This is a genomic window from Bradyrhizobium sp. JR4.3, from assembly GCF_040547695.1.
GTDB classification, from domain to species: Bacteria; Pseudomonadota; Alphaproteobacteria; order Rhizobiales; family Xanthobacteraceae; genus Bradyrhizobium; species Bradyrhizobium canariense.
On record NZ_JBEPQF010000008.1, the window covers coordinates 221003 to 276536 of the forward strand.

General features: G+C 64.4%; 56 protein-coding genes (2 of these 56 cut by a window edge). 22 read left to right on the forward strand and 34 right to left on the reverse strand.

What is annotated here, in order from left to right:
- Window positions 1-727 carry the 3' portion of an O-succinylhomoserine sulfhydrylase gene (locus ABIB91_RS15995; RefSeq protein ID WP_354162290.1) on the forward strand. The gene continues 470 nt to the left of window position 1, outside the view, so the window shows 727 of its 1197 coding nt (coding positions 471-1197); the start codon falls outside the window, past its left edge; the stop codon is at window positions 725-727.
- Between the two features lie 122 nt (window positions 728-849).
- Here ABIB91_RS15995 and ABIB91_RS16000 read toward each other — a convergent pair whose 3' ends face one another.
- From ABIB91_RS16000 to ABIB91_RS16010, 3 genes are read right to left on the reverse strand one after another with little or no spacing between them, the layout of a single operon-like run.
- The gene (locus ABIB91_RS16000) at window positions 850-1842 is read right to left on the reverse strand and encodes an SGNH/GDSL hydrolase family protein (RefSeq protein WP_219679062.1); all 993 of its coding nucleotides are present in this window, start codon (window positions 1840-1842) and stop codon (window positions 850-852) included.
- 12 nt (window positions 1843-1854) lie between these two features.
- A complete protein-coding gene (locus tag ABIB91_RS16005) occupies window positions 1855-2634 on the reverse strand; it encodes an SGNH/GDSL hydrolase family protein (RefSeq protein WP_007597862.1) in 780 nt (259 codons plus the stop codon).
- Window positions 2634-3899: an OpgC domain-containing protein gene (locus tag ABIB91_RS16010; RefSeq protein ID WP_007597863.1), complete on the reverse strand. Its 1266-nt coding sequence runs from the start codon at window positions 3897-3899 to the stop codon at window positions 2634-2636. The genes ABIB91_RS16005 and ABIB91_RS16010 overlap by 1 nt, the downstream gene beginning before the upstream one ends.
- 193 nt (window positions 3900-4092) lie before the next feature.
- Between ABIB91_RS16010 and apaG the strand changes: the two genes are divergently transcribed.
- On the forward strand, window positions 4093-4497 hold the full coding sequence (apaG, locus tag ABIB91_RS16015; RefSeq protein ID WP_088941063.1) for a Co2+/Mg2+ efflux facilitator ApaG/CorD: 405 nt from the start codon (window positions 4093-4095) through the stop codon (window positions 4495-4497).
- A 49-nt stretch (window positions 4498-4546) separates the two neighbouring features.
- Here the strand turns inward: apaG and ABIB91_RS16020 are convergent, their stop codons facing one another.
- The 3 genes from ABIB91_RS16020 to ABIB91_RS16030 form a co-directional block, all read right to left on the reverse strand.
- A complete protein-coding gene (locus ABIB91_RS16020; RefSeq protein ID WP_354162285.1) occupies window positions 4547-5566 on the reverse strand; it encodes an Hsp33 family molecular chaperone in 1020 nt (339 codons plus the stop codon).
- Window positions 5567-5712: 146 nt separating this feature from the next.
- Window positions 5713-6660: an ornithine carbamoyltransferase gene (argF, locus tag ABIB91_RS16025; RefSeq protein ID WP_007597866.1), complete on the reverse strand. Its 948-nt coding sequence runs from the start codon at window positions 6658-6660 to the stop codon at window positions 5713-5715.
- Window positions 6660-7862 carry an aspartate aminotransferase family protein gene (locus ABIB91_RS16030; protein WP_354162281.1) on the reverse strand — a complete coding sequence of 401 codons (1203 nt, stop codon included), beginning with the start codon at window positions 7860-7862 and terminating at the stop codon, window positions 6660-6662. The genes argF and ABIB91_RS16030 overlap by 1 nt, the downstream gene beginning before the upstream one ends.
- A 455-nt stretch (window positions 7863-8317) precedes the next feature.
- Between ABIB91_RS16030 and ABIB91_RS16035 the strand changes: the two genes are divergently transcribed.
- Window positions 8318-8830, forward strand: coding sequence for a GcrA family cell cycle regulator (locus tag ABIB91_RS16035; protein ID WP_007597869.1), 513 nt, complete (start codon window positions 8318-8320; stop codon window positions 8828-8830).
- Window positions 8831-9058: 228 nt separating this feature from the next.
- On the opposite strand, the gene phoB is transcribed toward ABIB91_RS16035, so the two are convergent.
- The 8 genes from phoB to ABIB91_RS16075 all read right to left on the reverse strand — a co-directional run bounded on the left by phoB (window position 9059) and on the right by ABIB91_RS16075 (window position 16821).
- Window positions 9059-9766, reverse strand: a complete 708-nt coding sequence (phoB, locus tag ABIB91_RS16040) for a phosphate regulon transcriptional regulator PhoB (RefSeq protein WP_007597871.1) — start codon at window positions 9764-9766, stop codon at window positions 9059-9061.
- A 23-nt stretch (window positions 9767-9789) separates the two neighbouring features.
- Window positions 9790-10506: a phosphate signaling complex protein PhoU gene (phoU, locus tag ABIB91_RS16045; protein ID WP_007597873.1), complete on the reverse strand. Its 717-nt coding sequence runs from the start codon at window positions 10504-10506 to the stop codon at window positions 9790-9792.
- A 10-nt stretch (window positions 10507-10516) separates the two neighbouring features.
- Complete coding sequence (gene pstB / locus ABIB91_RS16050; protein WP_354162276.1) at window positions 10517-11341, reverse strand: phosphate ABC transporter ATP-binding protein PstB; 825 nt, start codon at window positions 11339-11341, stop codon at window positions 10517-10519.
- The gene (gene pstA, locus ABIB91_RS16055) at window positions 11338-12183 is read right to left on the reverse strand and encodes a phosphate ABC transporter permease PstA (protein WP_007597877.1); all 846 of its coding nucleotides are present in this window, start codon (window positions 12181-12183) and stop codon (window positions 11338-11340) included. Before pstA ends, pstB begins: the two co-directional genes overlap by 4 nt.
- A 4-nt stretch (window positions 12184-12187) precedes the next feature.
- A complete protein-coding gene (pstC, locus tag ABIB91_RS16060; RefSeq protein ID WP_007615692.1) occupies window positions 12188-13177 on the reverse strand; it encodes a phosphate ABC transporter permease subunit PstC in 990 nt (329 codons plus the stop codon).
- Between the two features lie 99 nt (window positions 13178-13276).
- The gene (pstS, locus tag ABIB91_RS16065; protein ID WP_007597882.1) at window positions 13277-14290 is read right to left on the reverse strand and encodes a phosphate ABC transporter substrate-binding protein PstS; all 1014 of its coding nucleotides are present in this window, start codon (window positions 14288-14290) and stop codon (window positions 13277-13279) included.
- Window positions 14291-14433: 143 nt separating this feature from the next.
- Complete coding sequence (locus tag ABIB91_RS16070) at window positions 14434-15732, reverse strand: ATP-binding protein (RefSeq protein ID WP_354162271.1); 1299 nt, start codon at window positions 15730-15732, stop codon at window positions 14434-14436.
- Between the two features lie 33 nt (window positions 15733-15765).
- Window positions 15766-16821: a putative bifunctional lysylphosphatidylglycerol flippase/synthetase gene (locus ABIB91_RS16075; RefSeq protein ID WP_354162268.1), complete on the reverse strand. Its 1056-nt coding sequence runs from the start codon at window positions 16819-16821 to the stop codon at window positions 15766-15768.
- A 349-nt stretch (window positions 16822-17170) separates the two neighbouring features.
- On the opposite strand from ABIB91_RS16075, the gene ABIB91_RS16080 reads away from it, so the two are divergent.
- Entirely contained in the window at window positions 17171-17302 is a 132-nt protein-coding gene (locus tag ABIB91_RS16080) for a hypothetical protein (RefSeq protein WP_283843401.1), read from the forward strand.
- A gap of 27 nt (window positions 17303-17329) precedes the next feature.
- Here ABIB91_RS16080 and ABIB91_RS16085 read toward each other — a convergent pair whose 3' ends face one another.
- The 4 genes from ABIB91_RS16085 to ABIB91_RS16100 all read right to left on the reverse strand — a co-directional run bounded on the left by ABIB91_RS16085 (window position 17330) and on the right by ABIB91_RS16100 (window position 20663).
- Window positions 17330-18262, reverse strand: coding sequence for a haloalkane dehalogenase (locus ABIB91_RS16085; RefSeq protein ID WP_354162265.1), 933 nt, complete (start codon window positions 18260-18262; stop codon window positions 17330-17332).
- Entirely contained in the window at window positions 18259-18849 is a 591-nt protein-coding gene (locus ABIB91_RS16090) for a TetR/AcrR family transcriptional regulator (RefSeq protein ID WP_354162262.1), read from the reverse strand. Before ABIB91_RS16090 ends, ABIB91_RS16085 begins: the two co-directional genes overlap by 4 nt.
- Before the next feature lie 120 nt (window positions 18850-18969).
- Complete coding sequence (locus tag ABIB91_RS16095; protein ID WP_354162259.1) at window positions 18970-19266, reverse strand: hypothetical protein; 297 nt, start codon at window positions 19264-19266, stop codon at window positions 18970-18972.
- Between the two features lie 2 nt (window positions 19267-19268).
- Window positions 19269-20663: an OmpA family protein gene (locus tag ABIB91_RS16100; protein WP_354162256.1), complete on the reverse strand. Its 1395-nt coding sequence runs from the start codon at window positions 20661-20663 to the stop codon at window positions 19269-19271.
- A 164-nt stretch (window positions 20664-20827) separates the two neighbouring features.
- Between ABIB91_RS16100 and ABIB91_RS16105 the strand changes: the two genes are divergently transcribed.
- Both ABIB91_RS16105 and ABIB91_RS16110 read left to right on the forward strand, forming a co-directional pair.
- Window positions 20828-21886, forward strand: a complete 1059-nt coding sequence (locus ABIB91_RS16105) for a polysaccharide deacetylase family protein (protein WP_354162253.1) — start codon at window positions 20828-20830, stop codon at window positions 21884-21886.
- Window positions 21887-22107: 221 nt separating this feature from the next.
- Complete coding sequence (locus ABIB91_RS16110) at window positions 22108-22908, forward strand: SDR family oxidoreductase (RefSeq protein ID WP_007597897.1); 801 nt, start codon at window positions 22108-22110, stop codon at window positions 22906-22908.
- Between the two features lie 174 nt (window positions 22909-23082).
- On the opposite strand, the gene boxB is transcribed toward ABIB91_RS16110, so the two are convergent.
- From boxB to ABIB91_RS16130, 4 genes are all read right to left on the reverse strand, one after another.
- On the reverse strand, window positions 23083-24534 hold the full coding sequence (boxB, locus tag ABIB91_RS16115) for a benzoyl-CoA 2,3-epoxidase subunit BoxB (protein WP_354162249.1): 1452 nt from the start codon (window positions 24532-24534) through the stop codon (window positions 23083-23085).
- A gap of 149 nt (window positions 24535-24683) precedes the next feature.
- Window positions 24684-26372, reverse strand: coding sequence for a 2,3-epoxybenzoyl-CoA dihydrolase (gene boxC / locus ABIB91_RS16120; RefSeq protein ID WP_354162246.1), 1689 nt, complete (start codon window positions 26370-26372; stop codon window positions 24684-24686).
- Between the two features lie 73 nt (window positions 26373-26445).
- The gene (locus tag ABIB91_RS16125) at window positions 26446-27267 is read right to left on the reverse strand and encodes an alpha/beta fold hydrolase (RefSeq protein WP_354162243.1); all 822 of its coding nucleotides are present in this window, start codon (window positions 27265-27267) and stop codon (window positions 26446-26448) included.
- A 247-nt stretch (window positions 27268-27514) separates the two neighbouring features.
- On the reverse strand, window positions 27515-29056 hold the full coding sequence (locus ABIB91_RS16130) for a benzoate-CoA ligase family protein (protein WP_354162240.1): 1542 nt from the start codon (window positions 29054-29056) through the stop codon (window positions 27515-27517).
- Window positions 29057-29208: 152 nt separating this feature from the next.
- Here ABIB91_RS16130 and ABIB91_RS16135 point away from each other — a divergent pair, with 152 nt between their 5' ends.
- A complete protein-coding gene (locus ABIB91_RS16135) occupies window positions 29209-30117 on the forward strand; it encodes a helix-turn-helix transcriptional regulator (RefSeq protein ID WP_007597907.1) in 909 nt (302 codons plus the stop codon).
- 12 nt (window positions 30118-30129) lie between these two features.
- Window positions 30130-30525, forward strand: a complete 396-nt coding sequence (locus ABIB91_RS16140; protein ID WP_219679028.1) for a group II truncated hemoglobin — start codon at window positions 30130-30132, stop codon at window positions 30523-30525.
- Window positions 30526-30612: 87 nt separating this feature from the next.
- Here the strand turns inward: ABIB91_RS16140 and ABIB91_RS16145 are convergent, their stop codons facing one another.
- Window positions 30613-31398: an IclR family transcriptional regulator domain-containing protein gene (locus ABIB91_RS16145; protein ID WP_354162236.1), complete on the reverse strand. Its 786-nt coding sequence runs from the start codon at window positions 31396-31398 to the stop codon at window positions 30613-30615.
- A 110-nt stretch (window positions 31399-31508) separates the two neighbouring features.
- On the opposite strand from ABIB91_RS16145, the gene ABIB91_RS16150 reads away from it, so the two are divergent.
- From ABIB91_RS16150 to ABIB91_RS16160, 3 genes are all read left to right on the forward strand, one after another.
- Window positions 31509-32867, forward strand: coding sequence for an aromatic ring-hydroxylating dioxygenase subunit alpha (locus tag ABIB91_RS16150; RefSeq protein ID WP_354162233.1), 1359 nt, complete (start codon window positions 31509-31511; stop codon window positions 32865-32867).
- Between the two features lie 130 nt (window positions 32868-32997).
- The gene (locus ABIB91_RS16155) at window positions 32998-34446 is read left to right on the forward strand and encodes a glutamine synthetase family protein (protein ID WP_354162230.1); all 1449 of its coding nucleotides are present in this window, start codon (window positions 32998-33000) and stop codon (window positions 34444-34446) included.
- Window positions 34447-34501: 55 nt separating this feature from the next.
- On the forward strand, window positions 34502-35470 hold the full coding sequence (locus tag ABIB91_RS16160; RefSeq protein WP_354162227.1) for an FG-GAP repeat domain-containing protein: 969 nt from the start codon (window positions 34502-34504) through the stop codon (window positions 35468-35470).
- Here ABIB91_RS16160 and ABIB91_RS16165 read toward each other — a convergent pair.
- Window positions 35467-35802 carry a hypothetical protein gene (locus ABIB91_RS16165; protein WP_354162224.1) on the reverse strand — a complete coding sequence of 112 codons (336 nt, stop codon included), beginning with the start codon at window positions 35800-35802 and terminating at the stop codon, window positions 35467-35469. The genes ABIB91_RS16160 and ABIB91_RS16165 overlap by 4 nt on opposite strands.
- Between ABIB91_RS16165 and ABIB91_RS16170 the strand changes: the two genes are divergently transcribed.
- Window positions 35801-36148 (forward strand): hypothetical protein, encoded by a 348-nt coding sequence (locus ABIB91_RS16170; RefSeq protein ID WP_354162221.1) that lies wholly within the window; start codon window positions 35801-35803, stop codon window positions 36146-36148. The two genes, ABIB91_RS16165 and ABIB91_RS16170, sit on opposite strands and share 2 nt — an antisense overlap.
- A gap of 181 nt (window positions 36149-36329) precedes the next feature.
- Here the strand turns inward: ABIB91_RS16170 and ABIB91_RS16175 are convergent, their stop codons facing one another.
- The 7 genes from ABIB91_RS16175 to ABIB91_RS16205 all read right to left on the reverse strand — a co-directional run bounded on the left by ABIB91_RS16175 (window position 36330) and on the right by ABIB91_RS16205 (window position 41672).
- Window positions 36330-37058, reverse strand: a complete 729-nt coding sequence (locus ABIB91_RS16175; protein ID WP_354127024.1) for an ABC transporter ATP-binding protein — start codon at window positions 37056-37058, stop codon at window positions 36330-36332.
- Complete coding sequence (locus tag ABIB91_RS16180) at window positions 37051-37818, reverse strand: ABC transporter ATP-binding protein (protein ID WP_354127025.1); 768 nt, start codon at window positions 37816-37818, stop codon at window positions 37051-37053. The genes ABIB91_RS16175 and ABIB91_RS16180 overlap by 8 nt, the downstream gene beginning before the upstream one ends.
- Window positions 37811-38755 carry a branched-chain amino acid ABC transporter permease gene (locus ABIB91_RS16185; protein ID WP_354162217.1) on the reverse strand — a complete coding sequence of 315 codons (945 nt, stop codon included), beginning with the start codon at window positions 38753-38755 and terminating at the stop codon, window positions 37811-37813. Before ABIB91_RS16185 ends, ABIB91_RS16180 begins: the two co-directional genes overlap by 8 nt.
- Complete coding sequence (locus tag ABIB91_RS16190; protein WP_007615745.1) at window positions 38752-39669, reverse strand: branched-chain amino acid ABC transporter permease; 918 nt, start codon at window positions 39667-39669, stop codon at window positions 38752-38754. The genes ABIB91_RS16185 and ABIB91_RS16190 overlap by 4 nt, the downstream gene beginning before the upstream one ends.
- 311 nt (window positions 39670-39980) lie before the next feature.
- Window positions 39981-40199, reverse strand: coding sequence for a hypothetical protein (locus ABIB91_RS16195; RefSeq protein ID WP_027514447.1), 219 nt, complete (start codon window positions 40197-40199; stop codon window positions 39981-39983).
- Between the two features lies 1 nt (window position 40200).
- Window positions 40201-40860 (reverse strand): acyl-homoserine-lactone synthase, encoded by a 660-nt coding sequence (locus ABIB91_RS16200; protein WP_219679010.1) that lies wholly within the window; start codon window positions 40858-40860, stop codon window positions 40201-40203.
- Window positions 40861-40943: 83 nt separating this feature from the next.
- Complete coding sequence (locus ABIB91_RS16205; protein ID WP_007597931.1) at window positions 40944-41672, reverse strand: helix-turn-helix transcriptional regulator; 729 nt, start codon at window positions 41670-41672, stop codon at window positions 40944-40946.
- A 167-nt stretch (window positions 41673-41839) separates the two neighbouring features.
- Here ABIB91_RS16205 and ABIB91_RS16210 point away from each other — a divergent pair, with 167 nt between their 5' ends.
- The 9 genes from ABIB91_RS16210 to ABIB91_RS16250 all read left to right on the forward strand — a co-directional run bounded on the left by ABIB91_RS16210 (window position 41840) and on the right by ABIB91_RS16250 (window position 50912).
- Window positions 41840-42016, forward strand: a complete 177-nt coding sequence (locus tag ABIB91_RS16210) for a hypothetical protein (protein ID WP_018456036.1) — start codon at window positions 41840-41842, stop codon at window positions 42014-42016.
- Window positions 42017-42350: 334 nt separating this feature from the next.
- Window positions 42351-43289, forward strand: coding sequence for a LysR family transcriptional regulator (locus tag ABIB91_RS16215; protein ID WP_219679008.1), 939 nt, complete (start codon window positions 42351-42353; stop codon window positions 43287-43289).
- A gap of 143 nt (window positions 43290-43432) precedes the next feature.
- A complete protein-coding gene (locus tag ABIB91_RS16220) occupies window positions 43433-44311 on the forward strand; it encodes a shikimate dehydrogenase (protein ID WP_354162211.1) in 879 nt (292 codons plus the stop codon).
- Window positions 44312-44369: 58 nt separating this feature from the next.
- Window positions 44370-45500 carry an ABC transporter substrate-binding protein gene (locus ABIB91_RS16225; protein WP_354162209.1) on the forward strand — a complete coding sequence of 377 codons (1131 nt, stop codon included), beginning with the start codon at window positions 44370-44372 and terminating at the stop codon, window positions 45498-45500.
- A gap of 188 nt (window positions 45501-45688) precedes the next feature.
- Window positions 45689-46564: a branched-chain amino acid ABC transporter permease gene (locus tag ABIB91_RS16230; protein ID WP_354162207.1), complete on the forward strand. Its 876-nt coding sequence runs from the start codon at window positions 45689-45691 to the stop codon at window positions 46562-46564.
- The gene (locus ABIB91_RS16235; RefSeq protein ID WP_354162205.1) at window positions 46561-47559 is read left to right on the forward strand and encodes a branched-chain amino acid ABC transporter permease; all 999 of its coding nucleotides are present in this window, start codon (window positions 46561-46563) and stop codon (window positions 47557-47559) included. Before ABIB91_RS16230 ends, ABIB91_RS16235 begins: the two co-directional genes overlap by 4 nt.
- Complete coding sequence (locus ABIB91_RS16240; protein WP_354162203.1) at window positions 47556-48299, forward strand: ABC transporter ATP-binding protein; 744 nt, start codon at window positions 47556-47558, stop codon at window positions 48297-48299. Before ABIB91_RS16235 ends, ABIB91_RS16240 begins: the two co-directional genes overlap by 4 nt.
- A 10-nt stretch (window positions 48300-48309) precedes the next feature.
- Window positions 48310-49047, forward strand: a complete 738-nt coding sequence (locus ABIB91_RS16245) for an ABC transporter ATP-binding protein (RefSeq protein WP_007597945.1) — start codon at window positions 48310-48312, stop codon at window positions 49045-49047.
- Window positions 49044-50912, forward strand: coding sequence for a bifunctional sugar phosphate isomerase/epimerase/4-hydroxyphenylpyruvate dioxygenase family protein (locus ABIB91_RS16250; RefSeq protein WP_354162201.1), 1869 nt, complete (start codon window positions 49044-49046; stop codon window positions 50910-50912). The genes ABIB91_RS16245 and ABIB91_RS16250 overlap by 4 nt, the downstream gene beginning before the upstream one ends.
- A gap of 152 nt (window positions 50913-51064) precedes the next feature.
- Here ABIB91_RS16250 and ABIB91_RS16255 read toward each other — a convergent pair whose 3' ends face one another.
- A complete protein-coding gene (locus ABIB91_RS16255) occupies window positions 51065-52237 on the reverse strand; it encodes an ABC transporter substrate-binding protein (protein ID WP_354162199.1) in 1173 nt (390 codons plus the stop codon).
- 307 nt (window positions 52238-52544) lie between these two features.
- Here ABIB91_RS16255 and ABIB91_RS16260 point away from each other — a divergent pair, with 307 nt between their 5' ends.
- Window positions 52545-53807 (forward strand): NAD(P)/FAD-dependent oxidoreductase, encoded by a 1263-nt coding sequence (locus tag ABIB91_RS16260; protein ID WP_007597949.1) that lies wholly within the window; start codon window positions 52545-52547, stop codon window positions 53805-53807.
- Window positions 53808-53987: 180 nt separating this feature from the next.
- On the opposite strand, the gene ABIB91_RS16265 is transcribed toward ABIB91_RS16260, so the two are convergent.
- Window positions 53988-55199: an ABC transporter substrate-binding protein gene (locus ABIB91_RS16265; RefSeq protein ID WP_354162197.1), complete on the reverse strand. Its 1212-nt coding sequence runs from the start codon at window positions 55197-55199 to the stop codon at window positions 53988-53990.
- Between the two features lie 44 nt (window positions 55200-55243).
- Window positions 55244-55534, reverse strand: the 3' end of a protein-coding gene (locus ABIB91_RS16270; RefSeq protein ID WP_354162194.1) for a cytochrome P450. 930 nt of this gene lie beyond the right edge of the window; 291 of the gene's 1221 nt are visible here — the last part of the coding sequence; its start codon lies beyond the right edge, outside the window; its stop codon occupies window positions 55244-55246.

Here is a 55534-nt window from a genome sequence, read left to right on the forward strand (position 1 = left end):
CCTGGAGAGCCCGACCAATCCGACGCTCGACGTGCTCGACATTCCCGGCATTGCCGAGATCGCGCACAGCGGCGGCGCGCGGCTCGTCGTCGACAACGTGTTCGCCACGCCGATCTGGCAGAGCCCGCTCGCGCTCGGCGCCGACGTCGTGGTCTATTCCGCGACCAAGCACATCGACGGCCAGGGCCGCTGTCTCGGCGGCATCATCCTGTCCTCGGAGGCGTTCATCGCCGAGCACATCCACAATTTCATGCGCCAGACCGGCCCGTCGATCTCGCCGTTCAACGCCTGGGTGCTGCTCAAGGGCCTGGAGACGCTCGCCGTGCGCGTGCGCGCGCAGACCGAGACGGCCGCGCGCATCGCGGACGTGCTGGCGAGCCATCCGAAGATTTCGCGGCTGGTGTTTCCCGGCCGCGCCGATCATCCGCAGGCGGCATTGGTGAAGAAGCAGATGCGCGGCGGCTCGACGCTGGTCGGCCTCGAGGTCAAGGGCGGCAAGCAGGCGGCGTTCCGCGTGCTCAACGAGCTCAAGCTCGCCAAGATCTCGAACAATCTCGGCGACGCCAAGAGCCTCGTCACGCATCCGGCAACGACGACGCATCAGCGCCTGAAGCCGGAGGACCGCGCCGCGCTCGGCATCAGCGAGGGATTCATCCGCTTCTCGGCGGGGCTGGAGCACGCGGACGATCTGATCGAGGATCTGACCGCGGCGCTGGAGAAGGCGTAGCCACACACTCGGAATCGTAGGGTGGGCAAAGCGAAGCGTGCCCACCCTTCACGATCGCGGTGCCGATAGATGGTGGGCACGGCGCGCGAAGAGCGCGCCTTTGCCCACCCTACGGCACCAAGCTACATCGGCCGGTACGTCCGCACGTCCGCGGGCACGTTCACGCCGAGCTTGATCTGGCCGACGGAGCGGATGATGTCGTCGCCGAGGAGCTGGGCGAAGCAGGCGTAGCCCCAATCGTTCATGTGCAGGCCGTCGGCGATCACAAAGCTCTCGACCGGAAGCGACTGCTTCTCGTGCCAGTCGCGCATCACCTCGAAGCGCGGGAAGATGCCGACGTGACGGAGCTCAGCGACCTTGCCGAGCAGCTTCACCATCTTGCCGGCGCTCTCGGCGCGCTGGTTGACGGCTGGCGAATACTGCGGATCGACCAGCACGACGTCGGTGCCGCCGGCAGCCTGGATGCGGCTGATGCCGTCCTCGACGAGCTTGGCGGTATCGCCGGGATCGAGATTGCGCAGCACCGCATTGGTGCCGACCTGCCAGATCACCAGATCCGGATGCACGTCGATCACCTCCTTCTGAAGGCGCTTCATCATCTCGGGCGCGTCCTCGCCGCCGACGCCGGCATTGACGACGGTGATGTCGGCTGTCGGATAGTGCCGGTGCAGCTGCGCGGCAAGACGATTGGGATAGTTGAACTCCGGCGAGCTCGCACCGAATCCCGCGGTCGAGGACGAGCCGAATGCGACGATGACGACGGGCTGGCCGGCGACGAGCTTGCCCGCGACATGCGGCAGCGAGCCCATCGCCTTAGCGCCGCCCTTCGGCGACAGGCAGGGCACGCGGCTGAAGACGTCGCCGGCGGATTTCGCGACCTGCTTCACCTTGTCGATGGCGCGCGCCGTGATGCCGCGCTGGTCGGGGGACGTCGCTGCGACGGTCGTCTGGGACGGTGAAGCGGGAGCCGGATTAGCCGACTGCTGCGGGGCCGGCGTTGCCTGCGCGCCCTGCGTCTGCGCGTGCGATTGCGAGGCCGGACTCAGCAACAGCAGCACCGCTGCTGCAGGCGCAGCCAGCCATGCCGTCAGGCAAAAAGGGCGGAGAGAACTCATTAACGCTAGACCTCAATTTTGCTGCTGGGCCGGCTCCAGATGCGCAGCGTCGATCACGAACTGTGCCAACGCCCGGCCAAGGCAATCATGGACCTGCTTCGCCAGCTCAGGCCCGCGCGACGGGCTGAACAGGTCGAACTGCCCCTGGTCATTCCACTGCCGCATGATCGCGAAACGATCGAACAGCGGAATATCGTGCTCCTGCGCCACCACCCGCATATTGTCGAGGTATGGCGGCACCGAGATCATGGTTTCGGTACGCGGACTGTACTGCAAGTTCATCAAGACGACGTCAGCCCCTGCCTTTTGCAGCGCAACAACCCCTCCGGTCACTGCGCCGCGAAAATCATCGGGATCGATGGCTCGGATAGCATCGACAGTCCCGGTCTGCCAGATAACCAAAGTAGGTGCTTTTGCTTCCATCAGCTTAACGAAACTGGCGGCCGCCTCCTCGGCCGTTTTCTTGCTCTGTATTTCTACGGAGACGTGGACTATCTCGGACGGCGACAGCTTGTCCTTCAGAATGGCCTGCATCCGCGCCGGATAAGAGGCGTCCTCGGAAGCCGGAATTGTGGTCGAGCGACTGCCGATGACCAGGATTTCGAGCGGCTTGCCGGCCTTCACGGCATCGGCGACCTTGGGAAGCTGGCTTTCGCTCGTGAGCAGATAGGACGGCACTTCACAGGCTGCGGGCGCGGCTGAAGCAGCCGGCGCAGCATCGTCCGCGCGCGCCGGAGGCGCGGCGAGACCACCGCACAGCAGGATCAGGCTCAGGAAAACCTTCGCCTTCATCAGCCCCCTCCCGCCATATCGGCGCTGCCGACGGCGCTTTTGGTTTTCGAACCGCTCTTGTCAGCCACCCGCTTGTACCACGAAATCAGCCAGGCCATGGCCCACATGATCAGAATTCCGGAGAGACTAATTAGCGCATGCATGACCGGGCCGCCCGAGACCTCGGCCAGGATGAAATGGCCGGCAAAGGCGAGGAAGACGCCGAGACAGAATATCTCCAGGGAATGCGAGCCGCACAGGATCAGCGGCCGCAGCCATGGCGATTTCAGGCCCGGCCAGTCCCGCGGCAGGACGCGTACGGTGAGCGCGGCCAGCGCCAGGAAATGCGTGAAGCGCAGCACGTCCAGGTCGGCCTTGTCGATCGGATACATCCACTGCTCGAGCCGCTTCGGCATGAAATGGGAGAGCTGCGGCACATACCAGGTCAGCGTCACGTAGAATGCCGCGACCAGATAGGCGATCGCGATCCACATCGTCACCCGCGAAGCCAGAATGCGCGACATGCGTCGCGCACCTCCGAGCGCGCACCATGCCCCGAACACGAACAGCAATTGCCAGGCGAAGGGATTGAAGGCCCAGAAGCCGTTCGGATAGGCGGACAGATAGAGGTCGTATTCCCAGGTCACCGCGTAGAGCGCGACCGAGAGGCCGAGCGTCACGTCGGGGCGCCATTTCATCAGCCACAGGATCAAGGGCAGCGCCAGCATCAGCACGATGTAGAGCGGCAGCACGTCCATGTTGACCGGACGGAAGCGCAGCAGCAGCGCCTGCACGATCGTGACATCGGGCTGCTTGAGGAAATCCATGATGCCCATCTCTTCGGTGTAGAGCGGGTTCTCGAACCTGGTCGCGACATAGGAGATCTCGGCGAGGAAGATCGTGAACAGGAAAACGTGGGCGACATAGATCTGCCAGACGCGCCGCAGGATGCGCGCGGTGGCGACGACGATGCCGGACTCCAGCATCGCCCGACCGTAGACGAAGGCGGCGGTATAGCCGGAGATGAAGATGAATATCTCGGTGGCGTCGCTGAAGCCGTAATTGCGGATCGTGAACCAGGTCAGAAGGCTCGGCGGCAAATGGTCGATGAAGATCAGCCACAGCGCGAGGCCGCGGAACAGGTCGAGCCGGAGCTCGCGCTCGCCGATGGCGGGCAGCGAAATGGCCGGCGCGGCCGCGCGCCGCTTTGCCCCCGCGGACTTGACCTCCACAGGTTTAGCGGTTCCCGCGATCGTCGATCCCGTCACTTGGTCGGCAATAGTCATCGGGGGCCTAAAAACCCTTCCGCAAATCGCGACGTGGCAAGGAGTGTACCGGTCCGGCCGTCATCTCGCAAAGCCGCCGGATCACATGCAAGTACGTTTGGACCTACACTTGGACGTGTACTTCCCTGCGAATTCAGGCGGGACGATGTCGCCAAGGCCGCCTCCGGCGTTTGGTTCCCGGGCGGTTTTCGGTATGATGGCAATCATGTACCGCGCCGTGACCCGCCAGATCGAAGTGACCGTCGAGCCGAACTTTGTTCCGGAGCAGTCGTCGGCCGACCGCTCCCGTTATTTCTGGGCCTACACCATCGTCATCACCAATTCCGGCGATGAGACCGTGCAGCTCAAGACGCGGCACTGGATCATCACCGATGCCACCGGCCGGCAGCAGGAGGTGAAAGGCGAGGGCGTCGTCGGCGAGCAGCCGACGCTCGCGCCCGGCGAACGCTTCGAATACACCTCCGGCGTGCCGCTCACGACCGCCTCGGGCTTCATGACCGGCCGCTACCAGATGGTCAGCGCAAGCGGCGAACGCTTCGAGATCGACGTGCCGACGTTCTCGCTGGACAGCCCGGACAACAAGCGTGTGTTGAACTAGCGCTGGAAATGGTGGGCACGCTTCGCTTTGCCCACCCTACGGCACCGCGCTACGCGTCCTCGACGCCCGCCTCATCCGGTGTGAACTCGTACACCGAGCTGCAGAACTCGCAGGTCACGACGACCTTGTCGTCCTTGACCATTGCGGCACGGTCGTCGGACGAAAAGCTCTTCAGCATCGATGCCACCGCATCGCGCGAGCAGGAGCATTGCGCCTTCAAGGGCAGCGGATTGAACACGCGCACGCCGCGCTCGTGGAAGAGACGGTAGAGCAGCCGCTCGCCGGACAGCTCGGGATCGATCAGCTCGACGTCTTCGACGGTTTCGATCAGCGAGCGCGCCTCGACCCAGGCATCGTCTTCAGCGACGGCATGGACCTCGACGCCCTCGGGCGCATCGCCGGGATGCAGATCGGCCTGCCGGGCGCGCTCGGGCGCCTTCGGCAGGAACTGCATCAGCATGCCGCCGGCGCGCCAGCGATGCTTGCCGCCGTCGTTCGAACGCCATTCCTCGCCGACGGCGAGACGCACGCGGGTCGGGATCTGCTCGGAGCGCAGGAAATATTCGTGAGCGGCATCTTCCAGGCTACCGCCGTCGAGCGCGACCAGGCCCTGGTAGCGGCTCATGTCGGGGCCCTGGTCGATGGTCATGGCGAGATGACCGTGGCCCAGCAGCGCGCCGGAATGCGTGCCGGAATCCTGGACTTCGCCGAGGCGCGCGGCGTCGTAACGCGCATAGGCGCGCAGGCGATCCGGCGCCTGATAGTCCACAACCAGGAACGACACCGGACCGTCGGTCTGGGCCTGGAGGATGAAGCGGCCCTCGAACTTCAGCGACGAGCCGAGCAGCGTGGTCAGCACGATGGCCTCGCCGAGCAGCTTGCCGACCGGCGCCGGATAATCGTGCTTGGTCAGGATCTCGTCGAGCGCCGGACCAAGCCGCACCAGGCGACCGCGCACGTCGAGCGCGTCGACCTCGTAGGGCAGCACGGCGTCGTCGATCGGAACCGCGGATGGCGCACGAACCGGGCCTTCGGGCCCGGTTTTCATGTCAGGGGATTGGGAAACCATGGCGCTTTATCTGGGGTCGGAAGGCGGAATTGAAAGGGGGGCGGCTGCATCCGGAATGCAGAACGGATCGTACGCAAGCACGGCAAACTCGGTGTCGTCCTGGCGAAAGCCAGGACGACGATCCAAAGCTACTTCACCGGCCCGCGTTACTTCACCGCGTCGAAGCACCAGGCCAGAATGCCCTTCTGCGCGTGCAGGCGGTTTTCGGCCTCGTCGAACACGACGGATTGCGGACCGTCGATCACCTCGTCGGTGACCTCCTCGCCGCGATGGGCGGGCAGGCAGTGCATGAACAGCGCATCGGGCTTGGCCAGCGACATCAGCTGGGCATTGACCTGATAGGGCTTGAGCACGTTATGGCGGTGCTCGCCTTCCTTGTCGCCCATCGACACCCAGGTGTCGGTCACGACACAATCGGCGCCCTTCACGGCGGCTTCGGCATCCGTGCCGAGCATGATCGGCGCGCCGGTCGCCTTGATGAAGTCGCGCATCGCTTTTTTCGGCGCGAGCTCCGGAGGCGTCGCGACATTGAGCTGGAACTTGAAGCGCTCGGCGGCGTGCGCCCAGGACGCCAGCACGTTGTTGTCGTCGCCGGTCCAGGCCACCGTCTTGCCCTCGATCGGGCCGCGATGTTCCTCGTAGGTCATCAGGTCGGCCATCACCTGGCAGGGATGCGAGCGCCGCGTCAGGCCGTTGATAACGGGCACGGTGGCGTTCGCCGCAAGCTCCAGCAGCGCATCGTGATTGAGGATGCGGATCATGATGGCGTCGACATAGCGCGACAGCACCCGCGCGGTGTCGGCGATGGTTTCGCCGCGGCCGAGCTGCATCTCGGCGCCGGTGAGCATGATCGGCTCGCCGCCGAGCTGGCGCATGGCGACATCGAACGACACCCGCGTCCGCGTCGAGGGGCGCTCGAAGATCATCGCCAGCGTCTTGCCTTCGAGCGGCCTGACCGGCTGATGCGCCTTCTGCTTCGCCTTCATCGCGGAGGACGCGGCCAGCATGCGCTTGAGCTCCGACAGCGGCAGCTCGTTGATATCGAGGAAGTGCTTCGGTGTTTTCTTGGGCGTTTTATCGGGCGACGTGCTCATCAGCTTGCCGCCCGCTTGTTGCCGGACAACGCCGCGCAGGCGCGCTCGAGCCGCCCGACGCTGTCCTCGATCTCGGCTTCGGTGACGATCAAAGGCGGCAGGAAACGCACGACATTGTCGCCGGCACCGACGGTGAGCAGTTTTTGGTCGCGCAAGGCGGCAACGAGATCGCCGGAGGGCACCACGGCCTTGATGCCGATCAGGAGGCCCTCGCCGCGCACTTCGCTGACGACATCGCCATGACGGTCGATCACGGAAGCGAGCTTCTGCTTGAGCAGCAGCGACATCCTCTGCACGTGGTCGAAGAAGCCGGGCTTGAGCATGACGTCGAGCACGGTATTCGCCGCCGCGATCGCGAGCGGATTGCCGCCGAAGGTCGAGCCGTGCGAGCCCGGCGTCATGCCGGACGCCGCTTCCGCGGTCGCAAGGCAGGCGCCGATCGGGAAGCCGCCGCCGAGCGCCTTGGCCAGCGACATCACGTCAGGTTCGACGCCAAGGCGGCGGTATGCGAACAGATCGCCGGTGCGGCCCATGCCGGTCTGCACCTCGTCGAAGGCGAGCAACAGGCCGCGCTCGTCGCAGAGCTGGCGCAACGCCCTCAGGAAGGCGGGCGTTGCCGAACGCACACCGCCCTCGCCCTGGATCGGCTCGATCAGGATGCCGGCGGTCTGCGGACCGATCGCCTTTTTCACTGCCTCGAGATCGCCATGCGCGACCTGGTCGAAGCCCTCCATGGGTGGGCCGAAACCTTCGAGATATTTTGCCGAACCCGTCGCGGCCAGCGTCGCCAGCGTGCGGCCATGGAAGGCGCCTTCGAAGGTGATCATGCGATAGCGGTCTGGATGGCCCTTCGCGGCGTGATAGCGGCGCACGATCTTGATCACGCATTCCAGCGCTTCGGCGCCGGAATTGCAGAAGAACACGAAGTCCGCGAAACTTTCATTGCACAGGCGCGCGGCAAGCTTTTCGCCGTCCGGGCTCTGGAACAGGTTCGACATGTGCCAGAGCTTCGTGGCCTGTTCCTGCAACGCCGCGACCAGCGCCGGATGGGCATGGCCGAGCGCATTCACCGCCACCCCGGAGGTGAAATCGAGATAGCGCTCGCCATTGGTCGCGATCAGCCAGCAGCCTTCGCCACGCTCGAAACCGAGGTCGGACCTGGCGAAAACGGGGAGCAAATGCGGCGCTGCGCTGTTAGTCATGACGGTCACTTGAATGTTGCGGACGGTGTGAGCGTGCATTACGCAACGCACCATCGACCGGCCCGGAAAACGAAACGTGCCGCCTCTTGAGGGCGGCACGTGCGACTATCTTAGGCCTGGTGAATCGGGTGTCAATGCCGCCCGGAAAGCCTCGCGAAACGCTGAATCCGTAGTCTTGCGGTGCCGATTTTGCGGGATTTAGCCACGGAACATGTGGAAGCGAGTCGGCGGACTCTTGCGCGGGAGTCACGCCATATTGTAGCGTTTGGATTGTCAGATACGACATCTCGTGCAGTGGTTCTGATCTTTAAGTCCTTATGTACCGGCGTAAACGTTCGGGCGTTCAAGACGCGCCCGGCGAGCCTTAAGGGATTCTGGCGGCACGGGTTTTTGAAGGCTTAGGCATTCGCTGCGAGGCCCCAGGATGGCTGGCGCGCAGCGAGGGAAAGGGTGCAATGACGGTTTTGACCTGGTCCGATGATCGCGTCGAGCAGCTGAAAAAGCTCTGGGAGGCCGGACTTTCGGCCAGCCAGATCGCGGCGGAGCTCGGCAATGTGACCCGCAATGCCGTGATCGGCAAAGTGCACAGGCTCGGTCTTTCGGGCCGCGCCAAGAGCCCATCATCGGCAGCGCCCCGGCCGCGCAAGGCGCGCCCCGCGCAGCACATGATGCGGGTGAGCCGCCCGATCTCGCGCGGCAACACCGCGCTGGCGCAGGCCTTCGAGGTCGAGGCTGAGCCGGATCCGGTCACCTACGACAACGTGGTGCCGATGAGCCAGCGGCTGTCGCTGCTCGAATTGAACGAGGCGACCTGCCACTGGCCGGTCGGCGATCCCTCGAGCCCGGACTTCTTCTTCTGCGGTGGACGGGCGCTGTCCGGCCTGCCCTATTGTGCCCAGCACTCGCGTGTTGCGTACCAGCCGGCGTCGGATCGGCGCCGCGCACCGGTGAAGCCGGGTCCGCGGTAATCACGGCAAGTCGTCGCGCAAAGACAGTTCAATAATTTCAGTGTCGTCCTGGCGAAAGCCAGGACCCATACTCCGAGCACGCAGTAGTCGTGCGAAAGGGGTAACTCTGAGTCTTCGCCAAACCACTCCCTGTGGTTATGGGTCCCGGATCAGCGCTCGCTTCGCTCGCTTGTCCGGGACGACATCGGAGAATGCAGGGACAGCTCGCCAACAAACGAGCCTGCAACCCTACACCTGCTCCGCCTTGGCAAACCGATCATCCAGCGCGTAGCCGGCGCCGCGGACGGTGCGGATCGGGTCCTGTTCGCGGCCGAGATTGAGCAGCTTGCGCAGACGGCCGATATGCACGTCGACGGTGCGCTCGTCGATATAGATGTCGCGGCCCCAGACGCTGTCGAGCAGCTGCTCGCGCGAGAACACCCGGCCCGGATGCTCCAGGAAGAACTCCAACAGGCGATATTCGGTCGGACCGAGATCGATCGGCCGGCCCGATCGCGCCACGCGGCGCTTGTCACGGTCGAGCTCGATGTCGCCAAAGGCAAGCACGGTGGCGAGCCGCTCCGGGCTTGCACGCCGCAGCAGGCCCTTCACGCGTGCCAGCAGCTCCGGCACCGAGAACGGCTTGACGATGTAATCGTCGGCGCCGGTCGCAAGACCCCGCACCCGCTCGCTCTCCTCGCCGCGCGCGGTGAGCATGATGATCGGGAGCTGCTTGGTCTCGGGACGGGTGCGAAGCCGGCGGCACAGTTCGATGCCTGACAGGCCCGGCAGCATCCAGTCGAGCACGATCAGATCGGGGATGTGCTCCTTGAGGCGGGTGTCGGCGTCGTCGCCGCGCATCACCGTCTCGACGTCATAGCCGTCGCCTTCGAGGTTGTAGCGGAGAAGCTCGGTCAGGGCTTCCTCGTCCTCAACCACCATAATGCGTGCGCCCATCGGGTCGTCGCTCCCTTAAGTCTTCAGGTGTTCGGTACCGTGTTGGCGAAGGTCGTCATGTCGCCCTTCGGCCGCTTGTCGGTGATCGCCTGGCCCTCGATCATGTAGAACACGGTCTCGGCGATGTTGGTGGCGTGGTCGCCGATCCGCTCGATGTTCTTGGCGCAGAACATCAGGTGAATACAGAACGAGATGTTGCGCGGATCCTCCATCATGTAGGTGAGGAGCTCGCGGAACAACGAGGTGCAGATGGCGTCGACTTCCTCGTCGCCCTTCCACACCGCCATCGCCGCCGGCAAATCATGCGCGGCATAGGCGTCCAGCACCGACTTGACCTGCTGCTGCACGAGGTCGGTCATGTGCTCGAGGCCGCGGAACAGCTTGAGCGGATGGAAGTCCGTCTCCAGCGCCGCGACGCGCTTGCCCATGTTCTTGGCGAGGTCGCCGATGCGCTCGAGATCGGTCGCGACGCGCATGGCGCCGACGATCTCGCGCAGATCGACCGCCATCGGCTGGCGGCGGGCGATGGTGAGCACCGCACGCTCCTCGATGCGCTTCTGCAGCGCGTCGAGCTCGGTGTCGATGGCGACGACGCGCTGGCCGAGCGGGACGTCGCGGCGGATCAGCGCGTCGACGGACTCGACGATCATGCGCTCGGCGATGCCGCCCATCTCGGCGACCAGGCGGGTGAGTTCCTGGAGGTCGGTGTCGAAAGCCTTTGCGGTATGTTCGGAAGCCATGTCGCGTCTCCTAGCCGAACCGGCCGGTGATGTAATCCTGCGTGCGCCGGTCGGTCGGCGACGTGAAGATCTTGCTGGTGTCGTCGAACTCGATCAGCTCGCCGAGATACATGAAGGCGGTCTTGTCGGAGACGCGCGCCGCCTGCTGCATGTTGTGGGTGACGATCGCGATCGTGTAATCCTCGGACAGCTCCTGGATCAGCTCCTCGACCTTGGCGGTCGAGATCGGGTCGAGCGCCGAACAGGGTTCGTCGAACAGGATCACCTCGGGCCGCACCGCGACGGTGCGGGCGATGCAGAGGCGCTGCTGCTGGCCGCCGGAGAGCGACAGGCCGGAGGCGTTGAGCTTGTCCTTGACCTCGTTCCACAGCGCGCCGCCGCGCAGCGCCTTCTCGACGCGGCCGTCCATTTCGGACTTCGAGATCTTCTCATACAGGCGGATGCCGAACGCGATGTTCTCGTAGATCGTCATCGGGAACGGCGTCGGCTTCTGGAACACCATGCCGACGCGGGCGCGCAGCAAATTGAGGTCCAGCTTGCCGTCGAGGATGTTGGTCTGGTCGAGCATCAGCTGACCGGTGGCGCGCTGGCCGGGATAGAGGTCGTACATCCGGTTGAAGATGCGCAGCAGGGTCGACTTGCCGCAGCCCGACGGACCGATGAACGCCGTGACGCGATTGGCGCCGAGCGTCAGGTTGATGTTCTTCAGCGCGTGGTGCTCGCCGTAATAGAAGTTCAGGTTGCGCACGGTCACCTTCGGGGGCGCCTCCGGCAGCACTGGCGCGTGGGGCAGCCCACCGGCCGCGCTCATCGACGATACTGAAAGATCACTCATTTTGCGGTCCTCTCGGCGCCAAGGATGCGCGCGCCAATATTAAGGGCAAGAACGGTCAGGGTGATGAGCAGCGCCCCGCTCCAGGCCAGCTGTTTCCAGTAGGCATAGGGGCTCTGCACGAAGTTGTTGATGGTGACCGGCAGGTTCGCCATCGTCTTGTTCAGGCCGAGGCTGAAGAACTGGTTCGACAGCGCGGTGAACAGCAGCGGCGCGGTTTCACCGGCGACGCGAGCGGTCGCGAGCAGCACGCCGGTGATAAGGCCGGAGCGCGCGGCGCGATAAGCGATCCGCTTGATCACCAGCGAACGCGGCAGGCCGAGCGCCGAGGCCGCCTCGCGCAACGCGTTCGGCACCAGCAGCAGCATGTCCTCGGTCGTGCGCAGCACCACCGGGATCACGATGACCGCGAGCGCGAGCGAGCCTGCGATCGCCGAGAAGCCGCGCATCGGCACGACCACCGCGCCATAGATGAACAGGCCGATGATGATCGAGGGCGCCGAGAGCAGGATGTCGTTGATGAAGCGGATCACCGAGGTCAGCCGGTCATTGCGGCCGTATTCGGCGAGATAAGTCCCGGCGAACATGCCGAGCGGCGCGCCGATGCCGACGCCAATCACGGTCATGATCAGCGAGCCGACGATGGCGTTGAGCAGACCGCCCTCATTCGATCCGGGTGGCGGCGTGTTCTCGGTGAACAGCTGGACGTTGAGTCCCGCCAGTCCGTTGTAGAGCAGCGTGATCAGGATCAGCGCGAGCCAGGTGACGCCGAAGGCCGTTGCGGCGATGCAGAGCCCGCGAACGACGATGTCCTTGCGGCGGCGGCGTGAATAGATCGGATTCATGGCGCTAGTTCCCCGCCTTCTTTTCCAGCCGCATCAGCATCAGCCGCGCCGCTGCAAGCACGAAGAAGGTCAGCACGAACAGCAGGAGACCGAGCAGGATCAGGCCGGACTGGTGCAGGCCGTCGCTCTCGGCGAACTCGGATGCGATCGCCGCCGAGATCGTGGTGCCCGGCGCGAAGATCGACGACGAGATCCGGAACGAGTTGCCGATGATGAAGGTCACCGCCATGGTCTCGCCGAGCGCTCGGCCGAGCGCCAGCATGACGCCGCCGATGACGCCGACGCGGGTGTAGGGGATCACCACGCTGCGGACGACTTCCCAGGTGGTGCAGCCAACGCCGTAGGCGGCTTCCTTCAGGACCGGAGGCACGGTCTTGAACACGTCGACCGAGATCGAGGTGATGAAGGGCAGCACCATGATGGCGAGGATCAGCGCGGCATTGAACAGGCTGAGATAGGACGGGGGACCTGCGAAGATCGCGCCCAGCACGGGCACGCCGTCGAAGATCTTGATCATGAAGGGCTGGAACGTGTTGGCGAGGAACGGACCCAACACGAAGAAGCCCCACATGCCGTAGATGATCGAGGGGATGCCGGCGAGCAGCTCGATCGCCATGCCGATCGGGCGGCGCAGCCATTGCGGGCAGAGCTCGGTGAGGAAGATCGCAATGCCGAGACCCACGGGGATGGCGATCAGCATCGCGATGAAGGAGGTGACGAGCGTGCCGTACATTGGCCCGAGCGCGCCGAGCACCGGCGGATCGGCCGACGGTGCCCAGCGCTGCGTCCACAGGAACGAGACCCCGAATTCCTTCATCGCCGGGAAGGCGCCGACGATCAGCGAAATGATGATGCCGCCGAGTATCAGAAGCACCGAGATCGCGGAGAGCCGCGTGATCCAGTAGAAGGTGACGTCGCCGAGCTTGAACGCGCTCAAGGCCTTGGCGCGATCATACGGTCCGGCGTCGTCGATTACATCGCTCTGAACGGCCATCTCTGCCACGCCGATCCCCTGTACTAAATAGCATACGTTTTTTTGTTGGTCCGTGCCCCGGATGCGGCGCAGCGCATCCGGGGCACGAGCGTCGCGAAGCTAGCTCTTGATTTCGGCAGCCCAGGTCTTCTCGATCAGCTGAACGACCGGGTCCGGCATCGGGATGTAGTCGAGCTCTTCAGCCGCCTTGCCGCCGTTCTTGAAGGCCCAGCGGAAGAACTTGATGGCTTCCTGCGAGGCCGCCTTGTCGGTGGCGTCCTTGTGCATGAGGATGAAGGTCGCCGCCGTGATCGGCCAGGATTTCTCGCCGGGCTGGTCGGTCAGGATGACGTAGTAGCCGGGCGCCTTGGCCCAGTCGGCGTTGGAGGCGGCCGCCTGGAACGCTTCGACGGTGGGCTGCACCGGCTTGCCGGCCTTGTTGACGAGGCCGGTGTAGGTCAGCTTGTTCTGCTTGGCATAGGCGTACTCGACGTAGCCGATCGAGTTCTTGGTCTGGCTGATGTTGCCGGACACGCCTTCGTTGCCCTTGGCGCCGACGCCGACCGGCCACTCGACCGCGGTACCCTCACCGACCTTGCTCTTCCAGTCCGCGCTGGCCTTGGCGAGGTAGTTGGTGAAGTTGAAGGTGGTGCCAGAGCCGTCCGAACGGCGGACCACGGTGATGGCCTCCGAGGGCAGCTTCACGTTCGGGTTGAGCTTCTTGATCGCGGCGTCATCCCATTTGGTGATCTTGCCGAGATAGATGCTGGCCAGCGTCTCGCCGTCGAACACCATCTCGCCGGGCTTCACGCCCTCGATGTTGACGACGGGAACGATGGCACCCATCACCATCGGCCACTGGACGAGGCCGTCCTTCTCGAGCTGCTCGGCCTTGAGCGGCGCGTCGCTGGCGCCGAAGGTCACGGTTTTGGCCTGGATCTGCTTGATGCCGCCGCCGGAGCCGATCGACTGGTAGTTCAGACCGTTGCCGGTCTCCTTCTTATAGGCGTCAGCCCATTTGGAATAGATCGGGAACGGGAACGTCGCACCGGCACCGGTGATATCGGCAGCAAAGGCCGCCGTCGTCGATGCGGCGACGATGCCAGCAGCGACGAGTGTTTTGAGGAAATTCATGCTGGTCTCCATACAGGGGAGCGAAGCGCCATCCGCGCCCGATCGCGCTCCCCGTGCCGCCCCTTTAGGAGCGGACAGCTGAGCTTTTACGAAGGTTTGGTGACAGTCGGATGACAGCGTTAAGCAGCTGAAATCGCTGGAATTTAGCTCAGAGCCGCAGGCTTGCCCTGGGGGAAACAGGCGGTGAAAGTGGCGCCCTGTTTGGGCACGCTTTCGATCAAAAGCCGGCCGCGATGGCGGTTAAGAATATGTTTCACCAGCGATAATCCGAGGCCGGTGCCGCCCTGCGAGCGGCTGTCGCCGACATCGACCCGGTAGAACCGTTCGGTCAGCCGCGGCAGGTGCTCCGGCGCGATGCCGGGGCCGAAATCCCGGACCAGGACCCGGATTTCCTGAGTTCCATCAGGGGCGGCGCCTGGCATCAGCGACACGATGACGCGACCGCCCGCGGCGCCGTATTTGAGCGCGTTCTCGATCAAATTCTCGAACAGGCGGAGCAGCTCCTCGCGGTCCCCCGCGATCAGTACCGGGGTCTCAGGGAGCTGGGTCTCGACCTCGACCTGGCGTTCCCGCGCCAGCGGCTCGAGCCCGTCGGCGACCTGCAAGATGATCGGCAGCAGGTCGACCAGGGTGTCGGGCCGCACATGGGCGGACAGTTCCACCCGCGACAGCGACAGCAGATCGTCGATCAGGCGCGCCATCCGGGTGGCCTGGTTGTGCATGATGCCGAGGAAGCGCTCGCGCGCCTTGGGATCGTCCTTGGCCTGGCCCTGGAGCGTGTCGATGAAGCCGGACAGCGCGGCCAGCGGCGTGCGCAGCTCGTGGCTGGCATTGGCGACGAAATCGGCCCGCATCTCCTCGACCCGACGCAGCGGCGTCTGGTCGTGGAAGGTCATCAGCATGCATTTGTCGGCGCCGCCGAAGGTGGTCGGCACCGGCACCGGCGTGATGGTCAGCTCCATCCAGCGATCGACCGGGACATGGTCGAGATAGGTCGCGCGCCGCGGCTCGGTGGTCGCGATCGACTCGCGCAGCGCCGTGATGATCTCGGGCGAGCGCAGCGCGAACTGAGCGAGCTCATTTCGGCGCAGCGCCGGCGCGAGCTGGGCGGCTGCGGCGTTGAGATGGATGACGCGGCCGGCGCGGTCGAGCAGCACCGCGGGATCGGGCATGCCGGCAACCACCGCGGCGACCGCCGCGCTCTCGACCGGGTTGACGCGGCGGGTCTCTTCGCGCGAGGCGGCGGTATCGTGCAGGCGCCACGGGATCAGCGCTGCGACCGCGACGCAGAGGAAAACCGCGATGGCATGCAGTGCCGACAATTCGCCCAGCGAGACCACCACCGACAGCGCCAACGCCGCGGCGATCAGGATGACGGTCGAGTGCCGCAGCCGGTCGGACCAGGGCTGGGAGGAGGGAGAAGATGGGGCGTCGATCGCCATCGGGGCGGGCTTCTCCAAAGGACGTTGCGCCGGTCAGGCGCCGCTGTCGCTGCGCTTTCTCACGTAAGCGGCTTCAGGCGCGGGCCCGGGGTCGAGCTTGAGCGCCGCCTGCTGCAGGCGCTTCGATCGTGCGCCGATGATAACTTCGCGAAACGTCAGCAAGATTACAGATATGACGAAAGGGGACAGATAATAGAGGACGCGGAACAGCAGCATCCCGCCCAGCAGCTCCTCGCGGTCCATCTGCCAGAGCCCGACCAGCATGGCCGCGTCGAACACGCCAAGGCCTCCGGGCGAATGGCTGGCAAAGCCGAGCAGCGTGGCCGAGACGAAGATCACCGCGACCACCACGAAGCCGAGATTGGGCTCGTCCGGGACCAGCACGTACATCGCCAGCGCGCAGAAGCCGAGATCGATGATGCCGATCGCGATCTGGAGCAGCGTCAGCGGGCCGCCCGGCAGCATCACGGTCCAGGGCCCGCGGCCGACCATCCGGGGCTGGGTCCAGACCCAGACCACGTAGGCGACCAGCCCGACGATGATCATCATCGCCAGCATCCGGTTCAGCCAGGGCGGAAGCATGTCGATCGAGGCCGCAGCCTCCGGATGATAGGAGATGCCGAGGCCGAGCACCGCGGCGTTGCCGAGCCAGAAGGTCAGGCCGGCGAGGAAGCAGATTTTTGCGACATCGATCGCGTTCAGCCCATAGGCCGAATAGATGCGGTAGCGCACCGCGCCGCCAGTGAAGACGCTGGCGCCGACATTGTGGCCGATCGAATAGCTGGTGAAGGCGGCGAGCGCGTTAATCCGATAGGGCACGTGGGCGTGGCCGATCGCGCGCACGGCGAACAGGTCATAGAAGGTCAGCGTGAAATAGCCCGCGGCGACGAACAAAGCCGCCAGCGCAATCTGGCTCGGCTCGGTGCTCTTGATCGCTTCGAGGACCTCGTTGACATCGATGCCGCGCAGCATGTGGTAAAGCACATAGCAAGCGATGCCGATGACCGCGACGCTGATCACAACTCCAAGCTTATGCAGGATTTGCTTCTGGCGCAGAAACGTCATCGCTCTGCGTATGGCTTCCAGCATCTAGACCTCGAACAACGCTTCAGCGGCCGGGGTGGCCAGCGAACAGGCGGACGACGCACGGGCACTCGACGAATCCTCGTCAGCGGCTCCGGCATCGCGCATGCCCCCTGCCCCTCCACTAGCGCGTTTTGGGGCGGAGTGGAATTCGACAATTCGAACAAAAAGTCGTGGCTTCAAGGTTTTAGGCAGGTTGCGGGCTCCTGATGCACGGTTTGGCGCTTTCGGCGGCAAGCCTGACGCGAATCTCCATGGCAATCCTGCGCAGACGCCATGAAGTTTTGATGATTTCGGCCGTACAATGTTCCGTCACGGCTTAAGTCGAAATCAATCTATGGGCGGGATTCCGCTGTTGAAAGAGGGTCGCTCCGCGCGCGGCCGCTGCGGCGCGCACGATTACGTGGCCGACGGCTCGCGCTCGATCATCCGGTTGCACTGCGACATCACAGACGTCATCGCGGCCGCCGGCCAGCGGCCGCGATGAGCATGTCGTTCGGAGGTAGCGTTCTGCTCAGGCCGCAAGCTGCGGGCGCACCGCCTCGATGCCCGCGATCCAGCCGGCGACGGAGCGCCCGATCGCCTCGGGGTGATCCTCCTGGAGGAAATGCAGGCCGGCGCCGAGACGAACCAGCGCGCAGTGCTTCAGGGAGGCTGCAAACCGTTCGGCAAATTCCGGTGCGACCAGAGCTCCGGGCTCGCCGGTGAACAGGAGCTTTGGATAGGACGACGCGGTCAGCGCTGCATGCGCGGACTGGAGCGCCTCATAGACGTCAGCAGGCTCGCCTGCGATCGGCAGTTCGCGCGGAAGCGCAAGAACGGGCCGGCGGCTCTCCGGTGTCAGGAACGGCGTGCGATAGGGCGCCATCTCGTCCTCGCTGAGCTTGCGCACGATGCCGCCCGGCAGCACGCGCTCGACGAAGGCATTCGCCTCGAGGATCATCGCCTCGCCCTCGCCCGGCGTCCTGAATTTGCGGAAGGCCGCCCGCGCCGCCCCGGCGTGCTCCTGCTCTGCGGCAACTTCTGTGTCGTGGAAGTCCTGCCAGGTCGGCATCGGACGGATGAATTCCATGAAGGCAAGGCCGCGCACGAAATCCGGGCGGCGCTCCGCAAGATGAAATGCGAGCGCCGTGCCCCAATCCTGCGCGACGAGATAGGCCGACGTGATACCGCGCTGTTCGATGAAGGCATCGAGATAGCGGACGTGATCGAAGAAGCGGTAGTCGATGTCGGGCTTATCGGACTGACCGAAGCCGATGTTGTCGGGCGCGAGGCAATGCGCGACCGGTGAGACCAAGGGCATGATGTTGCGCCAGATGTACGAGGAAGTCGGATTGCCGTGCAGGAAGAGCGCGACCGGCGCGTTCTGCGCGCCTGTCTCACGATAGGCCATGCTGCTTCCGAGGACGGACGCTTTGCGAATCTTGATCTCGATCTGCTTGGTCATGTCAGCTCCTTGAACACGGTTTGGAATGCGATGGTCTTGAAACGTTCGAGCGCTTTCGGATTGCGGTCGACCTTCATGCGCAGGATCGCGCCCTGCCAGGACGCGAGCAGGAAGTCGGCGAGCTCCTCAGGCTCGAAATCGGAGGCAATCTCGCCGCTGGTTTGGGCATCCCTGATGCAGGCGGCGAACGGCATGCGCCATTCAGCAAAGATGGCCGCAAGGCGCGCGCGCAGCATCTCGCTGCTGCCGGTCGCCTCCAGGCTGAGATCGCCAATCAGGCAGCCGCGGCCGTAGCCGTCCGCTTCGAGCCGGCCAGTGATGATGTCCAGGTAGCGCTTCAGCCGCGCCCGCGGGGTCAGCGAGGTGTCGTCGAGCGCCTCGGCGACCAGCGCCCTTGTGATCTCGAAGTAGCGGTCGAGCACCTCGGAGGCGAATGCTTCCTTTGAGCGGAAATGATTGGTGAAGGACCCCTGCGGCGCGCCCGCAGCAGTGGTGACGTCGCGCACGCTGGTGCCGTGATAGCCGGTCCGAAACATGACCTTCAGGCCGGCGTCGAGAATGGCGTCTTTGAGCGAGGGCTTTGGCATGGCGTTATAATACGTACGTACGTATTGATGTCAAGCGCCACATCCTCGCCCTTGAAATCTGATGGCGGAGCAGGTGATGAGCGCGATAGCGGGCGCGCGTTTGCCTCTCGGCTCAGCCGCTCAGGCCGGCGGCATGCTGCGCGCGACCACCCGATCGCGCAGCCAGGCGCCGATGGCGGCGCCGACGAGGTAGCAGGCGAACATGGTCAGGCCGAGGTCGAGCCAGTAGCCGAAGCGACCGGGGACCACATGCGCGAACGAGGCCGCAACCAGGCCGGCAACAAGCACGGCGAGCCAGCGCGCGGTCACCTTCGAGGTGCCGTTGCCGCGTTGGACCACCGAGATCCAGCCCATGCAGAAGCCGAGTAGCAGCGAGCCGATCAGCCAGCCCAGATGGAACGAGACGAGATAGGGCATCGTCACCTCACCAGAAATTCGATGCGGCGGTTCTGCGCCTTGGCGTCTTCGCTGTCATTGCCGGCGACTGGCTGCGTGCTGCCGTAGCCGACCGCGGTGAACCGGTTGGCAGGCAGGCCGGCCCTGACCAGGTAGTCGATCACCGCCTGCGCACGCTTCTCCGAGAGTGCCTGGTTGAAGGAATCCTCGCCGTCGGCATCGGTATGCCCGGCGACTTCGATATTGGTGGTGGGACATCGCAATGCCGTCTCGATCAGATGATCGAGAATGCCGGCGGAATCCGGATCGATCTCGGCGCGCTTCGCCCCGAAGCGAATCTTGGCTTTGGCCAAGAGCTCCGAGAACAATTGCTGGCACACGGTGCCGTCGACCGGCCCGGCCGCGGGTTTCACCGTGATTTCCGGCTTGTACTGCCAGTTTTTCGGAAAATCCTTGCCGAGGCCTGCGCGGATGTCGTTGGCGGCACCTTCATAGAGCGCGTCGCCCGACAGCTTCACCTCGCGGTCGGACACGACGAGCGTGCCGGTCGACAGTCGCGACAGCGCGCCGAGCGCCGCGACCACGGCGGGGCTGAAGGCGCCGGGCGCGCCGACGCTGGCCTTGAGATTGTCGACGATTTTTTCGTTGAAGAATTTCCGCGACGCGCTGGTGGCGATGGCCGCGTGGACATTGTTGTCGGGAACATAGCCGGTCAGCGTCACCGTCGCGGCCACCGGATCCTTGTAGGCCTGGAAAACGTAAGGCGGCGCCTTGACGTCGTTGGCGGCGATCGAAAAGCCCTCGGGCAGGTTTTTGAGCGCCGCTGCGACTGCTTCGCGGCCGCCGAGATCGCGCGCCATCCCCGACAGAGTGACTTTGGTGTCCGTGATCGTGATCTTGCCATCCTTGAGCTTGCCGATCTGGTCGAGCAGCAGCATCGCAGCCGCCTCGAACCGCGGCGGTGCGCCGCGTGCCAAACCCATCTGATCGGCCACCTCGGTACCGCCGACTTCCTTGCGGGCCGCCTCGGTCAGGCGGCCCTTCATCGACGGCAGGGGCGCGGAGCCTGACAGCGTAACCCGCACCACGTCGCGTTCGGCGTTCCAGACGAAGGGCTTTGCCTCGGGCACGAGGCGGGTCCGGTCGTCGACCAGGCGCACGCCCGGGACGGTCTCGACCGCCACAACAGCGTCGCGGCGACCCTCCTCGGAAAACGCGTCCGCAGCCAGGCTGACGTCGCGGCCGTCCACCGCGATCCGGGTCTTGTCCAGAACGGTGTCCTTCAGAGCCGCCGAGCTGCGGGCGGAAAGGTCCGCCTCGACCGGCAAAGTGTTATTCCAGGCCGCAAATCCCCACATGACGGCCAGGGGGATGAGCCCCGGCCACCATTTGCTGGCCCACCTGAAAACCTTCTGCATTCGACGACCCGAACTCTGGAACCGGAGACAAAACAAACCCTTGGCGGGCTGTCAAACCGGAAATGACGCCCTTCCGAAGGCCGGGCGTGGACAATTGGAATAACTTTTTCTTCAAGGGTTCTTCCGTAAGTTGAAGGCGGAATGCCAAAGTCCGCCAGCGGGTCATGAAACAACTCCGTAACAACGTCATCCGCGCCGGGCTGGAAGCACTCTATTTCAGCGGCGCCCACCACCTGTTGCGGCCGCTTTTGTCGGGCGTCGGCGCCATTTTCATGCTGCATCACGTGCGGCCGGCCCGCGCGGCGGCGTTCCAGCCGAACAGGCATCTCGAAGTCACCCCCGAATTCCTGCGCGCGACCCTGCGTCATCTGCGCTCGCGCGAGATCGACATCGTCAGCATGGACGAGCTGCATGAGCGGCTGGTGCGGCGCCGGTTCGACCGCCGCTTCGCCGCCTTCACGCTCGACGATGGCTATCGCGACAATCTCGATTTTGCGCTGCCGGTTCTGCGCGAATTTGACGCGCCTCTGGCGGTCTATGTCGCCAGCGATTTCGCGGAGGGCACGGGCCGGCTGTGGTGGGAGGCGCTGGAGGCCGTCATCGCCAAGACCGAGCAGATCGAGGTGACGATCGGCAATGCCGCGCTGCGGCTCGATGCGACGGCGCCAGCCGCCAAGCAGGCGGCGTTCGACCGCCTGCACGACTGGTTGCGCGCGCTGCCCGGCGAGCACGATCTCAAGCGCGAGATCGAGGCGCTCTGCACGAAATACGGCGTCGACATGGCCGCGCTGTGCCGCAGCCTCTGCCTGTCCTGGGAGGAGGTGAAGACATTTGCCGCCGATCCCCTGGTCACGATCGGCGCGCATTCCGTCAGCCATTGCAATCTCGCCAAGCAAAGCGAAGCGATCGCCACGCAGGAGATGGCCGTGAGCCGCGCGCGAATCGAGCAGGCGCTGGGCCGCAACGTTCAACATCTGGCCTATCCCTATGGCGATCGCGAGGCGGCGGGCGAGCGTGAATTCGTGCTCGCTGCATCCGCCGGCTTCAAGACCGCGGTGACGACGCGGCCCGGCATGCTGTTCGCCGAAAACGCCGGCCACATGACCGCGCTGCCACGGGTCTCGCTCAACGGCAATTACCAGGACACGCGGATTCTGCCGGTGCTGACCTCGGGCGCCGCGACTGCGATGTGGAACGGCTTCCGCAGGATCGCGGCGGCGTAGTTTCGAATCTCCGCTGTCGTCGCGAATTCAGCCGTCGTCCTGGCGAAAGCCAGGACCCATTGCCACCGCTGTCCATTTTGCGACGCGCTCGGGCCACAGCTCATTCAAACAACCCTATCCTGGGGTAATGGGTCCTGGCTTTCGCCAGGACGACGATGCGGCGCCTTCCTTGACTCCCCTCCCCACCCCGCCCACAACCGGCGCAAACAAAGGGAGGCACCATGTTCAACGATCTGTTCTCGCTCAAAGGCCGCGTCGCACTGGTGACCGGCGGTTCGCGCGGCATCGGCAAGATGATCGCGGCGGGATTTCTCAGCGCAGGGGCCGCGAAGGTCTATATCACCGCGCGCAAGGCCGGGCCTTGCGAAGCCACCGCGAACGAGCTGTCAGGCCGATATGACGGTGAGTGCATCGCGCTGCCGATCGACATCTCGACCGTCGACGGCTGCGACAGGCTCGCTGGCGAAATCATCAAGCTGGAGCCGAAGCTCGACATCCTCGTCAACAATGCAGGGGCTGCCTGGGGCGCGGAGTTCGACGAATTCCCCGAAAGCGGCTGGGACAAGGTGATGGACCTCAACGTCAAGTCGCTGTTCTTCCTGACCAAGGCGCTGGCCAAGCCGCTGCGCGCGGCGGCTTCGCATGAGCGGCCCGCCAAGGTCATCAACATCGCCTCGGTTGACGGCATCTTCGTCAATCCCGGCGAGACCTACTCCTATGCCGCGAGCAAGGCCGCGGTGATCCATTTGACGCGGCGCATGGCGACGAAACTGATCAAGGACAACATCAATGTCACCGCGATCGCGCCCGGCGCGTTCAAGTCCGACATGAACCGGGCTGCGCGCGACCATTCGGAGGATGTCGCCAAGCGCATTCCGGCGCGGCGGATCGGAACCGACGAGGACATGGCCGGCGTGGCGATCTATCTCGCCTCGCGCGCGGGTGACTACGTGGTCGGCAACACCATCGCGGTGGATGGCGGCGTGGTGTACGCGAACGCGGGGCTGGAGATCGCGGGGTAGGGGCTCGAGCCCGCCGCGCGGACAGTGCGCTCCCTCGCCCCGTTCTTACGGGGAGAGGGTTGGGGTGAAGGGCTCTCTCCGCGCGTGAGATTGTCGCCGCACCTGTACCCCCTCACCCGGATCGCAAGAGCGATCCGACCTTTCCCCGCAAGCGGGGAGAGGTGAAGAAGACACTTACGACTCGATCCTCACATACTCGAAATCGCCGGGCTTGTTGTCGATGCCGACTTTTGGCGGCGAGATCCAGGAGGCGAACTGGCCGGTCTCGGTGACGGGCTGCATCAGTGAGGCGATGAAGTCGCCGTCGGCGGTCGAGGGCAGCCATTCATCCTTGCGCTTCGTCCAGGTGGCGTCGTCGATCAACAGACCATCCGGCGTCGCGTGGATGCCCTTGAACTCGCCGATATGGCGATGGAAGGCGACGTTGGGCAGCTTGAGCTGAAACTGGTAGCCCGCGGTCGAGATCACCTTGTTCCAGCGCAGCATGCCCTTGACGCAATCCTGGCTGTAGTCGTCGCGCAGGCGCATGTTGAGCGCGGTGAGCGCCGGCTCGTCCACCAGCTTGATCTCGCCGTCGATGAACTTCAGCACCGGATAGGTGGCGTTCTTGAGCTGATGATCGTCGTCGATCTGGGTCTCGTGATAGCGGCCCTTGATGCCGGTGTTGAAGGCGTTCGCCGCGTTGGTGGAGACTTCCGAGCCAAACAGATCGAGCGACAGCGTATAGTGCAGGTTCAGCTTCTTCTGGATGGTCGGCAGGTCGATCACGCCGAGCGCGCGGACCTTCGCGATGTCGGTGGGATCGGTGATGCCGGCTTCGCGCATCGCATCGCAGGTGCGCTGCACGACGCGGGTGATGCCGGTCTCGCCGACGAACATGTGGTGCGCTTCTTCCGTCAGCATGAAGCGGCAGGTGCGTGACAAGGGATCGAAGCCGGACTGCGCCAGCGAATGCAGCTGCATCTTGCCGTCGCGGTCGGTGAAATAGGTGAACATGAAGAAGGACAGCCAGTCCGGGGTCGCCTCGTTGAAGGCGCCCAGCATGCGCGGCGAGTCAGCGTCACCCGAGCGGCGGCGCAACAAATCGTCAGCCTCTTCACGTCCGTCGCGCCCGAAGTACTTCTGCAGCAGGTACACCATCGCCCAGAGGTGACGGCCTTCCTCGACATTGACCTGGAACAGATTGCGCATGTCGTACAGCGAGGGCGCGGTCTTGCCGAGGTGGCGCTGCTGCTCGACGGAGGCCGGCTCGGTGTCGCCCTGGATCACGATCAGACGGCGCAGCATGGCGCGATATTCACCCGGGACTTCCTGCCAGGCCGGCTCGCCAAAATGCTCGCCGAACGGCACGACCCGGTTCTCTTCCTGGGGAGCAAGGAGAATGCCCCAGCGATACTCGGGCATCCGCACGTAATCGAACTTGGCCCAGCCGCGCGGATCGACCGAATAGGCGGTGCGCAAGTACACCAGCGATTCCTGGAAGCCTTCCGGCCCCATGTCTTTCCACCAGTCCATGTAGCCGGGATGCCAGCCCTCCAGCGCTTTGAGCACTTGGCGGTCTTCGGCGAGATTGACGTTGTTCGGAATCTTGGTCGAGTAGTCGACGTTCATGATGTTCATGTTCATGGCCGTGCTCCTTGGTCTGTCTTCTGTCCCGGACGCTGCGCAGCGCGAAGCGGTGCGCTGCAGAGCCGGGACCCATTGTTCGGTCCACATGGGTCCCGGTTCTGCGCAGCGTCACTTCGTGCCGCAGCGCGCCCGGGACACGAGAATCGTTACACCCGCGTCATATCGAATTTCGGCTTCTGGCCGCTGCCGTAGCGGCGCAGCGCGCCTTCCTCGCCGACCGCGTTCGGGCGCTGGAAGATCCAGTTCTGCCACGCGGTGAGGCGCGAGAAGATTTTCGATTCCATCGTCTCGGGGCCGACGAAGCGAAGGCTCGCTTCCATGCCGGTGAGGCTGTCGGGCGAGAAGCTGGCGCGTTCCTCCAGGAACACGCGAACTTCATCATCCCAGTCGATGTCGTCGAGCGCGAAGGTGACGAGGCCGAGCTCTTCGGCCTGCTCGGCGTCCAGCGCCGTGCCCATCGTGGCTTCCGCGCGTTCCACATCGGCCGGATCGGCCTGGAAGCGCGACTGAAGCCGCGTCAGGCCATGGCTCATCGGATACGGGCCAAAATTCATCGCTGACAGTTCGATCGACGGCGGCGGGCGGTTGTCGCCCTGGCGCGTGCCGATCAGCATGTAGGAGCGGTCGGCGGCGAAGACGAGCTCGGCGAGCGTGCCGGCAAAGCAGGAGCCGGGCTCGACCAGCGTCACCAGCGTCCGCGAGGTGACGTCGATGCGCTTCAAGACACGCTTCCAGTAGTGCCTGATTTCGTTGACCAGCCAGTGCGCCTTGTTGGCTTCGAGGAAGGCGTCGCAGGCGAGCACATGGGCGCGGTCGCCATGGCTTTTGAACACCAGCATGGCGATCTCGAGCTCGTTGATGCGCAGATGCAGGATGGCGTCGTCGAGTTCGCGCGCGACCTGAAGCGGCCAGAACGCGACACCCTGCGCCATCATGCCGTCGATGTCGGCGGGCGGCGCGGCTTCAGGCGCCTTGATCGAGATCGTGGCAATCCGCGTCGCGCGGTCGATATCGACCGTGACAAAGCCGTAGCGGATGCTGGTCTCGTCGATGATGCGCTTAAGCGGCGTCAGCGCGATGCCCTTGCCGCTGCCCTTGCGCTTCGAGCTGTCGGCGAATTCCCTCGCGCGCTCGGCAACCTTGCCTTCGAGCTTGCTGTTCGGCGCGATCTCGTCGACCAGGCGCCATTGCACGGCGCGCTTGCCCTTCACGCCTTCTTCGATGGTGCAGAAGAAATCAGCGTGATCGCGGCGCACCTTGCGCTTGTCGACCACACGGGTGAGGCCGCCGGTGCCCGGCAGCACCGCGAGCAGCGGCACTTCGGGCAGGGCAACGGCCGATGCGCCATCGTCGGCGAGCATGATGTAGTCGGTGGCGAGCGCGAGCTCATAGCCGCCGCCGGCGGCCGAGCCGTTCACGACGGTGATGAAGCGCTGGCCGGAATTCTCTGACGAGTCTTCCATGCCGTTGCGGGTCTCGTTGGTGAACTTGCAGAAATTGACCTTGTGGGCATGCGTCGAGCCCGCGAGCATGCGGATGTTGGCGCCGGCGCAGAACACCCTGTTCTTGGCCGAGCGCATCACCACGACCTTCACCTCGGGGTGCTCGAAGCGCAGGCGCTGAACCGCGTCGGCAAGCTCGATGTCGACGCCGAGATCGTAGGAATTGAGCTTGAGCAGATAGCCCTCGAACAGGCCTCCATTCTCGTCGACGTCCATGGTCAGAGTGGCGACGTCACCGTCGACCGCGAGCTTCCAGTGCCGGTAGCGGGACGGCTCGGTCTGGAAATCGATGAATGTCGCGCCGCCTGAGAGGCGTCGATCTTCCCCGGCCATGGGCCACCCTTGAGTTCGTTTTGATTTTACCGTTAGATGCACAATAATGCATATTATTGCGCGCGTCTAGTCCTTAACGGCTCTCACATGCATTTTGTTGCATGTCTTCTCGCAGGGCCGCTGCAGCAAATTGCTCAATCGCGTCAAGGGTCGCTCCCGGCGCCTCGCGATGCGGAGAATGCGCCGCGTCTGACATGACTTTCAAATCGACCGGGCAATAGCATTCTTGCTGCGCGATCTCGGCCTGACGCAGCGTCCCGTATTGGTCGTCCACGCCTTGAAGGATCAGGACAGGAACGCGGATATAGGCGAGATATTCCGAGATATCCCAGTCGCGGAATTTCGGATCGAGCCAGGCGGCGTTCCAGCCATAGAAGGCGTTGTCGACCTCCTTGTGCCAGCGCGCGAGCTTTGACTTGAGATCGGTGGTCTCAAAGGCGGTCTTGATCGCGGCGATGGATTTCACCGAGATGTCCTCGACGATAAAATGCGGCGCGATCAGCACCAGGCCGCTCAGGCGATGATCCTGATGCGCGCCGGCGTAGATGGTCGCGATCGAGGCGCCGTCGGAATGGCCGAGCAGCAGGCCGCGCTTGAAGGCAATCGCATCGAGGATCTTCGGCAGCACGTCCAGCGCCTCGCGCTGCATGTAGTCAAGCGGCAGCGGCAACGTCACCGGGCTCGATTGGCCATAGCCTGCACGCGAATAGACGAAGATGCCGGCGGAGGTGGCCTGCTGGAGCTTTTCCGGGAAGTCACCCCATAGGCCGACGGAGCCGAGGCCTTCGTGCAGCATGACGATGGAGGGTGAATCGGCGGATTGCGGCGCCAGCCATTTGTATTCGAGGCTGGCGCCATCGATGCTGAGAAAGCCGGTGGAGGCGAGATTGGTCATGTTCTGTCGCTCTTCTTCGCGCGCGGACTTGGAACGAGACGCGGCCGCTGGTTCAGTCGTTCCCTCCCCCTTGTGGGGGGAGGGCTAGGGAGAGGGGTGCCACACGGGGATTCCCGGCGTGACGAAGAACATCTGGCGCGTGACGACGAACACCGCTTCCTGGGCCACCCCTCTCCCCGCCCTCCCCCACAAGGGGGAGGGAGCGCAGCGAGATTCGGCGCGACAGAAACGCAAGACATCCACGCACTCAATTCGCCCCGTCCCGCAGCTTGAACCGCTGGATCTTGCCCGTCGCCGTCTTCGGCAACGAGTCCACCACATCGATCCAGCGCGGATATTTCCACGGGCCGATCTTCTGCTTGACGTGGTCCTTGAGCATCTCCTGCAGGCCCGTCGTCGTCGCGCCGGGGCGCAGCACGACGAAGGCCTTCGGCTTCAGCAGACCTTCCGGATCGGCTTCCGGCACGACGGCAGCTTCCAGCACGGCGGGATGCGTGATCAGCGCGCTCTCGACCTCGAACGGCGAGACCCAGATGCCGGAGACCTTGAACATGTCGTCGGCGCGGCCGCAGAAGGTGTAGCGGCCCTCGGCATCCCTGACATATTTGTCGCCGGTGCGGGTCCACGGTCCCTCGAACGTGCGGCGGCTCTTGTGGCGCTGGTTCCAGTAGCCCTCGCCGGCGGAGGGCGCATCGACCAGGAGCTCGCCGACTTCGCCGTCGGCGACATCCTGTCCGGCCTCATTGACCAGCCGCACGGCGTAGCCCGGCACTGGCTTGCCGGAGCAGCCGTATTTGATGTCGCCGGGCGCATTCGACAGGAAGATGTGCAACAGCTCGGTCGAGCCGACGCCGTCGAGAATGTCGACGCTGAAGCGCGCCTTCCAGCTGTTGCCGACGGATTCCGGCAGCGCCTCGCCGGCGGAGGTGCAGATGCGCAAATTCTTGCCGCCACGCTCGCTCTTCATGCTCTCGTCGTTTAGCATCGCCGCGAACAAGGTCGGCACGCCGTAGAAGATCGAGGGGTTGTAGCGGTTCATCAGGTCGAACATGCGGGCGGGCGTCGGGCGCTCGCTGTTGAGCACGACGGTGGCGCCGACCGACATCGGAAAGGTCAACGCATTGCCGAGACCATAGGCGAAGAACAGCTTTGCCGCGGAAAGGCAGACGTCGCTCTCGCGAATGCCGAGCACCTGCTTGGCGTAGGTGTCCGCAGTGGCCTGGAGATTCGAATGGATATGCCGCACCCCCTTGGGCATGCCCGTCGACCCTGACGAATAGAGCCAGAACGCCGGCTCATCCGGATGTGTCGCAGCGGTCGTGAACCGGTCGCTCTCGTCCGCAATCTCCTCGGCGAGCTGCTTGTGACCGTTCTGCTTGGCGCCGGAGACCACGACATGCTCGAGATCCGGCATGCGGCCGACGACGTCCTTGATCACGGGATAGAGCGCTTCCGAGACGAACAGCACGCGCGCACGGCAATCGGCGAGGATGTAGGCGTATTGATCCGATGTCAGCAGCGTGTTGAGCGGCACCGGCACGATGCCGGCGCGGATCGCGCCCAGGAACACAATCGGGAAGTCGACAGTATCCAGCATGATCATGGCCACGCGCTCTTCGCGGCGAACACCGAGCCGGCGCAGCATGTTGGCGGCGCACCGCGTTTCGCGCTGGAGCTCGCCATAGGTGAGCCGTGAGACGGTGTCGTCGAAGGCGAGCTTGTTGCCGCGTCCCTCCTCGACGTTTCGGTCGAGCAGCCAGGTCACCGCGTTATAGGATCCCTCGCTCACGGACTTCTCCCCTGAATTTAGAATTATAATTCATAGAAAGACACCGCATTGGCTTGCTGTCAATGCCAGCAGGCACTATGTTTCATTAATACGCGCCGCAGGACCTCCTTAAAAGAAGACATCCGCTCAAGCAGGCCCATGATCCGTAGTCCATGACCGACAGTCCCGACGCCGAATCCCGATTTCTCGAACAGCTCGGCCAGCGCGTGCGCACCACGCGCGCGCTGCGCGGCATGTCGCGCAAGGTGCTCGCCAAGGTATCAGGAATATCGGAGCGCTACATCGCGCAGCTCGAAAGCGGCAAGGGCAATGTCTCCATCGTGCTGCTGCGCCGCGTCTCCGACGCGATGGGCGCGCATCTCGAGGACCTGCTTCCCTCGGTCGATCCGACCCCGGACTGGCAGATGTTTCGCGATCTCCTGCGCAAGGCGACGCCAAGTCAGATCGCGCAAGCCAAGGATTTGCTCGCGGGCGGCAGCGCCTCCGCGCCGCGGCGCGCGCCGTTCTGCGGCATCGCGCTGATCGGCCTGCGCGGCGCCGGCAAATCCACGCTCGGCCGGATGCTGGCGAAGAAGGTCGGCTGGAGTTTTGTCGAGCTCAACAAGGAGGTCGAGCAGCAGAACGGGCTCTCGGTCGCCGAGATCATCGCGCTCTACGGCCAGGAAGGCTTTCGCCGCATGGAGCAGGCGGCACTGCAGCAGCTGCTCGCGCGCAACGAGCTGATGGTGCTGGCGACCGGCGGCGGCATCGTCTCGGAGCCCCTGACGTTCGACCAGATCCTGTCGTCGTTCTACACGATCTGGTTGAAGGCCGAGCCCGAGGAGCACATGGCCCGCGTCCGCCGCCAGGGCGATCTGCGTCCGATGGCCGACGACCGCTCCGCCATGGCGGAGCTGCGCAACATCCTCTTGAGCCGCGAGCCGCTATATGCGCGCGCGACGGCGGTGGTGGACACGGCAGGACTGTCCGTCGATGCCGCCGCGGCGCGCCTGGTTGATGCGGTGCGGCCGGTGCTGCAGAACGAAGCACGCAGCTTCGGGCTGCGCAGCGTGGCGCTGTAGGTCCGAACTCCCATGACCGACAGCGACGTCGCAATCTCCATGTTCGAGCGGATCGGCGGCAGCGCCACGATCGACCTGTTGGTCGATCGCTTCTACGAGCGGATGGATACGCTGCCGGAGGCGAAGATCATTCGCGCAATGCATGCGGACGACCTCGGCCTCATCAGGGATGTGCTGAAGCGCTATCTCACCGAATGGACCGGTGGCCCGAAACTGTATTCGGTCGAGAAGGGCCACCCGCGGCTGCGCCAGCGCCACATCGGCTTTGGCATCGGCGATACCGAGCGCGACGCGTGGATGCTCTGCATGCGCGGCGCGCTGGAAGAGACGGTGACGGATAGCGCTGCGCGACAGGATCTCGATCGTGCGATATCGGGCCTCGCCGACTGGATGCGCAACCGGTCGTGATTTTTGCACTGGCGCGCAGCCCGGATGAGCGAAGCGACATCCGGGTCTTCACGATGACTTTCCCGGGTATCGCTTCGCTCACCCGGGCTACAAGAGTTGCGACCGCACCGCCTCCGCGCCCTCGCGCAACAGCGGCAAAAATCGCTCGATCAACTCCTTGGCCGGCACCCGGTCAACATGAGCGCCCATGTTGATGGCGGCGACGATGACATCGTCATAACGACGCACTGGGACTGAGATCGAGCGGAAATGCGGCTCGGCCTCGCGGTCCACCAGCGAATAGTTTTGCGTGCGGTCGGCGGCGATGCGTGCGAGCAGCGCCTTTGCGTCGGTCACCGTCTGCGGCGTCAGCGCCTCGCGCTTCATCGCTTTCAGGCGCGCAGCAAGCTCGGCATCGCCGAGTTGGCCGAGCATGGCGCGCCCGACCGAGGTGCAGAACGCCGGAAGCCGATAGCCGATCTCCAATCCGCCTGAGAACATCCGCGTCGGACTGCTGCGTGCGACGAACACGACATCGTCACCGTCGAGCACCGCGAGCGAGGAGATTTCGTTTGCCGCGGTCGCGACGCGATCGAGGACCGGTTGCAGGACCGTGACGAGCTGATTGGATCGCAGATACGACGCCGCCAGCGTCAGCACATGCGGCGTCAGCGAGAACAGTTTTCCGTCGCCACTGACGAAGCCGCCGCGCTGGAGCGTGAAAAGCATGCGCCGTGCGGTGGCGCGTGGAAGCTCGGCGGCACGGGCAAGATCGCTCAGCGTCATCGGGCCAGCCGTGATGCCGAAGCATTGCAACAGGCGCAGCCCGCGATCGAGGCTCTCGACGAAATCCGTCGCGCGCTCGTCGCTCTCGCTTCGCTTCAGCTTGGGCATGGGTGTCGGGATCCTGCAAAATAGTGCTTGCTGCCGGATCAAGGCATGTCATAATTCGCCCATTCGTTCAATAGGCGAACAAACGCCACTCCACAAAGGATGCACTCGCCATGATGAGCCAGGAGCAGAACGACCTGATCACCCGCACCGGGCCGAAGGACCCATGCGGCAAGCTGATGCGGAGCTACTGGCAGCCGGCGGCGCTGGTGGATGAGCTGGAAGGTGAGCGCCCGATCCGTCCCGTCAAACTGCTCGGCGAAAACCTGGTGCTGTTTCGCGACGAGACCGGACGCTACGGGCTGATCGATCGGCACTGCGCGCATCGCGGCGCCGATCTCGCGTTCGGACGGCTCGAGCATGGCGGCCTGCGCTGCGCCTTCCATGGCTGGCTGTTCGACGCCACCGGGCAATGCATTGAAACCCCGGCGGAGCCGAAGGACTCAAAACTCTGCCAGAACATCCGCCAGCGCTCTTATCCCGTGGTGGAGAAGAGCGGCATCCTCTGGGCTTATCTCGGCGAGGGCGAGCCGCCGGCATTTCCGGAGCTCGACTGTTTCGTCGCGCCCAATACCCATACATTTGCATTCAAGGGGCACATGGCCTGCAACTGGCTCCAGGCGCTCGAAGTCGGCATCGATCCCGCGCACGCCTCCTATCTGCATCGCTTCTTCGAGGACGAGGACACCTCGACGGCCTACGGCAAGCAGTTCCGCGGCGCATCGGCAGGCTCCGACCTGCCGATGACCAAGATCTTGCGCGAATACGACCGCCCGATCATCAATGTCGAGCACACCGAATACGGCCTGCGGCTGATCGCGCTGCGCGAGATCGACGAGGAGCGCACCCATGTGCGCGTCACCAACCAGCTCTTCCCGCACGGTTTCGTCATCCCCATGAGCACGGAGATGACGATCACGCAGTGGCACGTGCCGGTCGACGACGAGAACTGCTACTGGTACGCGATCTTCACGAGCTACGCGAACCCCGTGGACAAGAAGATGATGCGCGACCAGCGGCTCGAGCTCTATGAGCTGCCGGATTACAAATCTCGCAAGAACAGGACCAACGATTACGGTTTCGATCCGCACGAGCAGCAGACGGCGACCTATACCGGCATGGGCACCGACATCAACGTCCACGACCAGTGGGCGGTGGAATCGATGGGCGCGATCCAGGACCGCACCAGGGAGCACCTCGGCACGAGCGACAAGGCGATCGTGCAATACCGCCGCTTGCTGCGGCAGGAGATCGAGAAGGTCGCAGGCGGCGAGAAGCCGATGCTGCATCTGGACGAGGCCACCGCACGTTCGATCCAGGGCCCGGCGACCATGGACGGCATCGGGCCGACACGAGGCTGGGAGATCTACTGGATGGAAGTCGACGTCAAGCGCCGCCGCGGCGCGCCCTGGACGGCGCCGGTGCCGAAGGAGATCGCGGACAACGTGCATCGGCTGACGGCGGCGGAGTGACGTTCGTGCACGGAAGCGGTAGGGTGGGCAAAGGCGCAAAGCGCCGTGCCCACCATGCTTCCACGAAGACGATAGACGCGGTGGGCACGCTTCGCTTTGCCCACCCTACGGCAGTTGGGAGAGTGGCAAAGTGACTTTCGTCGCGCGTCATGCGCTGTGGTCGGATGAGCAGAACGACGCGGCGACACGCATGCGCCGCATCGTGGAGGAGAAGAACCTCGAGGTCATCCGCCTCGCCTTCCCGGACCAGCACGGCATTCTGCGCGGCAAGACCATCATCGCGGCCGAGGCGATCGCTTCGCTGGAGAGCGGCTGCTCCATCACCACCACCATGCTCGCCAAGGACACCTCGCACCGCACGGTGTTTCCGGTGTTCACGTCAGGCGGCGGCTTCGGCATGAAGGAGATGGAGGGCGCGGCCGACGTGCTCATGGTCGCCGACCCCGCGACGTTTCGCGTTTTGCCATGGGCGCCGACCACGGGCTGGGTGCTGTGCGACCTCTATTTTAATGACGGCCGCCCCGTTCCGTTCGCGACGCGCGGGCTCTATCGCAAGGTGCTCGACGAGCTCGCAAGCCGCGGCCACGATTTCGTGGCGGGCCTCGAGGTCGAATTCCACATCTTCAAGCTCGATGATCCGCATATGCGGCCCGAGGACGCTGGCCAGCCCGGCACGCCGCCCTCGGTGAGCCTGCTCAGCCACGGCTATCAATATCTCACCGAGCAGCGCTTCGATCAGATGGAGCCGGTGCTGGAGATCTTGCGGCGTGACATCGTCGCGCTCGGATTGCCGTTGCGCTCGGTCGAGGTCGAATTCGGGCCGAGTCAGTGCGAGTTCACCTTCGCCCCGAAGAAGGGGCTGGAGCCCGCCGACAACATGGTGCTGTTTCGCTCCGCCGTGAAGCAGATCGCGCACCGCCACGGCTATCACGCCACCTTCATGTGCCGACCGAAGCTGCCGAACCTGTTCGCGAGCGGCTGGCATCTGCACCAATCGGTGGTCTCACGCGCGAGCGGCGAGAACCAGTTCATGGCCCAGGAAACGACCAAAGACGGCGGCGAGCCGCTCAGCGCGTTCGGCCGCGCCTGGCTTGCGGGCCTGCTCGACCACGCCCGCGCGTCGACCGTGTTCACCACCCCGACCATCAACGGTTACAAGCGCTACCGCTCCTATTCGCTGGCGCCGGACCGCGCGATCTGGGGCCGCGACAATCGCGGCGTGATGATCCGCGTGCTCGGCGCGGCCGGCGACGCCGCCACGCGCCTGGAAAACCGCATCGGCGAGCCCGCCGCCAATCCCTATCTCTACATGGCTTCGCAAATCCTCTCCGGCCTCGACGGCGTCGACCGCAAGCTCGATCCCGGCCCGTCGGCCGACACACCCTACGAAACCAAGGCGCCACTCTTGCCGAAGTCGCTTCGCGATGCGGTCAGCGCGCTGAAGGACGATCCGTTCTTCCGCGAAAAGCTCGGGCCTGAGTTCGTCGATTATTACACCCACATCAAGAATGCCGAGATCGACCGCTTCCTGTCCGAGGTGACCGACTGGGAGCACCGCGAATATTTCGAGGTGTTTTGAGCCGCCGCCAACCGGCCGCCGATCCGCGCAACGGAGCCGGATTTTCAGGAGTACCATGATGCGGGTGCGCCCGGCGGTCCTGCTATTTTCCCTGACCCTGTCCGCGCCAGCCCTGGCCGACTGGCAGGCGAGCACTGTGCGCGCCCCCGGCCCCGTCAGCGAAATTGATTTGGCGGACGGCGACGTCCGAATTGCAATCGGCACGAGGTGGTACCAGTTCGACGCGAAAGCGATGCGCATGGTGCCGGCCGCAGCGCTCAAACGTCCGGCGCCGCCGACCGGGGCCCTTGCGGATGGGCGCGTCGCGACAGGCCGCGACACCGTCGCGCGTGCCTGGCTTGCTGAGCCGACCGAACGCTATGGCCATGGCGTCCTCGGCGACGCCATCGAGGCCGGCAGCCTGGTGATCGAGCCGCGCGAAGGCGGACGACGCACGCTGCGCCTGGATGGTGACGCCGTGTTCGAAGACCTCGAGCCGCGCGTCGCTGCGATCGGCGGCCGCGAAAGGATTGTGCTGGTCAAATCCTATCTGAAGCGCGGCTCCGCGTTGGCTGTCATCGATCCCGTCTCGGCGGCCATCGTTGCGGAGACGCCTCCGATCGGCCACGCCCATGCTTGGCTCAATCCGGCCGGCATCGCCGATTTCGACGGCGATGGCACCACGGATATCGTGCTGGTCCGCCAGCCGCATGTGGTCGGGATTCTCGAACTGTGGTCGTGGCGATATGATCGTTTGGAAAAATCCGCCGAAATCTCCGACGTATCGAACCATTTCATCGGCTCGCGATCGCTGCACATGAGCTTTACGGCCGATTTCGACGGCGACGGCCATCCAGATCTCGCGGTACCGGACCTCGAACGGCGAACGCTGCGGCTCATCGGGTTCGTCGCAGGCCCGCATGACATCGCGCGCATCAGGCTTCCGGCAAGGATCGCGACGAATATCGGCGGCATGAAATGCCGCGATCGTCCCGCACTCCTGTTCGGCCTCGAGGATGGCCGGCTGATGCTGGTCCACGATTAGAAACGCCGGGCGCCGGGCCAACGACCGTTGCTCCGACAGGCCCTCACGCCGGCGTGAGCCGGTTTCGCGCCGGTGCTTCCGACGAAACCTTTGACCTTGCCGACGAAGTCATTTTTCCGCCCCAGCGAAGATGGCCGGAAACGATGGAGGATCACACTACCCAGATTGATCAACAACGGAGTTCGGTCATGTTGGGTCAATTGTTCAGCCTGATCTATCGCCTGTCCTGCCGGACCACTCTGATCGAAATCGGCGCGCATCGGCTGGCGCGCTGATGGGGCAGTCAGCCGCCAATAGGTAAGCCGGATTGACCAGATAATGGGGATTTCCATGCGAAAGCTGATCCTGATCGCAGCGCTCTCGCTGTTCGCAACACAAGCCCATGCCGGCGGTCCGCGCAGTCTGAGCCTTGCAGCGACCAGTGCAAACCAACCGGCGGCCGAGCAACCGGCCTCGCCGACAGCCGCACCGCAGACGACGCAAGCCCCGGCGGCAACGCAGCCGGCGAATGTCCAGACGGCAACCACCAGCCCGGCTTCAGCCGCGGCCACCGCGCCGACGCAGCCCTCGGCCACACCGGTGACCAGCACGACCGAGACGACCAAACCGAAGCGCCGCCAGCCGTCCACGGAGGCGCGCGTGATCCGCGAACTGCATCGGCATGGGATTTACTGGTGATTGCCAATGTCGTCCTGGCGAAAGCCAGGACGCATTACCCCGGGGAAGGGGTTTGGCGAAGATTCTTCCTCCGGTACTGATACCGTCCACAATGGACAGACCTCGCGGTATGGGTCCTGGCGTTCGCCAGGACGACACCGGGTGAGCGGCCACGCGTACCGCCCCTCACCTCGCCGCCGCCTCAAATCCCCAGGTATTTGTGCTGCAGATCCGGCTCGGCCATCAGTTCGTCGGAGGTGCCACTCCACACCGTCTTGCCGCGCTCGATGATGGTGTGGCGGTCGCAGATGCGGGCCAGGTGGTCGACGTTCTTGTCGACGACCAGGATCGACTGTCCCCGGCTCTTGAGCAGCGACAGGCAGCTCCAGATCTCTTCGCGGATCAGCGGCGCCAGGCCTTCGGTGGCTTCATCCAGGATGAGGAGCTTCGGGTTGGTCATCAGCGCGCGGCCGATCGCGAGCATCTGTTGCTCGCCCCCGGAGAGCTGGTTGCCCATGTTGGAGGCGCGCTCGGCGAGGCGCGGAAACATCACGTAGATCGCCGCCAGCGTCCAGGGATTGCTGCTGTCGAAACGATCGGCGGCGGCCGCGACCAGGTTTTCGCGCACTGTGAGGTTCGGGAAGATCTGCCGCCCCTCGGGGACGAGGCCGACTCCGAGTTGCGCGATCCTGTAGGACGGCTGCGTCCGCACTTCCGAGCCCGCAAAGCGGATGCTGCCTGCGCGCGCCGGCGTCAGGCCCATGATGGAGCGGATGGTCGTGGTCTTGCCCATGCCGTTGCGGCCCATCAGCGAGACCATCTCGCCTGATTTGACCGACAGCGACAGGCCGAACAGCACCTGGGACAGGCCGTAGCAGGTCTCGATGCCGTCGACCTCGAGCAGCGTGTCACCCATCCCTTTTTCAGCCATGGTGCGTCACCACATGCGCCTCGCCGAGATAGGCGCGCTTGACGTCCTCGTTCGCCCTGATCGCGGCCGGATCGCCGGAGGCGATGACGCGGCCATAGACCAGCACCGAGATGCGGTCGGCCAGCGCAAACACCGCCGGCATGTCGTGCTCGACCAGCACGATCGACACCTCTTTGCGCAGCTCCTGCAGCAGCTGCACCATGCGCTGGGATTCGGTGACCCCGAGGCCGGCCATCGGCTCGTCGAGCAGCAAAAGTTTCGGCTTGCTTGCCAGCGCCACGGCCAGCTCGATCTGGCGACGCTCGCCATGACTGAGCCTGGACACCAGGACATCGGCACGATGGGCGAGACCGACGCGGTCGAGCGCGGCATGCGCGGCATCGCGCAGGCCCTTCTCCTTGCGTGCATCGGCGAAGAAGCGGAACGAGGTGCCGGCATGCGCCTGCGCCGCGAGCGCGACATTGTCGGCGGCGGTGAAATCGAGCAGCAGGGAGGTGATCTGGAACGAACGTGCCAAGCCCAGCGCGCAGCGGCGATAGGCCGGCAGATAGGTGATGTCGCGCCCCGCCAGCGAGACGCTGCCGGAATGCGGCTCCAGATGCCCGGTGAGCTGGCTGATCAGCGTGGTCTTGCCGGCGCCGTTCGGGCCGATGATGGCGTGCAGCTCACCCGCCGCGACGTCGAGCGAGACGTTGTCGGTCGCAATGATGCCGCCGAAGCGGCGCACCAGCTTGTCAACGCGGAGCAGCGGCTCAGCCACGTTGGAGCCTCCCGAGCAGGCCCATGATGCCGCCGCGGCCGAACAGCACGATCAGCAGCAGCATCGGGCCCATGATCAGCGCCCAGTATTCGGTGAGCTGCGACAAGAACTCTTCCAGCAGCAAATACACCACGGCGCCGATGACCGGACCGAACAGCGTGCCCATGCCCCCGAGGATCACCATCACCATGAGGTCGCCGGAACGCGTCCAGTACATCGCGGCCGGGCTGACGAAATCGGTGTTGTTGGCGAGCAGCGCGCCGGCAAGGCCGCACATCATGCCCGAGATGACGAAGCAGACCAGCTGGTAGCGTTTCGAGGGAAAGCCGATCGCCTGCATGCGCTGCTCGTTGGAGCGCAGGCCCTGCAGGACGAGGCCGAAGCGCGAATTGGCGATGCGCCAGATCAGGAAGACCACGCCCAATAGGCAGGCGAGGCAGAGATAATAGAACTGCGTGCGGTTCGACAGATTGATCAGCCCGGAGAAGTCGCTGCGCTTGTAGACGGTGAGGCCGTCATCGCCGCCATAACGCGCCAGCCCCGAGGCGACGTAATAGGCCATCTGCGCGAAGGCGAGCGTGATCATGATGAAGTAAACGCCACGCGTGCGAAGCGAGAGCGCGCCGATCACCAGCGCGTAAGTCGCGGACGCCGCGAGCGCGACCGGAAACTGGATGAAGCCGCTTCCCACGCCTTCCTGCGCCAGCATGCCGACCGCGTAACCGCCGATGCCGAGATAGGCGGCGTGGCCAAAGCTCATCATGCCGCCAAAACCCATGATGAGGTTGAGGCTCGCGGCCGCCAGCGCCAGAATGACGGCGCGGGTGAACAGCGTCAGGATGAAGATGTTGCCGGACAGTTGCGAATACAGCGGCAGCAGCACCAAACCAGCCAGCATCAGAGCCGTGACGGCCTTGCTCACAGTGAAAGTCTTCATCGGCGGTTGGCCGGAAACAGCCCCTCCGGACGCACCACCAGCACGATCGCCATCAGCAGATAGATCAGCATGGACGACAGCGCGGGCGCGGCGGTGGAGGCCGCGGCGCCGCTCAGCACCTGCCGCAACAAATTGGGCAGGAAAGCGCGGCCGAGCGTGTCGATCATGCCGACAAAGATCGCGGCCAGGAACGCGCCCCGGATCGAACCGATACCGCCGATCACGATGATGACGAAGGCGAGGATCAGGATGTTCTCGCCCATGCCGATCTGCACGGTGAGGATCGGCGCCTGCATCAAGCCGGCAAGGCCGGCGAGCGCGGCACCGAGGCCGAACACCAGGGTGTAGAGCAGCTTGATGTTGATGCCGAGCGCACCGATCATCTCGCGGTTGGAGGCGCCGGCGCGGATCAGCATGCCGATGCGGGTGCGCATCACGCCGAGATAGAGCAGCAGCGCAACCAGCAGCGCCACGACGATGATGGCGAGGCGATAAGCGGGATAGTGAATGCCCGGCAGGATCGGCACCGGCACGGTGAGCCAGGCCGGCAGCGGCAGCGCAAGCCCGGCCGGCCCCCAGATCAGCCGCACGGCTTCATTGAAGAACAGGATCAGGCCGAAGGTCGCGAGCACATGGTCGAGATGGTCGCGTCCATAGAGATGCCGCAGCGCGGTCATCTCGAGCACAATGCCGAGCACGAGCGTCGCGCCGAGCGCCAGCAGCGCGCCGAGCAGGAAGCTGCCGGTCCAGGCTGCGAAGGTCGCGGCGAAATAGGCGCCCATCATGTAGAGCGAGCCGTGCGCGAGGTTGACGAGATCCATGATCCCGAACACCAGCGTCAGGCCGGCGGCGAGCAGGAACAGCAGCAGGCCAAACTGCAATCCGTTCAAGAACTGTTCGACGACGAGCAGCATCAAAACTCTTTCAGGCGCACGCAGGTTCGCGCCGATGTTCGAACACGGTCGCCATCAGTGAAAGAGCTCCCCCTGCCTCTACAAGGCGGAAAAATGGGTAATGGCAGTATCGTTCCGAGGCAAGAGCGATTCGACACCCAACATGCACTTTGTTGCATGCCGATGCATCCGATCGGTCCTGGCCCCTGCAATCGGCCTTGCAAGAAGACTGCCGCGCAGGATGGGTCAACCTGACGCACCCAAAACGGATCACCCTCCCTCCGTTGCCGGAGAGAGGGTGTGAATTCGTCGCAACGTGTAGATGGAGCCGCCTAGTGCGACGTCATCTGCCGGGGAAGGTCATCCGGCTCGGCAAGCACGCTATTGGCCGTCGAGGCCTCCAGCGCCGCCATCCGGAACAGATAGGCGAGCGTCGCCAATCCGGTGTCTTCCGCCATCTGCGCGAGTTCGAGCGCCATGTCGGACATGTAGCCGAGATTTTCGTCCTTGATCTGCGCCATGATCTGGCTGTCCCGCATCATGTTCGACATCTCAGGCGCTCTTTCGTTGCGCGGCAGCGAGGCCGCAGAGGTTGGCACGGGCGACGGCGTCCAGACGCGGGCCGTCCTGTTGCACGATAGAAGGCACACCGATGCGATCATGCAGGGCATCGAGCGTCTCGCGACGAATGTCGATCGTCGCCGCCATGGTCCACGCATTCTCCACCAGAGCCGGTAGGCCGAGCGGGGTCACGACGAAGCCGGCCTCATGAAAGCGCGGCAACCACCAGGTTTCCATGATCGCGCTGACCTGCGCGATCCCCTGACCGAGGCAGAACTCCTGCACCGCCGCCATCAGTTGCAGGTTGAGCGCGCCGTCGCGGCGATCGCGCACGACGAAGTAGCGCGACCATTCCCAGACCAGCGGATCCGAAGGACAGCCGCGAACCGATGCCAGATGCGGAAAGACTTCGCTCATCATCGAAGGCTTGGTGGTCGGGTAGAGCCGGTGACCGCCGATAACACGGCGCCCCTCCAGCGCAAGCAGATAGACTGTGTCCTCGTCGTCATAAGAATCGATCTCGCGACAATCCGGCCTGCGCAGCGTCTCCCAGCGCCGCTCTTCGACGAAGATGTCGTGCCGCAGCCGGAAATGCTGATCGAGTACATCTTCGTAAAGGTGGCGATTTACTGCAGAAATGGCGTGAATCATGAAAGCCCCCATTCGTCCTCAATGGAGGGCACCCTCTGCGAAAAGAGAATGGTTCGATATTGGGAAATTTCCCAGTACGTCGCTTAGGGATTGATGATCTTGTTGCGAATCGCCAGTGCAACCGCATGCGTACGGTTCACGGCTCCGAGCTTGCGCCCGGCGGTCGCGAGATGCTCTTCGGCGGTACGCTGCGTGATGTGCAGGATCTCGCCGATTTCCCAGGCCGATTTGCCCTGTGAGGCCCAGGAGATCACCTCGCGCTCGCGCGGGGTGAGGCGCGTCGAGGGATACGGCGCCGGATCGAGCAGACGGCGAATGTGGTCGAAGCCATACATCGCCATCAGGTGCAATGCCGGCTTGCTGCGGGCGTTGAGATCGAGATGGATGCCGCCGAGCGACACGGCGGCTTCATAGCCGGTGAGCCCGTGGATCGGCACGATGAAGCCGCGCGACATGCGGAAATCGCCGGCGCGGTTCATGACCTCCGCCGCGCCCGGATCGAGTTCGGCATCATAGGGCGCTTCCGACCACTCGAATGGGTTGACCGATTGTCGGCACATCCGCACCACGGGGTCGACGCGGTCGTAGTTGTTCTGGGTGTAGAGGCTGAACCATTCCGCGGGCCAGCGCTTGGCGAGCACCATCTGTGCGAACCGCTGGTCGGGATTCGGCAACCCTGTCACGATGATGGTTTCAAAGCCGAAGCGCCCGAAGGCCCCTTCGAGCGCATTCATAGCGTCCGGAACCCTCCGATAGGCCCCTAGCCCCTCAATGAAGTCGAGCGCTTCCCGGCCATAATCCACGGCGGACATCGGTGCGTTTCCTGACCCTCGCTGTGCGATATAGCACGTCTTTGGGCACTGCCTCAATTCACGGTTTCCGTAGTTTCCCGGTATCCCATTGACCCCGAAGGCTTAATCTACTTGTGGAAGAAGTGACGTCAAGATACACCTACAATGTCTGAAGCGGGGAAACCACGATGGAAGACGAGGACATCGCCCTCAACAGCGTGCTCGGCCTGGAACTCAACCGCGTATTTTTCGCCGTCCGCGAAACGGCAAACAAGCAGAAGATCATCGAGTTCGCGCGCGGGGTGCTGCAAAGCGAGCGCAGCAAGCCGGCAGAGAGCGCCACGCCGGACGGACCGGCGAGCTAGCACGCAATTGCGGTGAGCGCACGAACGGTCCGTTCGGTGCCATGCCTTCCTCTGATCTGAACCGAACAACCGAACGCGAATGTTTCCTTCCTTCTCCCCTTGTGGGAGAAGGTGGCATAGGCGGCCTTCGGCCGCCGTTCTTAAAACAAAACGCCGATGCTTCGCATCCGCTATGGCGCCGGATGAGGGGTTGTTTCCACGCGTTCAAATGCGCGAGGCTCGCGCGGGAGAGAACCCCTCACCCGTCTCGCTCTATCGCTGCGATCCACCCTCTCCCACAAAGGGGAGAGGGAAAGGCAGCGCCGCCCACGATTATCTTTTGGATGCCCAGGACATGATGACGCTGCGCCAGGTTGAAGTGATCCGTGCCGTGATGGTGACGGGCACGATCGGCGGCGCGGCGAAGCTGCTGAACGTTTCGGCGCCGGGCATCAGCCGCCTCGTCAAATACACCGAGCGCTCGCTCGGCATCCGCTTCTTCCAGCGCCAGAACGGACGCTATTTCCCCACCCCGGAAGCCGAGAACATCTTCGAGCAGATCAACGGCGTCTACAAGAAGGTCGACGACCTCTCCGAGATCATCTCCAAGATCGGACGCGGCGGATTGTCGGAATTGCGCATCGGCTCGGTGCCGAGCATTTCGCAAGTCATGGTGCCGCGCGCGATCGAGCGGGTCCGGCGGCGCTATCCGGATCTCGGCATCGACATCAACATCCTCAAGCTCGAGGAAGCCATCGACTACCTCATGCTCGGCCGCGGCGAGTGCGTGGCGATGAGCTACCGCCTGGAGCATTCCGGGCTCGACTTCATGCCGCTCGCCTCAGGCGAGCTCTATTGCATCGTGCCGCCGGGCCACGAGCTCGCCGGCCGCAAGCAGGTCTCCGCGGCCGAGATCACGCGCTATCCGCTGATCGGCATTGATCCCAACGATCCCTACGGGCGGATCATGGCCGAGATCTTCGCGCGCCACCGCCTCGCATACAACATCACCATCCGCGCCCGCTTCGGCACCACGGTCTGCGCGCTGGTGAAGGCGGGGCTCGGCATCGCCGTCATCGACCAGTTCACGGTGGCCCATGGCGGCTATCCCGGCATCGAGCTGATCAAGATCACCGAGCCAACGCGATTCGAGACCTATATCGCGGTGAAGCGCGGCGCGCCGCTGTCGCTTCATGTCGAGTATTTCATCGAGTCCCTGCGCGCGGAGATGCGCGCAGTCGAGCCGTCGCAGGGCAAAGGCAGGGCCGCGGCGGCACGGGGGCGGAAGAGATAACATTATGTTAGGTTTGCAGGACAAAAGGGTAATTGTGTTAGGCCGAGGAAAGACTATCGTTCCTAGGGGAAGCCCCTTGGAATTGGGCGGATTTCCCCGCTAATGGCCGGGACCGAACGCTCCCAACGAGACGATAGCGAACCATGTCAAAGCGCGGACCCGCCGCATCCAAAAAGCTCCTGACCGGCCTGATCGGCGCACCCATCGCGCATTCCGCCTCCCCTGCCATGCATGAGCGCGCCGCGGAGGGGCTTGGCCTGCGCGGACATTATCAGCTCATCGAAGTGGCCGGCGCCGATACGGCCGGGCTCCGGCTGATGCTGGAAGGCGTGCGGCGGCTCGGCTTTGCCGGCGTCAACGTCACCTTTCCCTACAAGGAGGCAGTGGTCCCGCTGCTCGATGAACTGGCACCGGGTGCGGCCGCCATGGGGGCGGTCAACACCGTCGTCGTCAGGAACGGCCGGCTAACCGGCCACAACACCGACACGACGGGCTTTGCGCGCGCCGTCGCGCCGCTGCTGGCGCCGTCCGGCAACGCGGTGGCCGTGATCGGCACCGGCGGCGTCGGCAAGGCGATCGCCTTTGCGCTGGCGAGCCTTGACGTGACCGACATCCGCATCTTCGACAGCGAGCCGGCACGCGCCGAAAAACTCGCCGCGCTGCTCGTCAAGCAGGGGGGCGCCAGGGTCGCCGCAAGCGTCGAGGATGCGCTCGACGGCGCAACCGGCCTCGTCAACGGCACGCCGGTCGGCATGCTGCCGAACCGGGAAACGCCGGTCGCGCCGACGCTGCTGCGTCAAAACCTGTGGGTCGCCGACGCCGTCTATTCGCCGCTGATCACGCCGCTGCTGGCGGCTTCCCAAGCCAAGGGCGCGCGGATCATGACCGGCCGGGAGCTTGCAATCTACCAGGCCGCCGACGCTTTCGAACTGTTCACGGGTCTTGCCCCATCGACCGAGATCATGGGAGAGGCATTCGACGAGGTGATGGCGGCACGAAGCTCGGCCTATCACGCAGCGTAACCGAAGCGGCCGGACACAAGGCCGCGCACAACATCAACGAAAAATGGGAGGAGAGACCATGAAATCGACCATTCTGGCCGGCGCCCTGCTTGCCTTCGCGACTGCAACCAGCGTCCACGCCCAGGCGATCAAGCTCGCCGACGTCGCCGAGTTGTCCGGCGGCGGCGCCACCGTCGGCACCAATTGGAAGAACGGCATCGATCTCGCGATCGAGGAGATCAACGCCAAGGGCGGCGTGCTCGGCCGCAAGCTCGAAGTCACTCATGCGGATTCGCAATCCAACCCCGGCGTCGCGCGCGCGCAGGTGCAAAAGGCGCTCGATGCCGAGCCCTATGTGCTGCTCGGCCCCGGCTATTCCGGCTCGGTGAAGGTGACCGCGCCGTTGGCGGCCGAAGCCGGCATCGCGCAGATCATGGGCGGCGAAGCCGCCGAGCTGACGCAAGGCGGAAACAAATTCCTGTTCCGCACCTCGTTCGGCCAGCAATCGTCGATGCCGAAGGTCGCCAAATACATTCACGACGACATGAAGGCGAAGTCGGTCGCCGTGGTCTGGGTCAACAACGATTTTGGCCGCGGCGGTCGCGATGTCGTCGTCAAGGAGCTCGACCGGCTCGGCTCCAAGGTGGTCGCCGATCTCTCGACCGAAGCGGGTCAGGCCGATTTCGCCGCCGACGTCGGCAAGATCAAGGCCGCCAATCCCGATGCCGTGTTCGTCTATTTGAACGAGGAAGAGAGCGCACGCATCCTCAAGGAGCTGAAGCGCCAGGGCGTCACCGCGCCGCTGATGGGCGAGACCACGCTGATCGGGCAGAAGGTGATCGAGCTCGCGGGCGATGCCGCCAACGGCGCGCGCGGCCACGTCGGCCTCACCACAGATGCGCCGGTCGACCTGATCAAGGCGTTTCGCGACAAGTTCGCGAAGAAGTACAATTACGTGCCCGACCATAACGGGCTGAAAGGCTATCTCGCGGTCTACATGGTGAAGGCCACCACCGACAAGATGGGCAAGGTCGATTCCAAGGCGTTCGCCGACACCCTGCATGGCCTGACCATCAAGGCGGTGGACGAGCCAGGCATCCTGATGGACGTCACCTTCAGCGACACCGGCGACATCGACCGCCAGAGCTTTCTGGTGGAAGTGGTCGAAGGCAAGCAAGTGGTGAAGCAGGTGCTGCCGAAGGTGAAGTGAGGTCTTTGCCTCTCGCCGCGCCTGTCCCGCCGAAGGTTTAGCGAAGGCGGATGCGGGGAGAGATCTTTCGTCTCCCTCTCCCCGCCCTTCGCGGGGAGAGGGAGAAAAGGAAGAGCGGGGAGAGGGAGTGACAGACCTAAACTCGCGTCGATCCAGTTCAGTCGGGCTCTAACGATCAAAGAGAACCCATGTCCAATCTGTTCGATCTTCTGGTCGCGGGACTTGCCACCGGCGCGATCTATGCGCTGGTCGCGGTCGGCTTCACGCTGCTGTGGCAGACCTCGCAGACCATCAATTTCGCGCAGGGCGAGTTCGTGATGCTGCCGGCGTTCCTGATGCTGGCGGCGATGCATGCCGGCGCGCCGTTCTGGCTCGCGATCATCCTCGGCATCCTGCTCTCGATGCTCCTGCTCGGCCTCGCCTTCAAGATGCTGCTGGTGGATCCGATGCTACGCCACGGCGTGCTGCCGCTCGCGATCGCGACCATGGCGCTCGCGATCGGCCTCAAGGAGGCCGTCAAGCAGTTCTTCAGCGCCGAAGCCTCACCCTTCCCCTCGATCGTGCCGACCGGCGACATCTCCATCCTCGGCTATGCCGTCTCGCTGCAAAGCATCGGCGTTCTCCTCCTCGCCATCCTTGCCGTCTTCGGCTTGACTGCGCTTCTCAACCGCACCTCGCTCGGCCACCAGATGCAGGCGGCGGCGCAGAACCCGACGGTGGCGCGCATCATCGGCGTCCCTGTCGAGCGCATGATTCTCCTGACCTTCCTGATCAACGCGTTCCTGGTCGCGCTCGCCTCGCTGTTGATCACGCCGATCTACCTCGCGAAATTCACGTCCGGCGAGGTGCTGGGCCAGGCTGCCTTCATCGCCGCGATCATCGGCGGCTTCAACCAGGTGCGAGGCGCGATCGCAGGCGGCCTCCTGATCGGCGTGCTCGACAATCTCGCAGCCGCCTATGTCTCGACGCAGTATCGCGCCGCCGTGCCGATGATCTTCCTGATCGCCGTCATCCTGTTCCGGCCGCAGGGCCTGCTCGGCCGCGCCGAGGAGCGCACAGTATGAGCGGCTTCGCCAAACCTCTCAAGATCGCGTTCGGCCTCATCGTCATCGCTGCGCTGATCGCAGTCCCCATGAACTTCAACCGCTATGGCCTGTTCATCCTGAGCCAATGGGCGGTGATGGCCATCGCCGCGATGGGCCTCAACCTCACGCTTGGCTATGCGGGCCAGGTCTCGCTGGCGCAGGGCGCCTTCGTCGGCATCGGCGCTTACGTGGCAGCGATCATGACCACGCATGGCTGGCCGCTGCCGGCGGCGATGGTCGTCGCGATCGCCTTGAGCTTCGCGGTCGGCTGGGTGCTCGGCTATCCGGCGCTGCGGGTGCAGCACCACTACCTCGCCTTCGTCACGCTCGCCTTCTCCACGCTGGCCTTCCTGGTGTTTCGCAACGAGAGCTGGCTCACCGGCGGCATCTACGGCATCTCCAACATTCCGCGGCCGCACATCTTCGGCATCGCGACCAACAAGCCGCTGCCGTTCTACTATGTCTGTCTCGGCTCGCTCGCGATCGTGTCGCTTGCAGTGTGGTGGCTGATCCGCTCGCCCTGGGGCCGCGTCTTCATGGCGCTGCGCGAAAACCCGCTGCGGGCGCAGTCGCTGGGCGTCGACACGCGACGCTATACGCTGATGGCGTTCGCGATCGGCTCTGCGCTCGGCGGCGTCGCCGGCGCGCTCTATGCGCCGCTGACGCAATATATCGATCCCGTGCCGTTCAACCTGTCGCTCTCGCTCGACCTCCTGATGATGGTGATCGTCGGCGGCGCCGGCTTCTTCCTGGGTCCGTTCCTCGGCGCGATGATCGCGGTGCTGTTGCCGGAATGGCTGCGCTTCACCGAGGGCTATTATCTGATGATCTACGCAGTCGCGGTGATGGGGCTCCTGATCTGGTCGCCGACCGGCATTTTGGGAATTCTCGACCGCTATCTCGCCGAGCGCCGCACCAAGGCGGCCTCCGCGCTGCGCGCCGTCGCGAAATCCCGGCTGGAGACGGTGCAATGAGCGCGGTCCTCGAAGTCACCAGCATCAGGAAGAATTTTGGCGGCATCAGCGCGGTCGCCGACGTCAGCTTCGACGTGCGTGAGGGCGAGATTCTCGGCCTGATCGGGCCGAACGGCTGCGGCAAGTCCACTTTGTTCAACTGCATCCTCGGCCAGCTCACGCCGTCGGGCGGCGAAGTGAAGCTCGACGGCAAGGTGGTCACGGGCCTGCGCCCCGCCGAGCTCAACAAGCTGGGCGTCAGCCGCACCTTCCAGCTCCTGCAGGTATTCCCAAAGCTCTCGGTGCGCGAGAACCTGATCCTCGCGGGCCAGGAGCACCAGGGCAACATGGCCTCGCGCCTGGTCGGCCGCTCCGATGCCGGGCTGACAGATGCCGCCAACCAGATGATCGGCTTCTTCAAGCTCGACCATCTCGCGGATGAGCCTGCTGGCGGCTTGTCCTACGGCCAGCAGAAGCTGCTCGATGCCGCCATGGCCTTCATGGGCGGGCCGCGCCTGGTGCTGCTCGACGAGCCCGCCGGCGGCGTCAACCCGTCGATGCTGGCGGACCTTAAGGACCGCCTGGTCGCGATCAACCGCGAGAAGAACGCCACCTTCGTCGTGATCGAGCACAACATGGAATTCGTGATGTCGCTGTGCTCGCGCGTGATGGTGATGGCGGAAGGCAAAGTGCTGGCAATGGGACGACCCGACGAGGTCCGAAAGAACCCCGCCGTGATCGAAGCCTATCTCGGACATTAGGAGAGCGACCATGAGCGATCCGATCCTCTTGGTTCACAATCTCGTCGGCGGCTACGGCAAGATGACGATCCTGAACGGCACCACCTTCGCCGTGCCGCAGGCCACCATCACCACCATCATCGGCCCGAACGGCGCCGGCAAGTCCACCGTGTTCAAGGCGATCTTCGGCCTGCTCAAGCTGCGCGAGGGCAAAATCAGCTTCGCCGGCCGCGACGTCACGAATCTGAGCCAGCGCGCGCTGCTCAATGCCGGCATCTGCTACGTGCCGCAGGGCCGCAACATCTTTCCCGAGCTGTCGGTGCGCCACAACATCGAGCTCGGCGGCGTTTCCGCCGGCAAGGGCATCGACCTGCAGAGCCGGATCGAGGCCGCGCTCGACCTGTTCCCGGCGCTGCGGCGGAAATCGACGCAGCAGGCCTCCACGCTATCTGGCGGCGAGCAGAAGCAGCTCGAAATCGCCCGCTCGCTGCTGCTCGAGCCGAAGCTCGTGCTGATCGACGAGCCGTCGATCGGCCTGTCGCCGCTGATGGTGCAGCAGACTTTCGACATCCTGAAATCCCTGCGCGACCGCGGCGTCACCATTCTGATGATCGAGCAGAACGCACGCTCGGCACTGGAGATTTCCGACATCGGCATCGTGCTCGAGCTCGGCCAGACCCGCATGGTCGACGGTGCGAAGCGCATTTTGAATGATCCCCGCATCGGACAATTGTTCCTTGGCGGCGCCATGGAGGACAACGCAGCATGACCAAACGCTCGATCGCAACGGTCTCTCTCTCCGGCGCCCTTGACGAAAAGCTCCGCGCCATCGCATCCGCCGGATTCGACGCGGTCGAGATTTTCGAGAACGATCTGCTGTCGTTCGGCTCAGGCCCGCGCGACATCGCAAAGCTCTGCGGGGACCTCAATCTCGAGATTTGCGCGTTTCAGCCGTTCCGCGATTTCGAGGGCATGCCGGAGCCGCAGCGTTCGCGCAACTTTGCCCGCGCCGAACGCAAGTTCGACCTGATGCAGGAGCTCGGCACCGATCTGCTGCTGATCTGCTCCAACGTGTCGCCGGCCGCGCTCGGCGGCATCGACCGCGCCGCAGACGATTTTCGCGAGCTTGGCGAGCGCGCCGCCAAGCGGTCCTTGCGCGTCGGCTACGAGGCATTGGCCTGGGGACGCCACGTCAACGATTACCGCGACGCCTGGGAGATCGTGCGGCGCGCCGACCATCCCGCGATCGGCGTGATCCTCGACAGCTTTCACGCACTGGCCCCCGGCTTTCCGGTCCGCGCGATGGCCTCGATCCCCGGCGACAAGATCTTCCTGGTCCAGCTTGCGGACGCGCCGAAGCTCGAGCTCGACATCTTGTCGTGGAGCCGGCACTTCCGCTCCTTCCCCGGCCAGGGCGACCTGCCGGTCGGCGAGTTCATGGCGGCGGTCGCGGCGACCGGCTATGCCGGGCCGTTGTCGCTGGAGATCTTCAACGACCAATTCCGCGCCGGCTCGGCCGTGCAGACCGCGGTCGACGGCCTGCGTTCGCTGATCCTGCTGGAGGACCAGCTTGCACCGGCTTGGCCAAAGCTCGTCAGCGAACCCTTGGCGCCCAAGCCCAAAAGTGGAGGCACGGGATTCATCGAGTTTGCCGTCAACGAGACCAAGGCCGGCGAGCTCGCCCGCCTGCTCGCGCAGCTCGGTTTCCGCAAGACCGGCAAGCATCGCAGCAAGGCGGTGGAGCGCTGGTCGCAAGGCAAGGTCGAGCTCGTCGTCAACTCCGAGACCGACGGCTTTGCGCATTCGCACTACGTGACGCATGGCCCCGGCGTCTGCGCCATCGCGCTCGACGTCGACAATGCCGGCCTCGTCTTGCAGCGCGCCGAGACACTGAAGGCGCGCACCTTCTACCAGCCGGTCGGGCCGGGCGAGCTCGAGATTCCCGCGATTCACGGCGTCGGCGGCAGCCTGCTGTATTTTCTCGACCAAGCCGGCAAGAACTGGAACACGGATTTCGAACCGGTCCCGAGCGACGCCGGCCACGCGCTGCTAGCTGTCGATCACATCGCGCAGTCGATGCCCTACGACGAGATGCTGTCCTGGCTGCTGTTCTACACCGGCATCCTCGATCTCGAGCGGCTGCCGCAGATGGAGATCGCCGATCCCAGAGGCCTCGTGCAAAGCCAGGCCGTCATCAACGGCGACCAGAGCCTGCGCTTCGTGCTCAACGGCTCATCCGCCAACCGCACGCTGCCGGCCCGTTTCATCTCGGAGTTTTTCGGCTCGGGCGTGCAGCACGTTGCATTCTCCTGCCGCGACATCTTTGCGGCGGTCGCGGAAATGCGCAAGCGGGGCGCGGATTTTTTGGATATCCCGGACAATTACTACGACGACATCGAAGCCAAATACGACCTCGCACCCGAGTTGATGGCCCAGCTGCGCGCCAACCACATTCTCTACGACCGCGAAGGCGACGGGGAGTTCTTCCAAGTCTACACCCACATCTTCGATGAGCGTTTCTTCTTCGAGATCGTGGAGCGGCGGGATTATCAGGGGTTTGGTGCAGCCAATGCCGGGATCAGGCTTGCCGCGCAGTCACGCGAAGTGCGGCCTGTGAGCATGCCGCGGGTGTAGTGGCCGTCATTGCGAGGAGCCCTTGCGACGAAGCAATCCAGAATCCCTCCGTGGAAAGATTCTGGATTGCTTCGCTACGCTCGCAATGACGAGAGAGAGAGAGCTGAGAACCCCTCTCCCCGTAAGGACGGGGAGAGGGAGAAGCAATCAGCTCACTTCATCGGGCACTTGTCGTGGAAGCGGTCCTGGTCGGCCGTGACGATGGTGGCAGCGGTCTTCAGCGTAAGCTCGCCCCCGACGCCCTTCACCACGTCCTGCAAATAGAAGTTCTGGATTGGGATGTGGTTGTTGCCGTATTTGAAAGGGCCGCGCAGCGACTTGAAGTTGGCCTTCTCCATCTCGGCCTTCATCGCATCCTTCTTGCTGGTGTCGCCGCCGACGGCGACCACCGCGCTGTTGATGAGCTGCGCCGCGTCATAGGCCTGCGCACCGTAGTAGCTCGGCCGGGCGCCCGGATATTTCTTCCGGTAGTCCGCGACGAACTTCTTGTTCTGCTCGTTCGGGAGGTCGTTCACCCACTCCTGCGCACCGGACACCCCGAACGCATTTTCCTTCTGCAACGGCAACGTCGTCTCGTCGACAGTGAAGGCGGTGTAGAGCGGCATGGTGCTCTTGAGGCCGGCCTGGACATATTGATTGAGGAACTGCGCGCCGGCCGCACCGGGATAGAACACGAAGATCGATTCGGCGCCGGAGGCACGGGCTTTCGCCAACTCGGCCGAAAAGTCGAGCTGGCTCGGCCAGACCGTATACTCCTCGCCCTTGATCTCGCCTTTGAAGGTGCTCTTCACGCCCGAGAGCATGTCCTTGCCCGCAGCATAGTTCGGGCCGATCAGGAACACGCTCTTGACGCCGTTCGCGTTCATGTAGAGGCCCATGGCGGCCGGCGTCTGGTCGTTCTGCCATGACGTCGAGAACACGTAAGGCGAACAGAGCTCGCCGGCGAGCTGCGACGGACCGGCATTGGCCGAGATCAGGAAGGTCTGCGAATCCACGGCCGTTTTCAGCGAGGCCAGTAGCACGTTCGACCAGATGTAGCCGACGATGAAGTCGACCTTGTCGGACTGCACCAGCTTCTCGGTCTTCTGCTTGCCGACGTCGGGCTTCTGCCCGTCGTCCTCGTAGATCACCTCGACCGGCTTGCCGTCCATCTTGCGGCCGATGTGATCCAGCGCGAGCTCGAACGAGTTGCGCATGTCGTTGCCGATCACGGCGGTCGGGCCGCTGAAGGTCGAAACGAAGCCGATCTTGATGGTGTCGCCGGCGGATGCCGGGCCTGCCAGCACCAGCGCCGCTGCGCCCGCCAGCCAGAATGCCGTCCTCATAACCACTCCCCTCCATATTATTATGCCCGGAAGCGGGGTGATTGCCGCCCCGGGTCATCTCTATTGAACGCAAAATCTGTCGCGCCGCCAATGGCTCGGCGCCCGCCCCTGCACCATATTTCGCCCCGATCGGCGATAGCAAGAAATATAATTCTACTCACTTCGGCGGAGCATGCGGCGCTTTTTCGCGGGATAGCGATACACTCGATACCCTTAGCCTATGCGTCCATTGATGACGGCTATTGGACCGCCACGCCCAATCCGCACTTAAATGAGAGAATAGAGCAGCGAGATTCGAGGGCGCAACATGACCACGACACCGCACCGCGTCGTCATTGTCGGAGCCGGCTTCGGCGGGCTGGAGACGACCTACCGGCTCGCCGGCAGCCCGGTCGAGATCACGCTGATCGACCGCCGCAACCATCATTTGTTCCAGCCGCTGCTCTACCAGGTCGCGACCGCCTCGCTCGCGACCAGCGAGATCGCCTGGCCGGTCCGGCATCTGATGCGCGACCGGCGCGACGTGACGACGCTGTTTGCGGCCGTCAGCGGGGTGGATGCCGACAGGCGCTGCGTGCTGATCGACGATGGCAGCGAGGTGCCGTACGACACGCTGGTGCTCGCCACTGGCGCGCGGCACGCTTATTTCGGCCACGACGAATGGGAGCAGTTCGCGCCCGGCCTGAAGACGCTGGAGGACGCGACCACCTTGCGCCGTCATATCCTGGTGGCGTTCGAGCGCGCCGAGCGCGAGACTGATCCGGCCAAACGCGCGGCACGGCTGACTTTCGTCATCGTCGGCGCCGGCCCCACCGGCGTCGAGCTCGCCGGCACCATCGCGGAGATGGCGCATCACACGCTGCCAGCCGACTTCCGCAACATCGACACCAACAAGGCGCGCGTGGTGCTGATCGAGGCCGGCCCGCGCGTGCTCGCAGGCTTTCCCGACGACCTCTCGGCCTATGCGCAGGCCTCGCTGGAGAAAATCGGCGTCGAGGTCGTGCTGGGACAGGCCGTCACCGAGATCGACCGCGACGGCGTGGTGTTCGGCGGCGAGCGGCTCGATGCCAAAACAAAGATCTGGGCCGCCGGCGTCCGTGCCTCGCCCGCCGCGGAATGGCTGGGCGCACCGGCCGATCGCGCCGGGCGCGTCCAAGTGGAGGCCGATCTCACCATCCCCGGTCATCCAGAAATCTTTGCGATCGGCGACACCGTTTTGATCAACGCCTGGGACGGCAAGCCGGTGCCCGGCATCGCGCCGGCCGCCAAGCAGCAGGGCCGTCACGTGGCCGAGACCATCAAGGCCCGGCTGCGCCAGGAGCCGACCGGGCCGTTCCGCTACAAACACTCCGGCAGCCTCGCGCAGATCGGCAAGCGGCTGGCGGTGATCGATTTCGGCCGCATCAAGCTGCGCGGCACCATCGCGTGGTGGATCTGGGGCATCGCCCACATCTACTTCCTGATCGGCTTGCGCCACCGCCTCAGCGTCGCCCTGAGCTGGCTCTGGATCTACGCCCGCGACCAGCGGGCGGCAAGGTTGATCACGCAGGGAAGCAGCAAGGTGGTGTAGCTTTTTCTTCCTTGTCCCCTTGCGGGAGAAGGTGGCGCGAAGCGCCGGATGAGGGGTCTGTCTCAGCGCGCTCGAAAGAGAATGACTCGCGGAGAGAACACCTCACCCGGCTTCGCGTTCGCGAAGCCACCCTCTCCCGCAAGGGAAGAGGGTGCAGTTGCGCTCGCCGCAATAGCTAGTCTACTTAACCAACCCGCACCCGCCCTCCGCCAACGGCCGAAACGCCTGCTCCGCAGAGATCGTCGAGACCAGCTTGTAATAGTCGTACGGATATTTCGATTCCTCCGGCTTCTTCACCTCGAACAGATACATCGGATGCACGACGCGGCCGTCCTGGCGGATCGTGGTGTCGCCGAACAGCTTGTCCTTACCCCTAAACTTCTTCATCTCGGGCACGGCGTCCTTGGCGTTGTCGCTGCCGGTCGCGGCGACCGCGTTGAGATAAGCGAGCGTGGAGGCATAAACTCCCGCCTGGTTACCGCTCGGCATCTTGCCGTTCATACCGGGCCGCGCCGCGAAGCGCTTGGCGAAGGCGCGGGTGTCGTCGTTCATGTCCCAATAGAACGCTTCCATGAGCTGGAGCCCTTGCGCGACCTTGATGCCCATGCCGTGGACGTCGTTGATGAAGAGCAGGAAGGCGACGAGCTTTTGTCCGCCCTGCTGGATCCCGAACTCGGCCGCCTGCTTCACCGCGTTGATGGTGTCGCCGCCGGCATTGGCGAGCCCGATCACCTGCGCCTTCGAGCCCTGCGCCTGCAACAGGAAGGAGGCGAAGTCGGATGTGCCGAGCGGATGCTTGCTGGATCCGATCACCTTGCCGCCATGCGCCTCGATGTATTTCTGGGCTTCCGCCTCGATGCCTTTGCCGAGCGCGAAATCGACCGTGAGGAAATACCACTCCTTGCCGCCGCGCGACACCATGGCGGCCGCGGTGGTGTTGCCGGTCGCCCAGGTGTCGTTGACCCATTGGATGGTGTTGGGCGAGCAGGCCTTACCGGTGAGATCGGAGCTCGCGGTGGACGATGCCAGGAACGTCATGCGGCTGTCGCGCAGCAGCGTGTTGATGGAGAGGCCAACGGCCGAGTTCGGCACGTCGACGATCGCATCGACGCCCTCGACATCGAGCCATTTGCGCGCGATGGCGTTGCCGACATCGGCCTTGTTCTGGTGATCGGCATAGACGATGTCGACCTTGATGCCCTTGCCGCCGCCGTTGAAATCCTCGGCAGCCATACGCGCGGCCTCGACCGAGCCCATGCCGTTGGTGTCCTGGAAGATGCCTGAGATGTCGTTGAGCACGCCGACGCGCACGACATTGTCCGAAATCTCGGCATTTGCCGCGCCGCCAATCAGGCTCGCGGCCAGCGCAAGCGTCCACTTCAAGTTCTTCATTGTTCCCTCCCCTGTCGTATTTGTTGTTTTCGATGCCGGTCGCGTCAGGCCGGCGTGATGCTCACGGGCAGGCTGTCGAGCCCGCGCAGCGTGTTGTTGAAGCGGCGCTTTGGCTCGCCCGTGATCTCGATTTTTGCGATCCGTCGGGCCAGCGCCGCGAGCATTGTCTCGCCTTCGAGCCGCGCGACCAGCTGGCCGACGCACATGTGAATACCTGAGCCATAGCCAACATGGCCGGACGTGCGGCGGGTGATGTCGTAGCTGTCAGGCTTGTCCCAGCGCCGCGGATCGCGATTGGCAGCCGCCAGGAACATCAACACCTTCTCGCCCTCACC

Bases quoted from the DNA above. Each gene is read 5' to 3' on its own strand.
- ABIB91_RS16095 (WP_354162259.1), bottom strand. From the start codon at position 19,266: ATGCCCTATCTCGTCTCGTTCCATCTGGGCTGGCTGATCGGCTCGCTG.
- ABIB91_RS16020 (WP_354162285.1), bottom strand. From the start codon at position 5,566: ATGGTTTCCCAATCCCCTGACATGAAAACCGGGCCCGAAGGCCCGGTT.
- ABIB91_RS16250 (WP_354162201.1), top strand. From the start codon at position 49,044: ATGACCAAACGCTCGATCGCAACGGTCTCTCTCTCCGGCGCCCTTGAC.
- ABIB91_RS16075 (WP_354162268.1), bottom strand. From the start codon at position 16,821: ATGCTGGAAGCCATACGCAGAGCGATGACGTTTCTGCGCCAGAAGCAA.
- ABIB91_RS16170 (WP_354162221.1), top strand. From the start codon at position 35,801: ATGCGAAAGCTGATCCTGATCGCAGCGCTCTCGCTGTTCGCAACACAA.
- phoU (WP_007597873.1), bottom strand. From the start codon at position 10,506: ATGGCTTCCGAACATACCGCAAAGGCTTTCGACACCGACCTCCAGGAA.
- pstB (WP_354162276.1), bottom strand. From the start codon at position 11,341: ATGAGTGATCTTTCAGTATCGTCGATGAGCGCGGCCGGTGGGCTGCCC.
- ABIB91_RS16235 (WP_354162205.1), top strand. From the start codon at position 46,561: ATGAGCGGCTTCGCCAAACCTCTCAAGATCGCGTTCGGCCTCATCGTC.
- ABIB91_RS16230 (WP_354162207.1), top strand. From the start codon at position 45,689: ATGTCCAATCTGTTCGATCTTCTGGTCGCGGGACTTGCCACCGGCGCG.
- ABIB91_RS16030 (WP_354162281.1), bottom strand. From the start codon at position 7,862: ATGACTAACAGCGCAGCGCCGCATTTGCTCCCCGTTTTCGCCAGGTCC.
- ABIB91_RS16100 (WP_354162256.1), bottom strand. From the start codon at position 20,663: ATGCAGAAGGTTTTCAGGTGGGCCAGCAAATGGTGGCCGGGGCTCATC.
- ABIB91_RS16070 (WP_354162271.1), bottom strand. From the start codon at position 15,732: ATGGCGATCGACGCCCCATCTTCTCCCTCCTCCCAGCCCTGGTCCGAC.
- ABIB91_RS16210 (WP_018456036.1), top strand. From the start codon at position 41,840: ATGGAAGACGAGGACATCGCCCTCAACAGCGTGCTCGGCCTGGAACTC.
- ABIB91_RS16260 (WP_007597949.1), top strand. From the start codon at position 52,545: ATGACCACGACACCGCACCGCGTCGTCATTGTCGGAGCCGGCTTCGGC.
- pstC (WP_007615692.1), bottom strand. From the start codon at position 13,177: ATGGCCGTTCAGAGCGATGTAATCGACGACGCCGGACCGTATGATCGC.
- argF (WP_007597866.1), bottom strand. From the start codon at position 6,660: ATGAGCACGTCGCCCGATAAAACGCCCAAGAAAACACCGAAGCACTTC.
- ABIB91_RS16160 (WP_354162227.1), top strand. From the start codon at position 34,502: ATGATGCGGGTGCGCCCGGCGGTCCTGCTATTTTCCCTGACCCTGTCC.
- ABIB91_RS16225 (WP_354162209.1), top strand. From the start codon at position 44,370: ATGAAATCGACCATTCTGGCCGGCGCCCTGCTTGCCTTCGCGACTGCA.
- ABIB91_RS16240 (WP_354162203.1), top strand. From the start codon at position 47,556: ATGAGCGCGGTCCTCGAAGTCACCAGCATCAGGAAGAATTTTGGCGGC.
- ABIB91_RS16010 (WP_007597863.1), bottom strand. From the start codon at position 3,899: ATGACTATTGCCGACCAAGTGACGGGATCGACGATCGCGGGAACCGCT.
- apaG (WP_088941063.1), top strand. From the start codon at position 4,093: ATGATGGCAATCATGTACCGCGCCGTGACCCGCCAGATCGAAGTGACC.
- pstA (WP_007597877.1), bottom strand. From the start codon at position 12,183: ATGAATCCGATCTATTCACGCCGCCGCCGCAAGGACATCGTCGTTCGC.
- boxC (WP_354162246.1), bottom strand. From the start codon at position 26,372: ATGGCCGGGGAAGATCGACGCCTCTCAGGCGGCGCGACATTCATCGAT.
- ABIB91_RS16215 (WP_219679008.1), top strand. From the start codon at position 42,351: ATGATGACGCTGCGCCAGGTTGAAGTGATCCGTGCCGTGATGGTGACG.
- ABIB91_RS16205 (WP_007597931.1), bottom strand. From the start codon at position 41,672: ATGTCCGCCGTGGATTATGGCCGGGAAGCGCTCGACTTCATTGAGGGG.
- ABIB91_RS16200 (WP_219679010.1), bottom strand. From the start codon at position 40,860: ATGATTCACGCCATTTCTGCAGTAAATCGCCACCTTTACGAAGATGTA.
- ABIB91_RS16245 (WP_007597945.1), top strand. From the start codon at position 48,310: ATGAGCGATCCGATCCTCTTGGTTCACAATCTCGTCGGCGGCTACGGC.
- ABIB91_RS16190 (WP_007615745.1), bottom strand. From the start codon at position 39,669: ATGCTGCTCGTCGTCGAACAGTTCTTGAACGGATTGCAGTTTGGCCTG.
- ABIB91_RS16005 (WP_007597862.1), bottom strand. From the start codon at position 2,634: ATGAAGGCGAAGGTTTTCCTGAGCCTGATCCTGCTGTGCGGTGGTCTC.
- ABIB91_RS16255 (WP_354162199.1), bottom strand. From the start codon at position 52,237: ATGAGGACGGCATTCTGGCTGGCGGGCGCAGCGGCGCTGGTGCTGGCA.
- boxB (WP_354162249.1), bottom strand. From the start codon at position 24,534: ATGAACATGAACATCATGAACGTCGACTACTCGACCAAGATTCCGAAC.
- ABIB91_RS16085 (WP_354162265.1), bottom strand. From the start codon at position 18,262: ATGACCAAGCAGATCGAGATCAAGATTCGCAAAGCGTCCGTCCTCGGA.
- ABIB91_RS16185 (WP_354162217.1), bottom strand. From the start codon at position 38,755: ATGAAGACTTTCACTGTGAGCAAGGCCGTCACGGCTCTGATGCTGGCT.
- ABIB91_RS16125 (WP_354162243.1), bottom strand. From the start codon at position 27,267: ATGACCAATCTCGCCTCCACCGGCTTTCTCAGCATCGATGGCGCCAGC.
- ABIB91_RS16265 (WP_354162197.1), bottom strand. From the start codon at position 55,199: ATGAAGAACTTGAAGTGGACGCTTGCGCTGGCCGCGAGCCTGATTGGC.
- ABIB91_RS16165 (WP_354162224.1), bottom strand. From the start codon at position 35,802: ATGGAAATCCCCATTATCTGGTCAATCCGGCTTACCTATTGGCGGCTG.
- ABIB91_RS16175 (WP_354127024.1), bottom strand. From the start codon at position 37,058: ATGGCTGAAAAAGGGATGGGTGACACGCTGCTCGAGGTCGACGGCATC.
- ABIB91_RS16140 (WP_219679028.1), top strand. From the start codon at position 30,130: ATGACCGACAGCGACGTCGCAATCTCCATGTTCGAGCGGATCGGCGGC.
- ABIB91_RS16090 (WP_354162262.1), bottom strand. From the start codon at position 18,849: ATGCCAAAGCCCTCGCTCAAAGACGCCATTCTCGACGCCGGCCTGAAG.
- ABIB91_RS16150 (WP_354162233.1), top strand. From the start codon at position 31,509: ATGATGAGCCAGGAGCAGAACGACCTGATCACCCGCACCGGGCCGAAG.
- phoB (WP_007597871.1), bottom strand. From the start codon at position 9,766: ATGGGCGCACGCATTATGGTGGTTGAGGACGAGGAAGCCCTGACCGAG.
- ABIB91_RS16135 (WP_007597907.1), top strand. From the start codon at position 29,209: ATGACCGACAGTCCCGACGCCGAATCCCGATTTCTCGAACAGCTCGGC.
- ABIB91_RS16035 (WP_007597869.1), top strand. From the start codon at position 8,318: ATGACGGTTTTGACCTGGTCCGATGATCGCGTCGAGCAGCTGAAAAAG.
- ABIB91_RS16220 (WP_354162211.1), top strand. From the start codon at position 43,433: ATGTCAAAGCGCGGACCCGCCGCATCCAAAAAGCTCCTGACCGGCCTG.
- ABIB91_RS16110 (WP_007597897.1), top strand. From the start codon at position 22,108: ATGTTCAACGATCTGTTCTCGCTCAAAGGCCGCGTCGCACTGGTGACC.
- pstS (WP_007597882.1), bottom strand. From the start codon at position 14,290: ATGAATTTCCTCAAAACACTCGTCGCTGCTGGCATCGTCGCCGCATCG.
- ABIB91_RS16000 (WP_219679062.1), bottom strand. From the start codon at position 1,842: ATGAGTTCTCTCCGCCCTTTTTGCCTGACGGCATGGCTGGCTGCGCCT.
- ABIB91_RS16105 (WP_354162253.1), top strand. From the start codon at position 20,828: ATGAAACAACTCCGTAACAACGTCATCCGCGCCGGGCTGGAAGCACTC.
- ABIB91_RS16195 (WP_027514447.1), bottom strand. From the start codon at position 40,199: ATGTCGAACATGATGCGGGACAGCCAGATCATGGCGCAGATCAAGGAC.
- ABIB91_RS16145 (WP_354162236.1), bottom strand. From the start codon at position 31,398: ATGCCCAAGCTGAAGCGAAGCGAGAGCGACGAGCGCGCGACGGATTTC.